Origin of the sequence: Aureimonas ureilytica, assembly GCF_001475935.1 — a bacterium.
In the GTDB taxonomy this organism is placed as follows: Bacteria; Pseudomonadota; Alphaproteobacteria; order Rhizobiales; family Rhizobiaceae; genus Aureimonas; species Aureimonas ureilytica_A.
Window position 1 is genome coordinate 1 of record NZ_LDQA01000038.1, and the last position, 57,671, is coordinate 57,671.

General features: G+C 66.9%; 50 protein-coding genes. 29 read left to right on the forward strand and 21 right to left on the reverse strand.

From position 1 onward, the window contains the following. From NS365_RS15325 to phnN, 11 genes are all read left to right on the forward strand, one after another. On the forward strand, positions 1-747 hold a 747-nt coding region (locus NS365_RS15325), incomplete at its 5' end, for a carbon-phosphorus lyase complex subunit PhnI (protein WP_058601172.1). After that, positions 744-1,619, forward strand: coding sequence for an alpha-D-ribose 1-methylphosphonate 5-phosphate C-P-lyase PhnJ (locus tag NS365_RS15330; protein WP_058601173.1), 876 nt, complete (start codon positions 744-746; stop codon positions 1,617-1,619). The genes NS365_RS15325 and NS365_RS15330, both read left to right, overlap by 4 nt. Beyond that, the gene (gene phnK, locus NS365_RS15335; RefSeq protein WP_058601174.1) at positions 1,616-2,395 is read left to right on the forward strand and encodes a phosphonate C-P lyase system protein PhnK; all 780 of its coding nucleotides are present in this window, start codon (positions 1,616-1,618) and stop codon (positions 2,393-2,395) included. Before NS365_RS15330 ends, phnK begins: the two co-directional genes overlap by 4 nt. A gap of 2 nt (positions 2,396-2,397) precedes the next feature. Beyond that, positions 2,398-3,135 (forward strand): phosphonate C-P lyase system protein PhnL, encoded by a 738-nt coding sequence (gene phnL, locus NS365_RS15340; RefSeq protein ID WP_058601175.1) that lies wholly within the window; start codon positions 2,398-2,400, stop codon positions 3,133-3,135. Continuing rightward, positions 3,135-3,764: a DapH/DapD/GlmU-related protein gene (locus NS365_RS15345; protein WP_058601176.1), complete on the forward strand. Its 630-nt coding sequence runs from the start codon at positions 3,135-3,137 to the stop codon at positions 3,762-3,764. The genes phnL and NS365_RS15345 overlap by 1 nt, the downstream gene beginning before the upstream one ends. 67 nt (positions 3,765-3,831) lie before the next feature. After that, positions 3,832-4,680: a phosphonate ABC transporter ATP-binding protein gene (gene phnC / locus NS365_RS15350; protein WP_244498459.1), complete on the forward strand. Its 849-nt coding sequence runs from the start codon at positions 3,832-3,834 to the stop codon at positions 4,678-4,680. A 27-nt stretch (positions 4,681-4,707) separates the two neighbouring features. Next, a complete protein-coding gene (phnD, locus tag NS365_RS15355; protein WP_058601177.1) occupies positions 4,708-5,700 on the forward strand; it encodes a phosphonate ABC transporter substrate-binding protein in 993 nt (330 codons plus the stop codon). A 69-nt stretch (positions 5,701-5,769) separates the two neighbouring features. Next, positions 5,770-6,582, forward strand: a complete 813-nt coding sequence (gene phnE, locus NS365_RS15360) for a phosphonate ABC transporter, permease protein PhnE (RefSeq protein ID WP_193753457.1) — start codon at positions 5,770-5,772, stop codon at positions 6,580-6,582. Further along, positions 6,582-7,256: a DUF1045 domain-containing protein gene (locus NS365_RS15365; RefSeq protein WP_058601178.1), complete on the forward strand. Its 675-nt coding sequence runs from the start codon at positions 6,582-6,584 to the stop codon at positions 7,254-7,256. The genes phnE and NS365_RS15365 overlap by 1 nt, the downstream gene beginning before the upstream one ends. An 11-nt stretch (positions 7,257-7,267) precedes the next feature. Continuing rightward, positions 7,268-8,413, forward strand: a complete 1,146-nt coding sequence (locus tag NS365_RS15370) for an alpha-D-ribose 1-methylphosphonate 5-triphosphate diphosphatase (protein WP_244498460.1) — start codon at positions 7,268-7,270, stop codon at positions 8,411-8,413. Continuing rightward, the gene (gene phnN / locus NS365_RS15375) at positions 8,403-9,020 is read left to right on the forward strand and encodes a phosphonate metabolism protein/1,5-bisphosphokinase (PRPP-forming) PhnN (protein WP_058601180.1); all 618 of its coding nucleotides are present in this window, start codon (positions 8,403-8,405) and stop codon (positions 9,018-9,020) included. The genes NS365_RS15370 and phnN overlap by 11 nt, the downstream gene beginning before the upstream one ends. 94 nt (positions 9,021-9,114) lie before the next feature. On the opposite strand, the gene NS365_RS15380 is transcribed toward phnN, so the two are convergent. Further along, a complete protein-coding gene (locus NS365_RS15380) occupies positions 9,115-9,780 on the reverse strand; it encodes a GntR family transcriptional regulator (protein ID WP_058601254.1) in 666 nt (221 codons plus the stop codon). Between the two features lie 344 nt (positions 9,781-10,124). On the opposite strand from NS365_RS15380, the gene NS365_RS15385 reads away from it, so the two are divergent. The 9 genes from NS365_RS15385 to NS365_RS15425 all read left to right on the forward strand — a co-directional run bounded on the left by NS365_RS15385 (position 10,125) and on the right by NS365_RS15425 (position 25,206). Next, positions 10,125-11,393 (forward strand): NRAMP family divalent metal transporter, encoded by a 1,269-nt coding sequence (locus tag NS365_RS15385; RefSeq protein ID WP_244498461.1) that lies wholly within the window; start codon positions 10,125-10,127, stop codon positions 11,391-11,393. A 19-nt stretch (positions 11,394-11,412) separates the two neighbouring features. Further along, entirely contained in the window at positions 11,413-12,183 is a 771-nt protein-coding gene (locus NS365_RS15390; RefSeq protein WP_058601182.1) for a LamB/YcsF family protein, read from the forward strand. Next, a complete protein-coding gene (locus NS365_RS15395) occupies positions 12,180-12,980 on the forward strand; it encodes a putative hydro-lyase (protein WP_058601183.1) in 801 nt (266 codons plus the stop codon). Before NS365_RS15390 ends, NS365_RS15395 begins: the two co-directional genes overlap by 4 nt. Before the next feature lie 9 nt (positions 12,981-12,989). Beyond that, a complete protein-coding gene (locus tag NS365_RS15400; RefSeq protein ID WP_058601184.1) occupies positions 12,990-14,606 on the forward strand; it encodes a carboxyltransferase domain-containing protein in 1,617 nt (538 codons plus the stop codon). Further along, positions 14,603-16,336: an acetyl/propionyl/methylcrotonyl-CoA carboxylase subunit alpha gene (locus tag NS365_RS15405; RefSeq protein ID WP_058601185.1), complete on the forward strand. Its 1,734-nt coding sequence runs from the start codon at positions 14,603-14,605 to the stop codon at positions 16,334-16,336. Before NS365_RS15400 ends, NS365_RS15405 begins: the two co-directional genes overlap by 4 nt. A 215-nt stretch (positions 16,337-16,551) precedes the next feature. Further along, positions 16,552-18,675 carry a putative bifunctional diguanylate cyclase/phosphodiesterase gene (locus tag NS365_RS15410; protein ID WP_058601186.1) on the forward strand — a complete coding sequence of 708 codons (2,124 nt, stop codon included), beginning with the start codon at positions 16,552-16,554 and terminating at the stop codon, positions 18,673-18,675. 210 nt (positions 18,676-18,885) lie between these two features. Further along, on the forward strand, positions 18,886-22,899 hold the full coding sequence (locus NS365_RS15415; RefSeq protein ID WP_058601187.1) for a Pls/PosA family non-ribosomal peptide synthetase: 4,014 nt from the start codon (positions 18,886-18,888) through the stop codon (positions 22,897-22,899). 167 nt (positions 22,900-23,066) lie between these two features. Then, on the forward strand, positions 23,067-23,573 hold the full coding sequence (locus tag NS365_RS15420; protein WP_153003805.1) for a MarR family winged helix-turn-helix transcriptional regulator: 507 nt from the start codon (positions 23,067-23,069) through the stop codon (positions 23,571-23,573). Between the two features lie 520 nt (positions 23,574-24,093). After that, positions 24,094-25,206 (forward strand): helix-turn-helix transcriptional regulator, encoded by a 1,113-nt coding sequence (locus NS365_RS15425; RefSeq protein ID WP_058601189.1) that lies wholly within the window; start codon positions 24,094-24,096, stop codon positions 25,204-25,206. A gap of 157 nt (positions 25,207-25,363) precedes the next feature. On the opposite strand, the gene NS365_RS15430 is transcribed toward NS365_RS15425, so the two are convergent. The 4 genes from NS365_RS15430 to hutH all read right to left on the reverse strand — a co-directional run bounded on the left by NS365_RS15430 (position 25,364) and on the right by hutH (position 31,119). After that, positions 25,364-27,046 (reverse strand): putative bifunctional diguanylate cyclase/phosphodiesterase, encoded by a 1,683-nt coding sequence (locus NS365_RS15430; RefSeq protein ID WP_058601190.1) that lies wholly within the window; start codon positions 27,044-27,046, stop codon positions 25,364-25,366. Between the two features lie 178 nt (positions 27,047-27,224). After that, on the reverse strand, positions 27,225-28,283 hold the full coding sequence (gene speB, locus NS365_RS15435) for an agmatinase (RefSeq protein ID WP_058601191.1): 1,059 nt from the start codon (positions 28,281-28,283) through the stop codon (positions 27,225-27,227). Beyond that, positions 28,280-29,482 (reverse strand): aminotransferase, encoded by a 1,203-nt coding sequence (locus NS365_RS15440; RefSeq protein ID WP_058601192.1) that lies wholly within the window; start codon positions 29,480-29,482, stop codon positions 28,280-28,282. The genes speB and NS365_RS15440 overlap by 4 nt, the downstream gene beginning before the upstream one ends. Before the next feature lie 104 nt (positions 29,483-29,586). After that, a complete protein-coding gene (hutH, locus tag NS365_RS15445) occupies positions 29,587-31,119 on the reverse strand; it encodes a histidine ammonia-lyase (protein WP_058601193.1) in 1,533 nt (510 codons plus the stop codon). Between the two features lie 433 nt (positions 31,120-31,552). Here hutH and NS365_RS15450 point away from each other — a divergent pair, with 433 nt between their 5' ends. The 5 genes from NS365_RS15450 to hutC are packed head-to-tail and all read left to right on the forward strand — an operon-like array spanning position 31,553 to position 35,295. Further along, complete coding sequence (locus NS365_RS15450; RefSeq protein WP_058601194.1) at positions 31,553-32,383, forward strand: transporter substrate-binding domain-containing protein; 831 nt, start codon at positions 31,553-31,555, stop codon at positions 32,381-32,383. Positions 32,384-32,443: 60 nt separating this feature from the next. Further along, a complete protein-coding gene (locus NS365_RS15455; RefSeq protein WP_058601195.1) occupies positions 32,444-33,085 on the forward strand; it encodes an amino acid ABC transporter permease in 642 nt (213 codons plus the stop codon). Then, positions 33,082-33,744, forward strand: coding sequence for an amino acid ABC transporter permease (locus tag NS365_RS15460; protein ID WP_058601196.1), 663 nt, complete (start codon positions 33,082-33,084; stop codon positions 33,742-33,744). Before NS365_RS15455 ends, NS365_RS15460 begins: the two co-directional genes overlap by 4 nt. Next, positions 33,741-34,547 (forward strand): amino acid ABC transporter ATP-binding protein, encoded by an 807-nt coding sequence (locus tag NS365_RS15465; RefSeq protein WP_058601197.1) that lies wholly within the window; start codon positions 33,741-33,743, stop codon positions 34,545-34,547. Before NS365_RS15460 ends, NS365_RS15465 begins: the two co-directional genes overlap by 4 nt. A 10-nt stretch (positions 34,548-34,557) precedes the next feature. Beyond that, positions 34,558-35,295, forward strand: a complete 738-nt coding sequence (hutC, locus tag NS365_RS15470) for a histidine utilization repressor (protein WP_244498462.1) — start codon at positions 34,558-34,560, stop codon at positions 35,293-35,295. Positions 35,296-35,299: 4 nt separating this feature from the next. Here the strand turns inward: hutC and NS365_RS15475 are convergent, their stop codons facing one another. From NS365_RS15475 to NS365_RS15490, 4 genes are read right to left on the reverse strand one after another with little or no spacing between them, the layout of a single operon-like run. Next, complete coding sequence (locus NS365_RS15475; RefSeq protein WP_058601199.1) at positions 35,300-36,709, reverse strand: FAD-binding oxidoreductase; 1,410 nt, start codon at positions 36,707-36,709, stop codon at positions 35,300-35,302. Beyond that, complete coding sequence (locus NS365_RS15480) at positions 36,706-37,818, reverse strand: aminotransferase class I/II-fold pyridoxal phosphate-dependent enzyme (protein WP_058601200.1); 1,113 nt, start codon at positions 37,816-37,818, stop codon at positions 36,706-36,708. The genes NS365_RS15475 and NS365_RS15480 overlap by 4 nt, the downstream gene beginning before the upstream one ends. Before the next feature lie 39 nt (positions 37,819-37,857). After that, positions 37,858-38,958 carry a 2Fe-2S iron-sulfur cluster-binding protein gene (locus tag NS365_RS15485; RefSeq protein WP_058601201.1) on the reverse strand — a complete coding sequence of 367 codons (1,101 nt, stop codon included), beginning with the start codon at positions 38,956-38,958 and terminating at the stop codon, positions 37,858-37,860. Continuing rightward, positions 38,955-40,007 (reverse strand): aromatic ring-hydroxylating dioxygenase subunit alpha, encoded by a 1,053-nt coding sequence (locus tag NS365_RS15490; RefSeq protein ID WP_058601202.1) that lies wholly within the window; start codon positions 40,005-40,007, stop codon positions 38,955-38,957. Before NS365_RS15490 ends, NS365_RS15485 begins: the two co-directional genes overlap by 4 nt. Before the next feature lie 128 nt (positions 40,008-40,135). Between NS365_RS15490 and NS365_RS15495 the strand changes: the two genes are divergently transcribed. Further along, on the forward strand, positions 40,136-41,062 hold the full coding sequence (locus NS365_RS15495) for a LysR family transcriptional regulator (RefSeq protein ID WP_058601203.1): 927 nt from the start codon (positions 40,136-40,138) through the stop codon (positions 41,060-41,062). Positions 41,063-41,080: 18 nt separating this feature from the next. Here NS365_RS15495 and purU read toward each other — a convergent pair whose 3' ends face one another. The 3 genes from purU to uppP all read right to left on the reverse strand — a co-directional run bounded on the left by purU (position 41,081) and on the right by uppP (position 44,485). Continuing rightward, positions 41,081-41,965, reverse strand: a complete 885-nt coding sequence (gene purU, locus NS365_RS15500) for a formyltetrahydrofolate deformylase (protein WP_058601204.1) — start codon at positions 41,963-41,965, stop codon at positions 41,081-41,083. Positions 41,966-42,017: 52 nt separating this feature from the next. Beyond that, complete coding sequence (locus NS365_RS15505) at positions 42,018-43,421, reverse strand: L-serine ammonia-lyase (protein ID WP_058601205.1); 1,404 nt, start codon at positions 43,419-43,421, stop codon at positions 42,018-42,020. Positions 43,422-43,609: 188 nt separating this feature from the next. Then, complete coding sequence (gene uppP / locus NS365_RS15510) at positions 43,610-44,485, reverse strand: undecaprenyl-diphosphatase UppP (RefSeq protein WP_058601206.1); 876 nt, start codon at positions 44,483-44,485, stop codon at positions 43,610-43,612. A 259-nt stretch (positions 44,486-44,744) separates the two neighbouring features. Between uppP and NS365_RS15515 the strand changes: the two genes are divergently transcribed. Further along, positions 44,745-45,458, forward strand: a complete 714-nt coding sequence (locus NS365_RS15515; protein ID WP_058601207.1) for a MipA/OmpV family protein — start codon at positions 44,745-44,747, stop codon at positions 45,456-45,458. 197 nt (positions 45,459-45,655) lie between these two features. Here the strand turns inward: NS365_RS15515 and NS365_RS15520 are convergent, their stop codons facing one another. Genes NS365_RS15520 through NS365_RS15555 form a run of 8 tightly spaced genes read right to left on the reverse strand, consistent with a single transcriptional unit; the run spans position 45,656 to position 53,241 of the window. Then, on the reverse strand, positions 45,656-47,038 hold the full coding sequence (locus tag NS365_RS15520; RefSeq protein WP_058601208.1) for a sigma-54-dependent transcriptional regulator: 1,383 nt from the start codon (positions 47,036-47,038) through the stop codon (positions 45,656-45,658). After that, positions 47,035-48,876: a sensor histidine kinase gene (locus tag NS365_RS15525; protein ID WP_058601209.1), complete on the reverse strand. Its 1,842-nt coding sequence runs from the start codon at positions 48,874-48,876 to the stop codon at positions 47,035-47,037. The genes NS365_RS15520 and NS365_RS15525 overlap by 4 nt, the downstream gene beginning before the upstream one ends. Next, the gene (locus tag NS365_RS15530; protein WP_058601210.1) at positions 48,873-49,277 is read right to left on the reverse strand and encodes an EamA family transporter; all 405 of its coding nucleotides are present in this window, start codon (positions 49,275-49,277) and stop codon (positions 48,873-48,875) included. The genes NS365_RS15525 and NS365_RS15530 overlap by 4 nt, the downstream gene beginning before the upstream one ends. Then, entirely contained in the window at positions 49,274-50,410 is a 1,137-nt protein-coding gene (locus NS365_RS15535; RefSeq protein ID WP_058601211.1) for a GNAT family N-acetyltransferase, read from the reverse strand. Before NS365_RS15535 ends, NS365_RS15530 begins: the two co-directional genes overlap by 4 nt. After that, on the reverse strand, positions 50,407-51,270 hold the full coding sequence (locus NS365_RS15540) for an alpha/beta hydrolase (RefSeq protein ID WP_082684635.1): 864 nt from the start codon (positions 51,268-51,270) through the stop codon (positions 50,407-50,409). Before NS365_RS15540 ends, NS365_RS15535 begins: the two co-directional genes overlap by 4 nt. Further along, positions 51,267-51,635, reverse strand: a complete 369-nt coding sequence (locus NS365_RS15545) for an EamA family transporter (RefSeq protein ID WP_058601212.1) — start codon at positions 51,633-51,635, stop codon at positions 51,267-51,269. Before NS365_RS15545 ends, NS365_RS15540 begins: the two co-directional genes overlap by 4 nt. Further along, positions 51,632-52,567, reverse strand: coding sequence for an arginase (locus tag NS365_RS15550; RefSeq protein ID WP_206612136.1), 936 nt, complete (start codon positions 52,565-52,567; stop codon positions 51,632-51,634). Before NS365_RS15550 ends, NS365_RS15545 begins: the two co-directional genes overlap by 4 nt. Continuing rightward, positions 52,567-53,241, reverse strand: a complete 675-nt coding sequence (locus tag NS365_RS15555) for an MtnX-like HAD-IB family phosphatase (protein WP_058601213.1) — start codon at positions 53,239-53,241, stop codon at positions 52,567-52,569. The genes NS365_RS15550 and NS365_RS15555 overlap by 1 nt, the downstream gene beginning before the upstream one ends. A 424-nt stretch (positions 53,242-53,665) precedes the next feature. On the opposite strand from NS365_RS15555, the gene NS365_RS15560 reads away from it, so the two are divergent. Beyond that, on the forward strand, positions 53,666-55,003 hold the full coding sequence (locus NS365_RS15560; RefSeq protein WP_058601214.1) for an aspartate aminotransferase family protein: 1,338 nt from the start codon (positions 53,666-53,668) through the stop codon (positions 55,001-55,003). 100 nt (positions 55,004-55,103) lie between these two features. On the opposite strand, the gene NS365_RS15565 is transcribed toward NS365_RS15560, so the two are convergent. Continuing rightward, the gene (locus tag NS365_RS15565) at positions 55,104-55,709 is read right to left on the reverse strand and encodes a hypothetical protein (protein ID WP_058601215.1); all 606 of its coding nucleotides are present in this window, start codon (positions 55,707-55,709) and stop codon (positions 55,104-55,106) included. 449 nt (positions 55,710-56,158) lie between these two features. Here NS365_RS15565 and NS365_RS15570 point away from each other — a divergent pair, with 449 nt between their 5' ends. Next, positions 56,159-57,592: an MFS transporter gene (locus tag NS365_RS15570; protein WP_058601216.1), complete on the forward strand. Its 1,434-nt coding sequence runs from the start codon at positions 56,159-56,161 to the stop codon at positions 57,590-57,592. Positions 57,593-57,671 lie beyond the last annotated feature (79 nt).

The window sequence follows — 57,671 nt, forward strand, 5'->3', positions numbered from 1 at the left end:
CTCGACCCCGCCATGGCGGGCGACGAGCCGGTGGCCGAGCCCGAGCGCCGAGCGGCCGAGCCGGACCAGCCCGCGCCGCGCGTCACCGACATTCTCGGCCATGAAGGGCTGATCGAGCCCGACGGCGTCGAGCCCCCGGAGGGCTGGGCCGAGCCCGGCGACATCACGCGCGATCCGCTCGACTTTCCGGCCGGGCGCGATCTCCGGCTTCAGGCACTGGCGCGCGGCGACGAGGGTTTTCTTCTGGCGCTCGGCTATTCCACGCAGCGCGGCTATGGACGAACGCACCCGTTCGTCGGCGAAATCCGCATCGGCCTTGTGGAGATCGAGGTGGAGCTTCCCGAACTCGGCTTTCCGATCACGATCGGCCGGGCGCGCGTCACCGAATGCCAGATGGTCGCGCAGTTTTGCGCGCCCGAAGGCGAGGACGCGCGCTTCACGCGCGGCTATGGGCTGGTCTTCGGCCAGAGCGAGCGCAAGGCCATGGCGATGAGCCTCGTGGACCGGGCGCTGCGGGCGGACGAGTTCGGCGAGGAGCGCCGCGCCCCGGCGCAGGACGAGGAATTCGTCCTCGCCCATTGCGACAATGTCGCCTCCACCGGCTTCGTGGAACATCTGAAACTGCCCCATTACGTCGATTTCCAGGCCGAGCTGCACCTGCTCCGCCAGCTGAACGCGGAGCGCGCCGGCGACGCCGAGACGAGCGATGGCGAGAGCACGACCCCGCGCGCGGAGGCCGCCGAATGACCCTCACCCTTCCCGCCATCAATTTCGCCTATCTCGACGAGGCGACGAAGCGGATGATCCGCCGCGCCATTCTCAAGGGCATCGCGATCCCCGGCTATCAGGTGCCCTTCGCCAGCCGCGAAATGCCCATGCCCTATGGCTGGGGCACGGGCGGCGTGCAGGTGACGGCCGCGATCATCGGGCCGGACGACGTGTTGAAGGTGATCGACCAGGGCGCCGACGACACGACCAATGCCGTCTCGATCCGTGCCTTCTTCGAGAGCGTCGCCAAGGTCGCGACGACGACGCGGACGCACGAGGCGACGATCATCCAGACGCGCCACCGCGTTCCCGAAGCGCCGCTGACGGCGGGGCAGGTGCTCGTCTATCAGGTGCCGATCCCCGAGCCCCTGCGCTTTCTGGAGCCGCGCGAGAGCGAGACGCGCACCCTCCACGCGCTGGAGGAATACGGGCTCATGCATGTGAAGCTCTACGAGGATATCGCGCGCCACGGGCATATCGCGACGACCTATGCCTATCCGGTCAAGGTCGAGGGGCGCTATGTCATGGACCCGTCGCCGATCCCGAAATTCGACAATCCGAAGATGCACCGCTCGCCGGCGCTCCAGCTCTTCGGCGCGGGCCGCGAAAAGCGCATCTACGCGCTGCCGCCCTACACGGATGTGCGAAGCCTCGATTTCGAGGATCATCCCTTCGCCATCCAGCGCTTCGAGACCTGCTGCGCGCTTTGCGCGGCGACGGGGGTCTATCTCGACGAGGTCGTGACCGACGACCGGGGCGGGCGCATGTTCGTCTGCTCCGACACCGACCATTGCGAAACGCGCCGCGCGGAGGGCCATGCCGGCCCGCTTCTGGGAAAGGCCCTGTCATGAGCGCGCAGACGCCGCTTCTCACCGTGCGCGATCTCGCCAAGCATTATGGCGGGCGGATCGGCTGTACCGATATTTCGCTCGACCTCTGGCCGGGCGAGGTTCTGGCCATCGTCGGCGAATCCGGCTCGGGCAAGACGACGCTTCTGTCCTGCCTTTCGGCCCGGCTGGAGCCGAGCGCCGGCAGCGTGCGCTACCACATGCGCGATGGCGAGATGCGCAATCTCGCCACCCTCACCGAGGCCGAGCGCCGGCTTCTGATGCGCACCGACTGGGGCTTCGTCCACCAGAACCCGGCCGATGGCTTGCGGATGCGGGTTTCGGCCGGAGCCAATGTCGGCGAGCGCCTGATGGCCGTTGGGCAGCGCCATTACGGACGGCTGCGCGAGGCGGCGGGCGACTGGCTCGCCCGCGTCGAGATCGACGCCGCGCGCATCGACGACCGGCCGAGCGAATTTTCGGGCGGCATGCGCCAGCGGCTCCAGATCGCCCGGAACCTCGTCACCCATCCCCGTCTCGTCTTCATGGACGAGCCGACCGGGGGCTTGGATGTCTCCGTGCAGGCGCGCGTTCTCGATCTCCTGCGCGCGCTGGTGTCCGATCTCGGTCTGTCGGTGATCATCGTGACTCACGATCTCGCCGTCGCTCGCCTCCTGTCCCAGCGCATCATCGTCATGAAAGCCGGGCGCATCGTGGAGGAGGGACTGACGGACCGCGTGCTGGACGACCCGCACCACCCCTATACCCAGCTTCTCGTCGCCTCGATCCCGGAGTCCTGACGATGACCTTTCCATCCCTCAACCCCGACCACCAGCCGCTTCTCGTGGCGGACGGCGTCGCCAAGTCCTTCACCATGCATCTGCGCGGCTCGATCCGCCTGCCCGTGGTGGAGAATGTCGCGTTCGCGCTGCATCCGGGCGAATGCGTCGTGCTCGGCGGCCCCTCCGGCGTCGGCAAGTCGTCCATCCTGCGCATGGTCTATGGCAATTACGCGCTGGATCGCGGCTCCATCCGGGTGCGCGACCCGCAGGACGGCGCGATGCACGATCTCGGCGCGGGCGATCCAAGGTTGGTTCTGGGCCTTCGCGAGCGCGCCATCGCCTATGTCAGCCAGTTCCTGCGGGCCGTGCCCCGCGCTTCGGCGCTGGATGTCGTGGCCGAACCGCTGCGCCGGCGGGGCGTGGCGCGAGAGGAAGCGCAGGAGCGCGCCAGCGCCATGCTGCGCCGCCTGAACCTCTCGCACGACATGTTCGACCTGCCGCCCGCGACCTTTTCGGGCGGCGAGAAGCAGCGCGTGAACATCGCACGCGGCTTCCTGACGGATCATCCGATCCTGCTTCTCGACGAGCCGACCGCCTCGCTCGACGCCGCCAACCGTGATGTCGTGGTCGGCATGATCCGCGAGAAGCTGGACGCCGGCACCGCCATTCTCGGCATTTTCCACGACGAGCCGGTGCGCGCGGCGGTCGCCACCCGCATTCTCGACATTTCCAGCTTCTCGGCCCGGAAGGCTGCCTGATGACCAAGCTCAACGAGCATGTGCCGCTGATCCACCCGACGGCCGAAGTTTCAGACACGGTCTTCGGCCGCTTCACCGAGGTCGAGGCGCGTTCCTATGTCGCCGAAAGCGAACTCGGCGATTATTCCTACGTCATGCAGGATTGCCGCATCTGGCGCGCCCGGATCGGCAAGTTCGCCAATATCGCCGCTGCCGTGCGCATCAACGCCACGAACCACCCAGTGGAGCGCGCGACGCTCCATCACTTCACCTATCGCGCCGGAGACTATTTCGAGGGCGCGGGCGACGAGGCCGAGTTCTTCGAGGCCCGCCGCGCCAGGGAGGTGACGATCGGCCACGACACCTGGATCGGGCACGGCGTCACGATCCTGCCGGGCATCACGATCGGCAATGGCGCGGTGGTCGGCTCGGGCGCGGTGGTGACGCGCAACGTCGATCCCTACTCGATCGTCGGGGGGGTCCCGGCCCGGCTGATCCGCGAGCGCTTCAGCGCCGCTACGGGTAAACGCATGGACGCGCTCGCCTGGTGGGACTGGTCGCACGACAAGCTCTTCGAGGCGCTTGCCGACTTCCGCCGGCTCGGCGCGGAGGCGTTTCTGGACGCCTACGAGATTGTCACCAAACCTTAACCCTGATGTCACCGACAGCCCAAACGGGCGTGACATGCTCCGCCGAAACGAGATGAGGGACGACGCCATGACCGCGATCCGCGTCACTCGACTGTCCAAGCGATTCTGGAACACGCAGGCGCTGAGCGATGTCAGCTTCACCGTCGAAGCCGGCGAGATGGTGGCGCTGATCGGCGCTTCGGGCTCAGGCAAGTCGACGCTGATCCGCCACATCGCCGGGTTGGAGACCGGCGAAGGCGAAGGGAGCGGCATCAGCCTCTTCGGCACACCCGTCCAGGCCGGCGGGCGGATGCTGAAGGGCGCGAAATCCGTGCGCGGCGACGTGTCGGTGATCTTCCAGCAATTCAATCTGGTGCATCGCCTGAGCGTTCTCACCAATGTCCTGATCGGCGCGCTCGGCCGCATCCCGCGCTGGCGCGGCACGCTCGGCCTGTTCGGCGCGCGGGAAAAGGCCAAGGCGCGCGAAGCCCTGGAGCGGGTCGGCATCGGCCATGCCGGGGCCCAGCGCGCCTCGACGCTATCCGGCGGCCAGCAGCAGCGCGCCGCCATCGCGCGCACGCTGGTGCAGGGCGCGCGCATCCTGATCGCGGACGAGCCCATCGCCTCGCTCGACCCCGCCTCGGCCAAACGGGTGATGGACGTGCTCGCCTCGATCAACCGGGACGACAAGATCACGGTTCTCGTGTCGCTGCATCAGGTCGATTACGCCCGGCGCTATTTCCCGCGCACGATCGCCATGCGGGACGGGCGCATCGTCTATGACGGGCCGTCATCAGCGCTGACCAACGAGTTCCTGTCCGAGCTCTACGGCTCGGCCTCGGAAGAACTGCTCCTGCCGGACGCCCCGGCGGCAGCGCCCCCGCGCCGGCCGGAGCCGGTGCGCCATCCCTCGCTCGGAGCCCTCGAGGCCGTCTGAGTTTTTCTGACACCATCGGAGACTGCCATGAACGCAATCCTCAAGGGTCTGGCGGGGCTTCTGCTCGCCTCCGCTTTCGCCGGTTCGGCTCTCGCCGAGACCGTCAATTTCGGCATCATTTCCACGGAATCGCAGCAGAACCTGCGGCCCAAATGGGAGCCGTTCCTCGCCGACATGGCGAAGGAAACCGGGCTCGACATCAAGCCCTTCTTCGCCTCCGACTATGCCGGCGTCATCGAGGGTATGCGCTTCGGCAAGGTGCAGCTCGCCTGGTATGGCAACAAGGCCGCCATGGAGGCCGTGGACCGCGCCAATGGCGAAATCTTCGCCCAGACCGTCCATGCCAACGGCACGCCGGGCTATTGGTCGGTGATCCTCGCGCCGGCCTCGTCCAAGCTGAATTCGCTGGACGACCTCCTCAAATGCGACAAGTCGCTGAACTTCGGCCTGGGCGATCCGAACTCGACCTCGGGCTATCTCGTGCCGATGACCTTCATCTTCTCGGCGCGGGGCATCGACCCCAAGGCCTGTTTCAAGAATGTCACCAACGCCAATCATGAAACCAACGCGATGGGCGTCGCCAACGGCCAGTTGGACGCGGCCGCCAACAACACGGAAAACCTGGAGCTTCTGGAGAAGAACCAGCCTGCCGCCTATGGCAAGGTCAAGGTCATCTGGAAGTCGCCGCTGATCCCGTCCGATCCGCTGGTCTGGGCGAAGGATCTGGCCCCAGAAGCCAAGGACAAGCTGCGCACCTTCATCCTGGACTACGGCACCGATCGCTCCAAGGGCGACAAGGCTCATGAACTCGCGGTTCTGAACGAGCTGCAATGGACCACCTTCCGACCGTCCAACGACGATCAGCTCCTCCCGATCCGCATCATGGAAATGACGAAGTCGATCGCGCAGGCCAAGGGCGACGCCAAGCTGTCGGACGCCGAGAAGGCCGAGAAGATCAAGCCGCTGGAAGAGAAGAAGGCCGCTTACGAGGCCGCGTTCGCCAAGCTTCCGCAGGGCTGATCCATTCCTCGCGCGCCGGGGCGACGTCTCGCCCCGGTGCCTTCCCGTCCTGACAGGTGACGAGACCCCATGACCCAAGTGAACACGATCTCCGAGACCGGCACAGCGACGAGGGCGCAGGGCGCGCGCGGCTCCTTTGGCTCGCTCGCCACGCTGGTGCTGATCGCGGGCGCGCTCGCCTGGAGCTGGGTCCCGGCCGATATGGGCCGCTGGACCTATCTCTTCACCGATGCCGGCAACATGGCCGAATATGGCAGCGCCTTTCTGCATCCCGATTTTTCGGAATGGCAGCTTTATCTCTCCGAAATGATCGTGACCGTGCAGATCGCGATCTGGGGCACGTTTCTGGCCGTTCTCCTGTCGGTGCCCTTCGGCATCCTCTCGGCCGAGAACATGGCCCCCGCCTGGGTCTATCATCCCGCACGCCGCCTGATGGACCTCTTCCGCGCCATTCACGAGGTCGTCTTCGCCGTGCTCTTCGTCGTCGCGGTCGGCCTTGGGCCCTTCGCGGGCGTCATGGCGCTTTTCATTCACACGACCGGCATTCTCGCCAAGCTGTTTTCCGAGGCCGTCGAGGCGATCGACCCGCGCCCGGTGGAGGCGATCCGCACCACCGGGGCCTCGCGGTTGCAACAGGTGATCTATGGCGTGATCCCGCAGGTCCTGCCGCTCTGGATTTCCTTCTCGCTCTATCGGCTGGAGTCCAATGTGCGCTCGGCGACCGTCCTCGGCGTGATCGGGGCGGGCGGCATCGGACAGGTCCTGTTCGAGTCGATCCGGGGCTTCTACTATCCGCAGGCCTCAGCCATGCTGGTCATCATCGTTCTGACGGTGAGTCTCATGGACCTCCTGTCCCAGTTCCTGCGAAAGCGCGTCATCTGATGAGAGCCGCGATCTACTTCACCCCGCCCGCCGACGCGCCCCTCACGCGCCTCGCCGCCGACTGGCTGGGACGGGATGCCTTCGACGGCGCGGCCGCCCGCCCCCTCGACGCCGAGCGCGCGGCGATCGTTGCGGAGCCCGCGCGCTACGGCTTTCACGCCACGATGAAGGCGCCCTTCCGCCTCGCCGACGACGCGACCCTGCCGACGCTGGACGAGGCCTTGGCGAGTTTTTGCGCGGCCCATTCCGCGCCCGCGATCGCGCGCCTCGCTTTGCGGCGCATCGCCCATTTCTTCGCGCTGGTGCCGGACGAAACGGAGCCGGCGCTGGATAAGCTGGCCGGCGAGTGCGTGCGCGGTTTCGAGCGCTTCCGCGCGCCGCTGTCCACCCGCGAATGGGAGCGCCGACGGCCCGAGACGCTCACCACGCGCCAGCGCCGGCATCTGGGAGACTGGGGCTATCCCCATGTGTTCGAGGATTTCCGCTTTCACATGACGCTGACCGGGCGCGTGCCGGACGAGGCGGCAGCGCCCATCGAAGCCACGCTCGCCCGACATTTCGAGTCGGTTCTCGGCCAGCCTCTGCCGGTCGATGGGCTGGCCCTTTTCGTCGAGCCCGAGCCCGGCGGCCCCTTCGTCGTCCATTCCCGCCATCCCTTGCGAAGCCAGCCATGAACGCCCACGCCATGACCACTCAAACCGAACAGGTCTTCACCAACGCCCTCATCGTCCTGCCGGACGAGGTGGTGGAGGGCAGCCTCCTCGTGCGCGAGGGGCGCATCGCCGATATCTCCGCCGGGAAAGTTCGCGGCGGCGTGGACTGCGAGGGCGACCATCTTCTGCCCGGCCTCGTGGAGCTTCACACCGACAATCTCGAAGGCCATTACCTGCCGCGCCCCAAGGTGCGCTGGAACATCCATGCCGCGCTTCAGGCGCATGACGCCGAGGTCGCGGCCTCGGGCATCACCACGGTTTTCGACGCCTTGCGCGTCGGGATGGACGAGGACGCCCAGCTCGGCGGGGCCGACATGCAGCTCATGGCCGATGCGATCGGCGCGGCGAGCGAGCGAGACGACCTGCGCGCCGAGCATTTCCTGCATCTGCGCTGCGAGGTCTCGGCGGAGGACGTGCTCCCCTCGTTCGAGCGGCTCGGCTCGCATCCTCTGGTGCGCCTCGCCTCGCTCATGGACCATGCGCCCGGCCAGCGGCAATTCGTCGATCTCGAAACCTACCGCATCTATTATCAAGGCAAGACGGGCATGTCGGACCCGGTGTTCGAAGCCTTCTGCGCCCGGCGGATCAAGGATTCACAGACCTATTCCGAGCGTCATCGCCGCGCCATCGCCGAGACCTGCCATAAGGCGGGCATCGCCATCGCCTCGCATGACGACGCGACGGCGGCGCATGTGGAGGAAAGCCGCGCGCTCGGCGTCGCGCTCGCCGAATTCCCGACCACGTTGGAAGCCGCGCGCCTGTCGCATGAAAGCGGTCTGGCGGTCTTGATGGGCGCACCCAATGTCGTGCGAGGTGGCTCGCATTCGGGCAATATCTCGGCGGCCGCGCTGGTGGAGCGGGGCCTACTCGACGTTCTCTCCTCCGACTACGTGCCCTTCAGCCTGGTTCAGGCCGTCTTCGTTCTGGCCGAGACGATCGGCCTTTGCGCGGCGGTGCGCATGGTCTCGGCGAACCCCGCCCGCGTCGCCGGCTTTGCCGATCGCGGCGCACTCCTGACGGGCCTTCGCGCCGATCTGGTGCGCGTCCACGCGCCGGAGGGCAAGGTCGCGACGCCGGTCGTGCGCGGGGTCTGGCGCGGGGGCCGTCGTGTCGCCTGATCGCGCACCCCACTCCGCCGGCATCCTGCTCGCCGTTGTCGGCCCGAGCGGGGCCGGCAAGGACACGTTGATCCGTCTGGCGCTGGAGCGGCTGGAGGACGAGCCGCGCCTGTCGCTCGCGCGCCGCGTCATCACCCGCGCCTGCGACGGCGGCTCGGAACTGCATGATACGCTGGACGAGGGCACCTTCGCCCAAGCCGAAGCGGACGGCCATTTCTGCCTGACATGGCGCGCGCATGGCCTGGCCTATGGCCTGCCGCGCTCCGTCGCGGACGAGGTGTCGAACGGGGCGCTCGTGATCGCAAATCTCTCGCGCCGCTCGCTGGAGGCGGCGGCGGACCGCTTCCCCCGGCTGGCGGTGGTGGAGATCACCGCGCCGCGCGAGGTGCTCGTGGCGCGGATCGCCGCGCGCGGGCGCGAAACGCGCGAGGAGATCGAAGCACGCATCGCCCGCTCCGTTCCTGTGGAAGCCGGCGAGGGCGTCTGGCGCTTCGTGCGCATCGACAATTCCGGCCCGGCCGAGAAGGGGGCGAGCCAGCTCGAAACCCATATTCGCTCACTGATCGGTGAATTGGCGGAACGGTCCGACACGCTCCAGCGCGTTTGACCTGAGCAACCACCGAGGCCAGGATATACGACGGTTTCCGGCCGCGATGCCGAGGCTGAACGCCACCGACAGCCAACGCGCTCTTGCGCCGGTCTCAGCCGCCCGGCGTCACGCGCGCCAAGGCGGCGAGGATCGTGCGTTCGGACTGGGCGAGATAGCGCTCCATCGCCTCGCTCGCCTCGCTCATGCGCCCGGCCTCCACATCGGCCAGAATGGCGGCGTTCATCTCGATATAGGGCGCGTGAAGAAGCTCGGGGTCGCGCAGCTGGCCAAAGCACAGGCGCAGCTCGGCGGCGACCTGCGCGTAGAAACCCGACAGTCGTTGGCTGTCGGCAAGATCCACGACGGCGGCGTGAAAGCGCATATTGGCGCTGCCGACCCCTTGCCAATCCTTCTCGGCGCAACAGGCGCGCGCCTCCGCCACCGCCGCGCGCATGCGCGCCACCGCCGGATGGCCGGGATAGGCACCGGCCAACGCACGGCCTTCCAGCATCCGGCGCGCCCGGTAGATGTCGAGGATCGAAGCGGCCGAGGGCACCGACACGAAGACGCCGCGATGAGGCTCGTGCCGCAGAAGCCCGTCCTTGGTGAGAAGGCGGAAGACCTCGCGCAGCGTGTTGCGCGAGACGTCGAAGCTCGCCGCTAGCGCAGTCTCGGACAAGCGCTCGCCCGGCTTCAACTCGCCCGCGATGATGCGGTCGCGCAAGCCTTCTGCGACCCGCGCGATCAGCGAGGTCGTGTTGCTCGCAACGGCGCTCAACGCGGCAGGCCGCGCCTGCGGGTCCAAAAGGCGTTCCTGATCTCGCGCGTCGGCATCGCCGTTCCTTCGCCCTGCCTCTCCCATCGTCGGCGGACCATCCGCCAAGCAAGGGCCGACATCAAGCCCACCGCCGGAGCGGCCAAGCGGATGGATCGCGAAATGCACAGGAGAGGGGCACGAGCCCGATCAATCATCGAGCGCGATGCTCAACAGCTGCACAGATTGCAGCACAGGATTGCAAAAATCGTTGAACAATCTTGACGTCATCGTTCTGCTAAACGACAGTTCTCCCCAATTCCGCCTCAATCACACGGCGCGGGCCGCTGTCACGGGAGCCAAGACGCATGAATCCAGTCCCTTCGCCTCGACCCGACGTGCCGCCCGCCTCATCGACCTTCGGGCGCGGCAACGAGTCCAAGCGCTTCGCGCTGATCTCGGCGGTGTTCCTGATGGCGACGGCCGCCAGCGGTCCCGGCTTCATCACTCAGACGGCGACCTTCACCCAGACCATGGGCGCGGCCTTCGCCTTCGGCATCCTGGCCTCGGTGATCATCGACTACATCGTCCAGATCAACATCTGGCGGATCGTCGCCGCCACGCGGATGCGCGCCTCCGACATCGCCAACGCGGCGATCCCGGGCTCGGGCTATCTTCTGGCCTTCCTCGTCATCCTCGGCGGCCTGTTCTTCAACATCGCCAATGTCGCGGGCGCGGGTCTCGGCCTCAACGCACTGGTGGGCCTCGATCCGAAGATCGGCGGCGCGCTGTCGGCGCTGCTCGCCATCGGCATCTTCCTGAACAAGCGGGCCGGCGGCGTGATGGACCGCACGATGATCGCGCTCGGCGTCATCAAGATCGCGCTGATCCTCTTCGTCGCCTATTCCGCCAGCCCGCCGGTGGGCGAGGCGCTGCGCCAAACCGTCTGGCCCGATGTGATCGACTTCCCGACCATCACCACGATCGTCGGCGGCACGGTCGGCGGCTATCTCACCTATGCCGGCGCGCACCGCCTGCTCGACAAGGGGCTGGTCGGCAAGGAAAACATCCCCTCCGTCACCAAGGCCGCGCTGAACGGCATCACGGTGACGGGGATCATGCGCTTCATCCTGTTCCTCGGCATTCTCGGCGTCGTGTCCTCGGGCGTCACGCTCGACCTGTCGGGCCGCACCGCCAACCCCGCCGCCCAGGCCTTCGGCCACGCGGTCGGCGAATTCGGCTTCCGCGTCTTCGGCCTGATCTTCTGGGCCGCCGGCATGAGCTCGATCATCGGCGCGGCCTATACGTCGATTTCCTTCATGACCGCCTTCAAGCCGGGCATGAGCGACCGCGCGCGCTCCTGGGCCACGGTCGTCTTCATCTCCGTGTCGCTCACCGTGTTCCTCGCCATCGGCACGACGCCCGCCGCCCTCCTCGTCTTCGTCGGCGGCTTCAACGGACTTGTCCTGCCCATCGGTTTGACCATCATCCTCTACGCCGCCTGGGCACGGCGCGATCTGATGGGCGATTACCGTCATCCTGTCTGGCTCTTCGGTCTCGGCGTCGCCACGGCCGCACTGACCTGGTGGATGGGCTATCGCTCCATCGGCCCGATCTTCGCCTTCCTCAGCCGCTGATCCGCAAAAGGAGTCCTCCATGTCCGCCATCGACCTCAACAGCGATCTCGGCGAGGGCTACGGAGCCTGGGCCATGGGCGACGATGCCGCCATGCTCTCCATCGTCTCCAGCGCCAACATCGCCTGCGGCTTCCACGCGGGCGACCCGGCGGGCTTGCTGCGCAGTTTGCGCGAGGCGGCGGCGCGAGGCGTCTCGGTCGGCGCTCACGTCTCCTATCCCGATCGCGTCGGCTTCGGCCGGCGCGACATGGACGTGGCCCATGACGAGTTGGTGGCCGATGTCGTCTACCAGATCGGCGCGCTTCAGGGTCTCGCCCGCGCGGCGGGCACGAGCGTCACCTACGTCAAGCCGCATGGCGCGCTCTACAATCGCATCGCGGGCGACGCCCGGCAGGGCCGCGCGGTGATCGAGGGCATCCAGCTGGCCGACCCGTCGCTGGTGCTGATGGGCCTTGCCGGCGCGCCAATCCTGGCGCAGGCCGAAGCGGCCGGGCTCGCCACCGTCGCCGAAGCCTTTGCCGACCGCGCCTATACGCCGGAAGGCACGCTCGTGTCGCGGCGTGAGACTGGCGCGGTGATCCACGACCCCGCACTTGTCGCGTCCCGCATGGTGCAACTGGCGAGAGACGGCACGCTCACCGCCATCGACGGCTCCACGATCCGCCTGGAAGCGCGCTCGATCTGCGTTCACGGCGACAGCCCCGGCGCGGTGGCCATCGCGCGCGCGGTGCGCGAGGCCTTCGAGCGGGAGGGCATCACTATTAAGAGCTTCACGGATCACGCGGCATGAGCGCGCTCGCCACCGCAGCCCAGATCGACAGCGCGCGGGACGCCCGTCTTCGCTACCGCGCCGGCCATGTCGCGCCGACGGCGGGCGTCGCGCCCGGCCTGACGCAGGCCAACATGATCGTGCTGCCGCGCGACTGGGCCTTCGACTTCCTGCTCTATGCCCAGCGCAATCCGAAAGCCTGCCCGGTGCTGGATGTGACGGATGCCGGGTCCGTTTCGACGGTGCTGGCACCGGGTGCGGACCTGCGCACCGACCTGCCGCTCTATCGCATCTGGCGCGACGGCCAGCTGGCCGAGGAGGTGTCCGATGCCAGCGCCGCCTGGGCCGAGCATTCCGATCTCGTCGCCTTTCTGATCGGCTGTTCCTTCACCTTCGAGACGCCGCTGCTCAAAGCCGGGATTGAGGTCAGGCACATCACCGATGGCACCAATGTGCCGATGTATCTGACCGACCAGCCCTGCCGTCCGGCCGGGCGGCTCAGGGGCCATCTCGTCGTCTCCATGCGCCCGATCGCGCCCGAGCGCGTGGCCGATGCCGCGATGATCTCGGGGCGTTTTCCGGCCGTGCACGGCTCGCCCGTCCATATCGGCGCGCCCGAGCGGCTTGGCATCCGCGACCTCGCCAAGCCCGATTTCGGCGATGCCGTGCGCATCGAGCCCGGCGAAGTGCCGGTCTTCTGGGCCTGCGGCGTGACCCCGCAGGCGGCCGTCATGGCGTCCGGCGTGCCCTTCGCCATCACCCATTCGCCGGGGCACATGTTCGTGACCGACATTCCCGACGCCGCCTATCACGTCTGAGGTTCCGCCATGCGTATCCTGCCGGTCAGTCTGCGGACCCTTCTGGTCGAACTCGCGGACTTGAACGAAACGCTCGCCCTCTTCGCCTCGCTCCAGGCCGAGCCTGTCGCGGGCGTGGAGGAGGTCATTCCCGCCGCGCGCACGCTGATGATCCGCTTCGAGCGGGATCTCATCTCCGCCGAGAGGCTGGCCGCTCATCTGGCCGAGCGCGACCTGTCCCGCCCGCCGGAGCGACAGGGCGCGCTGGTCGAAGTGCCGACGCTGTATGACGGCGAGGATCTGGAAGAGGTCGCGCGCCTCACCGGCCTCGACGTCGAAGAGGTGATCCAGCGCCACGCGGCGTCCGAGTTCACCGTCGCCTTTTCCGGCTTCGCGCCGGGCTTCGGCTATCTCGTGGGCGGCGACCCCGCGCTGCACGTGCCGCGCCGGCAGAGCCCGCGCACGCGCATTCCGGCGGGCTCGGTGGCGCTGGCCGGCGCCTTCAGCGGCGTCTATCCGCAGACGAGCCCCGGCGGCTGGCAGCTGATCGGCACGACGCCGGTGCCCATGTGGGACATCCAGCGCACGCCGCCCGCTTTCTTCCAGCCGGGAGACCGCGTACGCTTCGTGCCGATCGACGCCACTGAAGCCGCGCGCCTGAAGGGCGACATCGAAGCGCGGGCCACGCGGGCCCCGGAGCCCGACACCGCGCCCGGCGGGCTTCTCGTTCAGGCCGCGCCCATGCCAGCCTTGTTTCAGGATCGCGGACGTTTCGGCGAAACGGGGCAGGGCGTCTCGGCGTCGGGTGCGCTGGATGCAGGCGCCATGCGCTTGGCCAACCGGCTTGTCGGCAATCGAAGCGACGCGCCGGTTCTCGAGATCACCGGCGGCGGCTTTCGGGTGGAAGCGCGCGAGGCAGCCGTGGTCGCGCTTGCCGGCGCGCCCGCGCCCTTGACGCTCACCGACGCATCCGGCCGTTCGCTCGCAGCAGAGACCGGGCAGGCGCTCGCGCTGGAGCCGGGCGACCACCTCACCCTCGGCGCACCCCGGCAGGGGATGCGGATCTATCTCGCGCTGCGCGGCGGCTTCGCGGTCGAGCCCGTGCTCGGCAGCGCCAGCACGGACACGCTCGCCCATGTCGGCCCGCCCGCTGTCACGACGGGCCATGTCCTGCGCGCCGATCCGGCCGCAGGTGCCATCATCGGCGCGGTGCAGCCCGCCGAGGAACTGCCCTTCCGCTGCCCCGCGCCCGGCGAGATCGTGACGCTCGACGTCGTGATGGGGCCGCGCACGAATTGGTTTACCGACGAGGCGATCCGCCTGTTCGAAACGCAGGTCTATGAGGTGACGCCCCAGTCGAGCCGCGTCGGCATCCGGCTGGAAGGGGCCGAGCCTCTCGCCAAGCGCGATCAGGCCGAACTGCCGAGCGAGGGTACGGCGACGGGGGCGATCCAGGTGCCCCATAGCGGCCAGCCGGTGCTGTTCCTTGCCGACCATCCGCTCACCGGCGGCTATCCGGTGATCGCGACCATCGCCGAATATCATCTCGATCTCGCGGGCCAGATTCCGATCCGCGCCCGCATCCGTTTCCGTCCGATCCGCCCCTTTGCCGAGATCGCGCCCTCCGATCGACAGGACACACCATGAAGAAAGTCCTCATCGCCAATCGCGGCGAAATCGCCCTTCGCATCGTGCGCGCCTGCCGCGACGCGGGGCTCGGCTCCGTCGCCGTCTATGCCGACACCGATGCCGACGCGCCTTTCGTGCGCGCGGCCGACGAGGCCTATGCGCTGTCGGGCGACAAGCCGTCCGACACCTATCTCGACGGGGCCAAGCTGGTTTCGATCGCCCTTCAGGCCGGGGCCGACGCCGTGCATCCGGGCTATGGCTTCCTGTCCGAACGGGCCGATTTCGCCCGCGCGGTGATCGAGGCCGGCCTGATCTGGATCGGGCCGGACCCGGAGGTCATCGAGGCGCTGGGCGACAAGGTCGAGGCGCGGCGCATCGCGGCCGAAGTCGGTGCGCCTCTGGTCGCGGGCAGCGACGGGCCGGTCGGCTCGGCCGAGGAGGTCGTCGCCTTCGCGCGCGAGCACGGTCTGCCCATCGCCATCAAGGCCGCCTTCGGCGGCGGCGGGCGCGGGCTGAAGGTCGCCTGGGTCCTGGAGGAGGTCTCCGAACTCTATCATTCGGCCGTGCGCGAGGCGATCAGCGCCTTCGGCCGAGGCGAGTGCTATGTCGAGCGCTTCATCGACCGGCCGCGCCATGTCGAGGCGCAGGTTCTGGCCGATCGGCACGGCCATGTCGCCGTGCTGGGCACGCGCGACTGCTCGCTCCAGCGTCGCAACCAGAAGCTGGTCGAGGAAGCGCCCGCGCCCTTCCTGACCGACGAACAGCGCGCGCGCATCCACGAGGCGGCGCGCGCCATCTGCGCCCATGCCGGCTATACGGGCGCGGGCACGGTGGAATTCTTGCTCGGGCGTGACGGGATCATCTCCTTTCTGGAGGTCAACACGCGGCTTCAGGTCGAGCATCCCGTGACCGAGGAAACCACCGGCATCGATCTCGTGCGCGAGCAGTTTCGCATCGCGGACGGCCTGCCGCTCTCCTTCTCCGAAGTGCCCGCTCCGCGCGGCCATTCGATCGAGTTCCGCATCAATGCCGAAGACCCGGCCAAGGGCTTCCTGCCGACGCCCGGCGAGGTCACGCGTTTCGACCCGCCGTCTGGGCCCGGCATCCGGCTGGACAGCGGCGTCGTTTCGGGTTCCCGCGTTCATCCCGCCTTCGATTCCATGCTGGCGAAGCTGATCGTGACGGGCGCGACGCGCGAGGAGGCGCTGGCCCGCGCCCGCCGCGCCCTTTCGGAATTTCAAATCGAAGGCGTTTCCACCGTTCTGCCCTTCCACCGCGCGGCTCTGGACGCGCCGGACTTCACTGCCGAGAACGGGTTCAACGTCCACACGCGCTGGATCGAGACCGATTTTGCCGAAACCCTTGCCGCGCAGACTCGGCCAGAGCCGCTGGCGGGCGAGGCCATGCTACGCCTCTTCGTGGAGATCGACGGCAAGCGCGTGTCGCTGGGCCTGCCGGCAAGCTTCGCGAGAGGGCTCGGCGGCCTGTCCGCGCCAGCGGGCACGAGCGGGGCAGCCGCCCCCATCAGCGATCGGAACGGCGTGACCGCGCCGGTCGCCGGCACGCTGCAAGCCTGGCGCTACGCCGATGGCGACGCGGTGGAGGCGGGCGCGCTGCTCGTGTCCATGGAGGCGATGAAGATGGAAACCGCCGTTCATGCCCCGACCTCCGGCCGCCTGCGCATCCTGGCGCAGGCGGGCTATCAGGACGCCGGTGCTTTGATCGCCCGCATCGAAACCACACTTTGAAGGCGTGCGCGCGGGCTCGTTTTCAGCACCAGCCTCGCGCGAAACTCGCTCTTGTTGTATTCGCGCGCGGATTTTGCGGAAAAGATTAGGGCTTAGGTCAGGCTCACGAATTAGATCACGTCAACGGGAGGTTCGTTCGGTCCATCGGAAAAAGTCGGCGGCGCAAGCCAAAGGCAGGGTTCGGTCACCGAGTTCATGACCACAAGGACGGATCGGTGACCTACGAAACCTTCGACGCCTCGGCCGGCACGGCGAATCTGTGGTCCATCGCGGACGCGTCGGTCGAGATCGCCGTGAGGGATGGCGATCCGTTCGGATGGAGAAGTCGCTGGTCGGTCTCCTGCGAGTTGGCGCGCCTCGTCGGCCTGCGTCCGGGCGCCGCGCGGTCGCGCCATGCCTTCCGCATTCTCCGGCATGTCCATCCCGACGATCTCTGGGAGAACTTGGCCAAGGTCCACGCCGCGCTGCGCGATACAGCACCGAGCAGCCTCGCCGATCTACGCTTCCGGCTGTCTACGCTGATGGATGGCGAGCGCTGGTACCGCTTTGTCGGGACGATCCTGCGCGACGCTTCCGGGGCTTTGGTTCGCGTTTCGGGCTCGCTCAGCGAAGCCGGTCAGGACGGCTACGACCAGCCCCAGGCGCGCGGTCAAAGCGCGCTCCAAGCGGAATGGCTCCGCGTCAACGCCCAGCATGAGGCGGGTGGGGAGCGCTTCCGGCAGATCGCCATGAACTCCATCGATGGAATCTGCTGCACCGACGCGAACGGCATCGTCACCTTCTGGAATGCGGCCTGCGAGCGGCTTCACGGCCTATCCAGCGAGGAGATGATCGGCTGCCATATCGACCGAGTGAACGTACCGGAGGCGCAGTTCGGCGACGCGTTCGAGGCGGCGGCCTTATCGAAGCTCAATACGAGCTTCGAGTTCGAGGTTCTGGCGGCCGGCAACCAGCGTGCTTCCGTGGAATTGACCTGCTGCACCTGGCTGGAAAACGGTGAGCGCTGCTTCGGGTACATCGTCCGCGATACGAGGGAACGCAAGGCACGCGAGCGTTTCGTGGCAGAGCTCGCCAGCCGCGATCCGCTGACCAGCCTGACCAATCGCGCCGCTTTGACCGACCATATCGAGCGCTTGCGCGAAAGCGGACGGCCCTTTGCCGTTCTCATGATCGACCTCGACGGGTTCAAGGACGTCAACGACACGCTCGGCCACGAGAATGGCGACGAGGTTCTGAAGGTCGTGGCGCTTCGAATGCTCGGCTGCATCAAACCGGGCGACATCGTGGCGCGTTTCGGCGGCGACGAGTTCACCATCGTCCTCGGCGGCGAGGATGCGTCCGCGCGCTGCCCCCTCGTGGCGCAGGAGGTGATCACGACCCTTTCCCAGCCGGTTTGGGTCGGGGATGAAATGGCGTTTCTAGGCGCCAGCATCGGCATGGCGCGCGCGCCCGAGCATGGCCGAACCCCATCGGCGCTCCTGTCCTCGGCCGACACGGCGCTTTACGTCGCCAAGGGTCAGGGGCGTGGGCGTGCCGTCTGGTTTGCTCCCGTGATGCGTCGCAAGGCCATGAAGCTCAACGCCTCCCGCCGGCAAATCCGCGACGCGATCGAGTGGAAGGAATTCGAACTCTTCTACCAGCCGCAATACGCGCTGACCGATCTCTCGCTGACGGGCGCCGAAGCCCTGCTGCGCTGGCGTCACCCGGTGGAAGGCATCCTGACGCCGGATCGGTTCTTGTCGGTTCTGGAAGGAAACCCGCTCGCCATCGAGGTGGGAGACTGGATCGTCGAGGAAGCCTGCCGTCAGGCAGCGATCTGGCGGCGCATACAGCCGAGCTTCCGTATGGGCGTCAACCTCTTCACCGCGCAGCTTCAGGACCCTGCGCTCGGCGCCAAGGTCGAAGCAGCTTTGGCGCAGCAGGGGCTCGGCGGCGATGCCCTCGAGCTCGAAATCCCCGAAACGGTTCAGCTCAGCGCCGACGCGAGGCTGAAATCCATGCTGGGTCGGCTGATGAAAAACGGCGTCGGCATCGCCTTCGACGATTACGGCACAGGCTATGCCTCCTTCTCCAGCCTGCGCGATTTCCCACTCACGCGGCTGAAGATCGACCGAAGCTTCGTTCAGGGCATGGACACGTCCGAACTCGACAAGGCCGTGGTGGAATCGATCCTGCTCCTGGGCCGACGGCTCGGCGTGGACGTGATCGCGGAAGGCATCGAGACGGAAGCGCATCAAACGGCGCTCCGCGCACAAGGGTGCCTCGAAGGGCAGGGCTATCTCTTCGGCCGCCCGATCTCGGCGACGTCCTTCTCCCAGACCTATTTCGCATCGATCTGACGGCTGGCGCTTCGACATAGAAACGGCGCGCTCCCTAAACGCGCCCATCGCCAGCCGATGAGCGCTGGATCACGATCCCGTGTTGGGTTCTTAGCCATCGCCGGAAGTCTGCCCGTCATGCTTCCGCCGTCTTCATCTCTCGCTACGGCGTCTATATGCAGTCCTCGCGGCAGTGCGCCCGCAGCGGGTGGAACGGGATAAGACAGATCGATGCTGATCGAGCATGACGATGCGCCAAACGGGATCGAAGCCAGGATTTTCGCTCCCATCGCGCCGACGCCGCCCATGCGGGACGGTGAGCCCTATGCGCGCGACGAGATGCTGCACGAGATGTTCGAGGCGAGCGCGCTGGCCCATCCCGGCCGCTGCGCCCTCCGGCTTCTGGTGGAGGACCCGGACACCCATCGCCGGGTTTCGCTGAGCTATAGCGAGCTTCGCGACCGCGCGATCCGCTTCGCGCACCATCTGCGCGCCATGGGCGTGAAGCGCGGAGACCGCGTTGTCATCTGCCTGCCGCGCGGTCTCGACCAGTATATGGCGATTCTGGGCACGCTATGGGCCGGGGCCTGCTACGTGCCGGTGGACTGGACCTATCCGCAGGACCGCATCGACTTCATCGCCGACGACAGCCGCGCGGTTCTGATCGTTACGGGCGAAGAGCGCGCGGGCGACATGATCCGCCCGACGCTCAGCGTCGACCAGCAGCTCGGCGAACTCGCCGCCGAGCCCGCCGGGCCGATGGACCGCGCCGAAACCGACGCGCAGCCGGACGATCTTGCCTATATCATCTACACATCCGGCACGACCGGGCGTCCCAAGGGCGTCATGATCAGCCACGCCAATGCCTGTCACCTCGTGCGCTCGGAAAGCGCGATCCTGGCGCTCTCCGAGGAAGACCGCGTGTTCGGCGGATTCAGCCTCGCCTTCGACATGTCGGTCGAGACGATGTGGAGCGCCTTCTTCGCCGGGGCCGCACTTTACGTGGCCGACGAGCTTCTCGCCAAGGCCGGGCCCGACATGGCCAACGCGATCGAGCGCGAGGCGATCACCGTCTGGCATGTCGTGCCCTCGCTTCTGACGCTGGTCGAAAACGCGCTGCCGGCGCTGCGCATCGTCAATCTCGGCGGCGAGGCCTGCCCGCCCGATCTCGTCACGCGCTGGGCGCGGCCGGGCCTGCGCCTGCTCAACACCTACGGCCCGACCGAAACCACCGTCACCGCGACCTGGACCGAGGTCCAGCCGGGCCGCAAGGTCACGATCGGCCGCCCGCTGCCCGGCTATTCCGCCTGGATCGTGGACGAAACGCTGCATCCCGTCGCGGCCGGCGCCGAGGGCGAACTGGTGATCGGCGGGCCGGGCGTCGGCGCGGGCTACGTCAACCGGCCCGATCTCACGGCCGAGAAATTCGTCCTCACCCCGTTCGACACGCCGAGCGGCGAGCCGACCAAGGTTTATCGCTCGGGCGATCTGGTGCGGCTGGACGCAGCCGGCGACATCGAATTCATCGGGCGCATCGACACGCAGGTGAAGATCCGGGGCTTCCGCGTCGAACTCGGCGAGATCGAAGCCGTGATCGCCGAGGACCCCAGCGTCGCGCAGGCCGTGGTGCATCTCTTCAAGGACGATGACGGCGCGGAGTTCCTTGCCGCCTTCGCCGTGGCGCGCACCGGGGCCAGCATCGACCTCAACGCCGCGCGCGCCCGCGTTCGCGATCGTCTGCCCAATTATATGCGGCCCGCCGCCTACCAGCTGCTCGACGCGCTGCCAACGCTGCCCGCCTCCGGCAAGGTCGACCGCAAGGCGCTGGTGCGCCCGATCGCGGCGCCCGCTGAAGACCATGAGATCACGCCGCCCGAAACGGAGATGGAGCACGAACTCCATGCCGTCTGGAGCGCCGTTCTGAACCCGCAGAAAGTCTCCGTTACCGACGATTTCTTCGAGGATCTGGGCGGCCATTCGCTGAAAGCCGCTCGCCTCGTTTCGGCGATCCGCAAGGTGCCGGGTCTGGCCGGCATCTCGATCCAGGATCTCTACGCCGCTCCGACCATTCGCGCGCTGGCCAAGCGCCTGGAGGTGATGGGGCGCGGCAGCGCCCGCGCCGAGGAGCCGTTCCATCCTGTGGACAAGGCGCGGCGTCGGCGCTGCGCCGTGATCCAGACCTTCGCGCTCATCCCGATCTATGCGATCGCCGGTCTGCAATGGTTCTTCCCCTATCTGGCCTATGTCCAGCTGGCCGGCGACTTCGACCGGGTGCCGGCGCTGATCCTCAGCGGCCTCAGCTTCATTCTGATTCCGCCGCTCGCCCTGCTTCTCTCGATCGTCGTCAAATGGGTGGTGATCGGTCGCTACAAGTCCGGCGATTATCCGCTCTGGGGCAGCTATTATCTGCGCTGGTGGTTCGTGCGGCGCTTTTCGGACGCGATGGCGACGCCCTATCTCTCGGGCACGCCGATCATTCGCGCCTATTATCGTCTCTTGGGTGCCAAGATCGGACGGCACACCTTTATCGGGCGCGCCAATCTCGACGCGGCCGATCTGATCGAAATCGGCGAGGGCGCGATCGTCAGCGACTATGCGCTACTCGCCACGAGTTCGGTGGAGCGCGGTCTCCTGCGCCTCGGCGCGGTGCGCATCGGGCGCGAGGCTTTCGTCGGCTCCATGGCCGTGATCGGGCGCGGCAGTTCGGTCGGTGATCGCGCCGCGCTGGAAGACCTGTCCGCTATTCCCGCCGGCGTCGCCATTCCATCGGGCGAATGCTGGAGCGGCTCGCCTGCCGAGCGTCAGGGCAGCTACGAGCCCGCTCCCCATCCGGCCATCACGCCGCGGCGCCGGTTCCTCAGCTATGCCGGGCTGACGCTGGCCGCCCTCATCCTGCCGATCGCGGCGCTCCTGCCGATCGCGCCGGGTCTTATCCTGCTGATCGAACTCGACTGGCACACGGAAGGCTATTCCTACCTTCTTCTATCGCCTTTCCTGGCGCTCACCTACGTTATCCTGATGTGTACGCTGACGGTCGCCGCCAAGCGTCTGATCCTGCCCAAGGTCGTGCCGGGCAGTCACAGCATCCATGGCTGGTTCTATCTGCGCTTCTGGTTCGTCCAGCAGATCAACGATCTGGCGCTTCAGCTTCTCCACCCGATCTATGCCACGCTCTATGTCGCGCCCTGGTATCGGGCGCTGGGCGTGAAGGTCGGGCGGCGCGCCGAGATTTCGACCGCCTCGGCCATCGTTCCCGATCTCGTGGAGATCGGTCCCGAAAGCTTCATCGCCGATGCCGTGCTCTTCGGCGCGGCGCGCATCGAGCCCGGCCGTATCCGGCTGGCGCGCACCCGCATCGGTCATAGGAGCTTCATCGGCAATTCGGCCCTTCTGCCGACCGGCGCGCAGATCGGCGACGGCGTTCTGATCGGCGTTCTGTCCAAGCCCCCGGCGGACGGCAGCGCGGAGAAGCCGAACGGCACGTGGTTCGGCTCGCCTTCGATCAACCTGCCGAACCGCCAGACCGTGGCTCTGTTCGATGAAGGCGCGCGCTTCAAGCCGGGCGCTCGCCTCGTCGCGACGCGCCTCGCCATCGAGGCGGTGCGGGTCACGCTCTCGCTGACGCTGTTCCTCGGCTTCTTCAGCGTGCTTCTGTCGGTCATCGGCGATCTCGACGATCTCGACAATGGCGCGCTCTGGATCGCGCTGAGCTTCCCCTTCCTCTATATCGGCTTCGTGCTCGCCTGCGGCTTTTCGGTGGTGGCGCTGAAATGGCTGGTGGTCGGGCGTTACAAGCCGACCACGCGTCCGCTCTGGAGCCCCTTCGTCTGGCGCACCGAACTCGTGACGGCGACCTACGAGAACCTCGCCGTGCCCAACCTTCTGGAGCCGCTGCGCGGAACCCCATGGCTGCCCGCCTATCTCCGGCTGCTCGGCTGCCGCATCGGGCGACGCTGCTACATGGACACGACCGATATCACCGAGCACGATCTCGTGGAGATCGGCGACGATGTGGCCCTGAACGATTTCGCCGGCCTCCAGACGCATCTTTTCGAGGATCGCGTCATGAAGGTCAGCGGCGTCAAAGTCGGCCATCGCGCCACGATCGGCTCCTACGCGATCGTTCTCTACGACGCCGAAATCGGCGAGGACGCGCAGCTCGGCGATCTCTCGGTGGTCATGAAGGGCGAGACGCTGCCGACCGGCACGTCATGGGAGGGTTCTCCGGCGCGGCTCGCCAGGTAACGCTTCGAACGCGCGAAAACCGGGCAGGCAGGTGATGGCCGGCCTGCCCGGATGTCACGACCCATTTTTCCCACGCGGAAAAAATGTTTGTGTCCGACAGTCTGGCTACTCCATAAGACCCAACATGCCGGACCATTGCGACGGCCGAATCGCCCAGAGGTCATTTCGTGTCCGAAACGCCATCCACCGTCGATTTGATGTTTCTCCTGATCGACACAGCCCGCCACTTTCGGCAGGTTTCGGAACGCGCCCTCGAATCCAACCATTTGGGGCTGACGCCAGGCGCGCTGCGCACGCTGGGATATGTCATGCGCTACCCCGACTCTCGCCAGGCCGTTCTGGCCGACCGCATGGATATCGAGCCCATGACCCTGTCGAGCTATCTCGACCGGCTCGAGAAATGCGGCGTGGTGGAGCGCCTCGAAGACCCGAGCGATCGGCGCGCCAAACGGGTCAAGCCGACGGACAAGGCGGTTGAAGTCGTCATGGAACTCGACCCCACGCTCGACACAATCTACCAAAGCATCACGCGAGGCATCGCGAAAAGCGAAATGGACGCGCTGGCAGCGGGGCTGCGCAAGATGCGGGCCAATGTCGCGACGGACGCGAGCATCACCGCCCCCTTCACGCTCCTGCCCATCCCTTCAGCCGACGCGGCCTCGAACGAGGCCTGAACCGGCTTGGGACGATAGCGCGCCTCGGCTTTCGGACGCCGCCTCGCTCGGTCGTCGGCCCTGCCGTGGACGGCGATCGAGCGGAAAGCGCCGGCGTCTCGGTCGCTCCGGTCACGCCGCCTGATGTCTTTGCGATACCTCCCCTCGCAAGGGCAAGACCAGACATGCCACGCCCGGTCGAAGTTGGATGAGGCCGCGTGTCCTCATCCCCATCGGCTTTCGATCGAAATGGGCTCCGCCATGCCAGCATTGATTGGTTTACGCTGCAGGCATCACGCATTCGTGACAGCAACGACAGGCAGGGGTGCAGAACCATCCGCAGATGCTCTCGCCTGGATCTACAACAAGCCAAAAAAATCATCCTCTCGACTTGTGGACATGATGAATATCGTCCTCGAGGACTTTGTCCCCCAAAAGACTTTCGCTTCACGCCCATATCCTCTTGCCCTTGCTTGCCCCTTCTATTGAATAGGTGGTTCGCCAAAACCACTTGGCGTCAGCCAAGCGGGGGGCAAGCGGCGTGGATGCGGACGACACGGATCTGATCGAGATCATCTACACGGCCGGCCTCGTACCCGAACTCTGGCCCAAGGTCATCGAGAAGCTCGCCCAGAGGGTGGGGGCGCACGGCGGCTCGCTCTTCTCGCTGTCGGAAGGCCAACTTGCCTGGGAGGCGCCCGCTTCGACGCGGCCGATCATGGAGGCCTATGTCGAAGGCGGGTGGGACCGCAACAATCCCAGGCTCGAAGGCTTGTTGAACGCCAAGCCGCTGGGTTTCATGCGAGATCAGGACGTGATCGTGGGCAACTACGACGAATTGCCGATCGTCCGCGATTTTCTGCGCCCTCATAATATCTACGGCACGGCCGCGACGGTCATTCCGGGCGTGCGCGGCGAGATCGCCGTCCTCTCAGTCGATCGTGGGCGTGAGCCCGGTCCCTATACGTCGGTCGAGATCGAAAGGCTGGACGGTTTTCGCCCGCATCTGGCGCGCGCGATCGCACTCACCAGCCGGATGCGGATGCGCGAAGCCACGACGGCAGCGGCGGCGCTCCAGATGGTGGGGGTTCCCGCCGCCGTGGTGCGCCGGCAGCACGGGGTCGTCGCCACCAATGCCTTGTTCGATGCTCTCGTCGGGCCGGTCTTTCTGGCCACCGGCCACGGCCATCTCGCCTTGAGCGATCGGGCAGCCGACGCGCTGCTTCAACAGACGCTTCGCCGCCAGGAGCGGATGAACCCCACCGTGCGCTCCATTCCCGTCACCGGGCAGGAGGGCGCGATCGGCGTCCTTCATGTTATCCCCGCGTGCCGGCAGGCGCTGGATATCCTGGGGCCGGATGCAAACCTTCTCGTCTTCGCACAGCCGCACGAAGGCGCCCCGGTGAATCCCGACTGGCTGCGCTGGCTCTACGACCTGTCGCCGACCGAAGCGCTCGTCGCCGCACATCTCACGGCCGGACTGACGCTGGAAGAAATCGCGCAGCAGCGCAACACATCGCGGGACACGATCCGCACGCAGTTGAAGGCCATCCTGCGCAAGACGGGCTTCAGCCGGCAGACCGATCTGGTCCGATCCCTGGGTGGCTTGAACACCCTGTCGCCGCAGCTTCTGAAGCCGGGCGGCGCAAGCTAGAGCGGTTTCGACGAAAGCCGGATGGCGTTCGCGCCGGGACATTGCGATCAACGAGGGCTCGGAGCAGGGCCGACAAACCGATGTCCGATGGACGTGGTCTTGAAGTTTTTGGTCCGGTTCGGCGCGCGGCCCGCGTTCAGGCCATGCCAGAGCCCTATCAGGCCGATTGTTGATGGTCCGCCCGCGCGCGGCGCCAGTAGGCGTCGGGCTGGGGGCGGCCCAGAAGGAACCCCTGCACATGCCGGCATCCATGCTGGCGTAGAACCGCAAGTTCCTCTGACGTTTCGACCCCTTCGGCAGTCGCCGTCAAACCATAACCCTCGCACAAGGACAGGACGGATCGGATCACGGCAGCGGACGCGCTCGTCTCATTGACGCCGCTGACGAAGCTGCGGTCGATCTTGATGCGGGTGAGGGGCAGTTCCTTGACCATTCGCAGCGAGGAAAACCCGGTTCCGAAATCATCCAGCGCAATGCCGACGCCCAACCCGCGCAGCGAACCCAGAATGTCGCCAGCGAGGTCGGGGTCGGACAGGACGGCGGTTTCGGTCACTTCCAGTTCCAGCCGATGCGGTGCGAGGCGAGAGGCTTCCAAGGCCGACAACACCACGTCGACGAAGCTGCGATCGCGCAGCTGCGTGGTTGAGACGTTGACGGAAACGGTCAGATCGTCCGGCCACAGCGCCGCGTCATGGCAGGCGCGCCGCAGAACCCAGGCACCAAGTTCGGGCATCAGCCCCAGCGTCTCGGCCAACGGCACGAACTCGGCGGGGGATATGTATTTGCCGGTCTGATCCTTCCAGCGCAACAAGGCCTCGTAGCCGACGGTTGCCAAGCTGTCGGCCTCGACCACCGGCTGGTAGTAGAGTTCGAAGTCGAACAGCGCCATGGCCTGGCGCAGCTTGAGTTCCATGACGCCGCGCGACAGCGCTTGCGCGTTCATGCTTTCATCGTAGATTTCGAAGCGACCGCGGCCGTTTTCCTTGGCGCGGTAGAGCGCGAGATCGGCATTGCGCAGAAGCGTATGCGCCTCGCATCCATGGCTCGGCGCATGGGCGACCCCGACGCTCGCGCCCACCACGACGACTGCGTTGCGCACCGCGATCGGCTCCGACAGACTATGGACGATGCGCTCGGCAAGACGCGCCGTGTCTTCGGATCGGGGCATGTCGAGCTGAAGAACCGCGAATTCGTCCCCGCCCAAGCGCGCCACAAGGCTTCCGGGAGACACCACGGCCCGAAGGCGGGCGGCCACGATCCTCAGGACATCGTCGCCGACTGCATGGCCAAAGGAATCGTTGACCGGCTTGAAGCGATCGAGATCGACATAATGGACCGCCAAACGACCGCCATAGATCAACTGGGCGGTCTCGGCGTCGAGCTGGTCCAGGAAATAGGTGCGGTTGGAGAGGCCGGTCAGGGCATCGTGGCCGGCCTGATAGGCCAGCGAATGGGCGACTTCGCGCTGGGCCGAGATGTCGCAGGTGACTTTGGTGAAACCGATATGGTCGCCCGCTTCGTCGCGCATCGCATCGATCACGACATGGGCCCAGAACTGCGAGCCGTCCTTACGGACCCGCCATCCCTCTTCACTGAAGCGCCCGCGCTCAAGGGCATGTTTCAGATTGAGTTGGGGGATCAAACGCTCCCGCTCGCTTTCGAGGTAGAACACCTCGAAATTCTGCCCGAGGATCTCCTGCGCCTCGTAGCCTTTGGCGATCTGTGCGCCCGGGCTCCAGTTCAGAACAATTCCGTTCACGTCCAGCATACAGATGGCATAGCCGGTGACCGCTTCGACCATGAGCCGATAGATACGATCTGTCAGAGCGCCGTGGGCCACGTGAAATTCTCCAGTCCGGCCCTCAGGTTGACGCTCAGTGGTGACGATTTAATTGACGATTCGTCTCACGTTGGCAGGAGATTTTCAGCACCTATAGACGTTGCTCGCGCGCAACGGTCAAAGACAGGAGGTCGCGGCGAGCCCCATCGGCGACCTCCGATCCGAGCCGGTCGATGCGCTATCGATCCCGCGCGCCGGCAAGGCTCGGCGCAAAGGGCAGAAGGCTCAGGATTTCGAACAGCATCTGCGCACCCGCCTGTGCGGTGTTGGTGGTCGCGTCATATTGCGGAGCGACCTCCACGACATCTCCGCCGACGAGATCGACGCCCTTCAGGCCGCGCAGCAACGCCTGCGCCTCCCGCGTCGAAAGGCCGCCGATCTCCGGCGTGCCGGTTCCCGGCGCGAAAGCGGGGTCGAGACTGTCGATATCGAAGGAGAGATAGGTCGGCCCATCGCCCACCACGGCGAGCGCCCGCTCGATCACGGCGGCAAGGCCCATTTCCTGCACTTCCTCGGCATGGATCACGGTCATGCCCGAGGCCGTGGAGAACTCCCAGAGATAGTCCGACGAGCCGCGAATGCCGATCTGGATCGTGCGACGGGGATCGAGCACCCCTTCCAGAACCGCGTGGCGGAACGGCCCACCATGGTGGAAGCGGCATTGGTCGAACGGCCCGGATGTGTCGCAATGGGCATCGATATGGATCATGCCGACGGGACGTTCGCGCCCGACCGAGCGCAGAATCGGCAGGGAGATCGAATGGTCGCCGCCGACGCTGAGCGGGATCACGCCGGCGGCGACGACGGTGCGGATCGTGGCCTCGATGTCCTCATGCGACAGGTCGAGATGAAAGCGGCTACGGAAGGGCACGTCGCCGCAATCGGCCACCCGCATTTCGCGCCCCGGCATAGTCCGCAGAACATGATTGTAAGGGCCGACGCGCTCGATGGCGCGCAGCGCGCGCGGGCCGAAACGGCTGCCGTTGCGATTGGTGACCCCGAGATCCATGGGCACGCCGATCAGCGCGATATCGAGATCGGAGAGATCGGGCGCGGTCCAGTCGACCGCGCGATAAGGCGCGTCGAGAAGCGTCGGCAACCCGGCATAGGGCGCGACGCGCGTGCCCTTGGCGTCGAAAAGGCGCGAGGCGACCTCGGCGAAATGCGGGTCGTAGATGCGGGTTTCGTTCTCGCCCGAAAAGCGTGCGCGCAGCGCCTCCAAGTTCTCGTCGCTCATGCGGCTACCTCATTCCTCGAAAACAACGTGTCGGACAGAGCCAGCCGGTCCGCGAAGCGCTCGAGCCTCGCGATATCGACATTGGCGAAGGCGACGCGCAGGAAGCGCTCTTGCCCCGGCCCGAAGAAGGAGCCGGGCAAAACGAGAAGCCCCAGCCGCGCGGCGAGCGCCTTGGCGACCTCCACGTCCGACCGGTTGGGGAACGGGTGCTCGATGAAAGAAAAATAGGCTCCGATCTGGCGGATCGGCCAGTCCGGCCGCTGCGCCATGGCCCGGCGGAACGCCTCGGCCTTCTCCTGAACCGCGCGTGTCTTCTCGGCGCGCCAATCGGCGGTCTCGGCCATGGCGGGCGCCAGCGCCACCTGCGCCGGGCGCGGCGCACAGATCTGCATACAGTCGAGGATCGTCTCGGCGGCCGAAAGAAGCGCGGGACCAGCCGTCATCGCGCCGAGGCGATAGCCCGGAATGGCGAAGGATTTGGAAAAGGAGTAGAGGCCGATCAGATGTTCGCGCCAATCCGGCTCGGCAAACAGCGCATGGGGCGCGGTTCCACCCACGAAGTCGCGATAGGTCTCGTCCAGAATGAGATAGAGCCCGCGCCGGCGGCAAAGGTCCAAGAAGGCGGCAATCGTCTCCGGCGGGTAGATCGCGCCGGTCGGATTGTTGGGCGAGACGAGAACGATCGCCCGCGTCGTGGCATCGATCCGCGCTTCGGCGGCTTCCACATCCGGCACGAAGCCGTTTTCGGCTTGCGTTTCCAACGCGCGGGGCTCGATGCCCAGAAGCTCCAGCGTCATCTGATGGTTGAAGTACCAGGGCACGGGCAGAAGCACCGAATCACCCGGTTTCGCCACCGCCATGACCGCAACGAAAAAGGCCTGGTTGCAGCCGGCCGTGATCGCCACGTCGCCCGGCTCGATCGGCGCGCGGTAGAAACGCGAGCAGTCCTGCGCATAGGCCGTGCGCAGCGCGTCGTCTCCCAAAATCGGCCCATAGCGCGCGGCTGCGGCGTCCGCGCCCTCCTGCGCCAGCCGGCGCGACAGGGCGTCCGGCGGCGGATCGCCCGGCACGGCCTGGCTGAGATCGACGATGGGGCCACGACTCCCTTCATAGGCGGCGAGCCAGCCCTTCGCGACGGGGATGGGCGGCGGCAGAACCGCGCGGACCAGAGGATTGGGCTGAGGCAGAGGCGCTTTCATGCGCTTCGTCTTCCATGCGAGGCCCGGCGGAATCGGGCAAGGACGCGCCTATCCTGTCGGGAGCCGAGGCCGGGATCAAGCGCCGGCCTCGCCCTTATCTGACGTCAGCCGAGCGCGGGAAGCGCGATGGCGGAGGCCGCTTCGGCCACCTGACCGCTGCGCACCATGTCGATCGCCGCTTCCAGATCGGGATGGAAATGGCGGTCGTCCGTCAGAGTCGGCACGCGGGCGCGAACCAGCGCGCGAACCGCTTCCAGAGGCTGGCTGGAGGCGAGCGCGGGGCCGAGATCGCAACCCTGCGCGGCGGCCAGAAGCTCGATCCCGATCACGCCATAGGCATTCTCGACCATGGCGAGAAGGCGGCGCGCGCCATGGGCGGCCATGGACACGTGGTCTTCCTGATTGGCCGAGGTCGGAATGGAATCGACGCTCGCCGGCATGGCGCGCTGCTTGTTTTCCGAGACCAGCGCGGCGGCCGTGACCTGCGGGATCATGAAACCGGAATTGAGGCCCGGGCGGGGGGTCAGGAAGGCGGGCAGGCCCGACAGCGCGGGGTCCACCAGCATGGCGATGCGCCGTTCGGAGATGGAGCCGATCTCGCACACGGCCATGGCGATCATGTCGGCGGCGAAGGCAACCGGCTCGGCGTGAAAATTGCCGCCCGACAGCGCTTCGTCCGTATCGGCGAAGATCAGCGGATTGTCGGAGACGCCGTTCGCCTCGTCTTCGAGGGTTGCGGCGGCTTGACGCAGAATATCGAGCGCCGCGCCCATGACCTGCGGCTGGCAGCGCAGGCAATAGGGGTCCTGCACGCGGGGATCGTCCACCCGGTGCGAGTCGCGGATCGCCGAGCCCGCCATCAGCGCGCGCAGCGCCGCTGCCGCCTCGATCTGCCCGCGATGGCGGCGCAGCGCGTGAATGCGCGGGTCGAAGGGCGTGTCCGAACCACGCGCAGCGTCCGTCGACAACGCGCCGGTCACGAGCGCGGAATGAAACAGGCGTTCGGCCTCGAACAATCCGGCCAGCGCGTTGGCCGTAGAAAACTGCGTGCCGTTGAGAAGGGCCAAGCCTTCCTTGGCCGACAGCTCGATCGGCGCCAGGCCCGCCTGCTCCAGCGCGGTGAGGGCAGGCAGGCGCGCGCCGTTCACAAAGAACTCGCCGACGCCGATCATCGCCGCCGTCATGTGCGACAGCGGAGCGAGATCGCCGGACGCGCCGACCGAGCCCTGGCAGGGCACGACCGGAACGAGACCCCGAGCGAGAAGCGCTTCGAGAAGCGCGATCGTCGTACGCGCCACGCCCGACGCGCCCTGGCCGAGGCTCGCGAGCTTCAACGCCATCATAAGGCGGCAGACGGAGACCGGCATGGGCTCGCCGACGCCCGCCGCGTGGCTGAGCACGATATTGCGCTGGAGGGTCGCCAGATCCTCGCCGTCGATGCGAACGCTCGCCAGCTTTCCAAAGCCCGTGTTGATCCCATAGACCGGCTCGCCGCGCGCCAGAATGCGCGACACCGCAGCCGCCGAGGCGTCCACCGCAGGCAGGCAGGCGGGGTCCAGCTCCGGCACGGCGCCGCGATAGATCGCGCGCCAGTCGTTGAGGGTTACGCTGCCAGGGGTCAGGCGAATCGGGGTCATGAGCCTCTCCAGACGGGGCGAGATGATGCGGAAAGCATGAAGCCTGCGAGCGATCGGGGGCGGCAAGCCCGGCCCGCCGAGCCCCGTGCTTGGGCCAATACGCGAAACGCTATCCTATCAAAATCAACATGTATAGACATATTCATCAGGCTGGACAGGCGAGCGGAATTCGCGGCAAAACTTCGACGACCTCCTTCGCAGCCGCCCAAACGGGCAGGCCGGCTCGAGCGGGCGAAACCGATCGCAGAGCGGGCGCGCAAACCAGATGCGCGGACATCGCCCATCGCGATGGCGCGTTACGGCCTAACTTTTGGGCAATTTCGCAGCTGCACAGAGATTGACACGCCGCGCATGAGTCGGTGTTATGTCTAGGCTTATTCGGGAAGGCGCCGACGGCCCGTCCTGCCCTCTATCTCCACCGCAGGAGACCGGCATGAAAAAACGCATGTTTCTGAAAACGGCGCTCGGCCTCGCCATGGCGCTGTCGATGCCTCTCATGGCCCATGCCGAGGATGCGCTGGCGCGCGTCAAGGCGGCGGGCGTTCTGAAGGTCGGCACCGAAACCGCCTTCGCGCCCTTCGACTTCATCGACGAGGCGGGCGAGCATACGGGCCTCAACGTCGATGCCTTCAACGAGATCGGCAAGGAACTCGGCGTCAAGGTCCAGTGGGTCGAGCTGCCCTGGGACGGCGTGCTGCCCGGCCTCGAAGCCGGCCAGTTCGACGTGGTGGCGGGCCCCGCCACGATCACCAAGGCCCGCACGGAGCGCTACCGCTTCCTGTCGCCGGTCGCCGAGGCGACCGTCGCTTTCCTGAAGGCCAAGGGCGACGACAGCATCCAGAAGCCCGAGGATGTGGCCGGCAAGCTCGTCGGCGCGGGCAAGGCCACCTCGCAGCTGGCGCAGGCCATCGCCTATGGCAAGACGCTGCCCAAGCCGATTGAGACGCGCGAATATGTGGGCTTCAACGAAGCCTATGCCGATCTTGCCGCCGGACGCATCGCGGCGGTCGCCAATTCCTTCCCCAACATCGCCTATGTCGCGGAAAAGCAGCCCGACATCTTCGCCGTCGTGAACCCGCCCTTCGGCCAGAAGAGCTATTTCGGCTTCATCGGCACCAAGAAGGCCGACGATCAGCCCCTGCTCGACGCCATGCAGGCCGCCATCGTCAAGATGAAGAAGGACGGCCGCCTCGGCGAACTCCAGAAGAAGTGGTTCGGTGTCACCTTCGAGACGCCCGACGTCGCGCCCGAACCCGCCTTCTGATCGAAACTCGGGCCGAGCTGATCCCTCGCTCGGCCCGCCTTCCCTTCGAGGACGTCCCTTATGTCGATGCGGCTTTTCGAGCTGATGCTCTGGGCGGCGGGCAATACGCTGCTTCTCAGCGCCGTCTCGATCGTGATCGGGCTCGCTCTCGGCCTCGTGATCTGCGCCGGCCGCCTGTCGCCGAGCGCGCTTCTGCGCTGGCCGGCGGTCGCCTTCATCTCCTTTTTCCGGGGCGTTCCGCTGCTGGTGCAGCTCCTCCTGATCTATAATCTCCTGCCCGTGCTGGGCGTCATGGTGCCAAGCACCGTCGCGGCCCTGATCGGCCTGTCGCTCTGCACCGCCGCCTATCAGGCGGAAAACCTTCGTGGCGGCTTCGCCTCCGTTCCCAAGGGGCTGCTGGAAGCGGCCGACATGGTGGGCCTCAACGCTTGGCAGCAGTTCCGGCGCATCCGCGCGCCGATCGCACTGCGCCTCACCATCCCCGCTCTCGTCAACGAAGCGATCCTGATCCTGAAAGCGTCCTCCCTGATTTCCGTCGTCGGCGTCATCGAGCTGACGCGCATGGCGCAGAATCTGGCGGCCAGCACCTACAAGCCGCTCATGTTCTATGCGGTCGCGGGCGGGCTCTATCTCGTGATGAACTGGAGTTTGGCCGGCGCGGGCTCGCTCGCCGAACGCCTCGTGAAGACAGGCCGGGCATGAATTTCGACGTCGATCTCATTCTCAGCCAGCTTCCGGCCATTCTCTCGGGTTTGCGCGTCACGGTGGCGATCTGGATCGCATCCACGCTCGGCGGCCTGATCCTCGGGTTTCTGGTCGCGACGCTTCGCCAGTTCGGCCCGCTCTGGCTCGGCTTGATCCTGCGTTTCTTCGTGGAGATCCTGCGCGGCACGCCGTTTCTGGTGCAGATCTTCCTTCTCTATTTCGGCGGCCCGGCCATTGGCCTGCGTCTCGACCCGATCCCCGCCGGGCTGATCGGCCTCACCATCTACGGCGCGGCCTATTTCTCCGAAATCTTCCGCGCCGGCTTCCGCGCCATTCCGCCTGGACATGTGGAAGCTGCCGAATGCGTCGGCCTCACGCGTGCGCAGATCATCCGGCGCATTCTCCTGCCCGAGATGACCATGCTGGTCCTGCCGCAATGCGTGAACATGACCATTCTCCTCGTCAAGGAGACGGCGGTTCTCTCGATCATCACCGTGCCTGAAATGACCATGGTGATCGGGGCTATCGGCTCGCAGCAATATGCCTTTGTCGAAGCGATGTTCCTTCTCGCCCTTTTCTATTGGCTTCTGGTCGAGGTCTGCGGGTGGCTCGGCCGCTTCAGCGAACGTCGGCTTTCCAAGTTCAGGTTCTCATGAGCACGAGCATCCCCGCTATCGCCGTCCGCAACCTCACCAAGCGCTTCGGCGAAACCGAGGTGCTGAAGGGCATCGACCTCGAAGTGCCGCGCGGCGGCACGACCTGCCTCATCGGCCCCTCGGGCTCGGGCAAATCGACGCTCCTGCGCTGCATGGCCTTTCTGGAAGAGGCCACCAGCGGCACGATCCATATCAACGGCGCGCCGCTCGGCTTCACCGAGGATGCGAGCGGCCGGCGCACGCGCCTGCCGGCCACCAGCATTCGCGAGGTGCGCGGCCATATCGGCATGGTCTTCCAGCAGTTCAATCTCTGGCCGCACATGACCGCGCTCGGCAATGTCTGCGAGGCGCTCCTGCGCGTGCGCGGTCTGAAGCGGGACGAGGCCGAAGCGCGCGGCATGGAGCAGCTGCGCCATGTGGGCCTTGCCGAGCGCGCCGGGCATTATCCCTCGCAGCTTTCGGGCGGGCAGCAGCAGCGCGTCGCCATCGCCCGCGCGCTGGCGCTCCAGCCGGCCATCATGCTGTTCGACGAGCCGACCTCCTCGCTCGACCCGGAACTGACGGGCGAGGTGCTGAACGTCATGCGCGCGCTGGCCGCCGAAGGCATGACCATGGTGGTCGTCACGCACGAGATCGGCTTTGCCGCGACGGTCGGGCAGAAGATCGCCTTTCTGGACGGCGGCAAGCTTCAGCTCGTCGGCCCGCCGGCGGAAGTCTTCGCCCATCCCCGCCATCCGCGTCTGACGCAGTTCCTGGAAACCTATCTCGACCGCGGCGCGGCCATGCTGCTCCAGGCCCCTTGAGATACGCGCCTTGGCGTCTGTGATAGTCGCCCCCCGCCCTTCGCTGCATCAGACGATCCTGGCCGAGCTGCGCGGGCGCATCCTGTCGGGCGAATGGCCGCCCGGCACGCAGCTGCCCTTCGAACAGGCGCTTGCCGCGCAGTTCGGCTGCTCGCGCATGACCGTCAACAAGGTGATGGGCGAACTCGTCTCGGCCGGGCTGATCGAGCGGCGGCGCAAGGCCGGCAGTTTCGTGCGCCGCCCGCAATCCTATTCGGCCGTGATGGAGATCGCCGATATCCGCCGCGAGGTGGAGGGACTGGGCCTCGCCTACGGGTTCGAGATGATGCGTCTCGAGCAACGCGAGGCGGACGTGCAGGACGCCAAGCGCCTCGGCCTCGGCGAGCCACGTCCTGTCCTGTCGATCCTCTGCCGGCACTTCGCCGCGCGCCAGCCCTTCTGCCTCGAAAACCGGCTGATCGACCTGACCGTCGTGCCGGACGCGGCCGAGACGGCGTTTTCCGCCGCCGAGCCGCCGGGCGCCTGGCTGATGGCGCGCGTGCCCTGGACCAGCGCCGAGCACACGATCCGAGCAGCGGGGGCCGACGCGCTCACATCGGCTGCGCTTCTGATCCCGCCCGGTACGCCCTGTCTCGTCATCGACCGGCGCACCTGGAACTCGGATGCGAGCGTCACCGCCGTCGAGATCACCTATCCCGGCGAGGCGCACGAACTCGTCGCGCGCTTCACGCCCTCGCCGGGCGCATGATCATCTACCGCCGCACGATCACGCCCGGATTCATCAGCCCCTCCGGGTCGAGGCTCGCCTTGATATGGCGGATCAGGGCGAGCTTGCCGGAGTCGCTCGTCGCCTCCATCGGCGAGATGCGCTTGGTGCCGACACCGTGCTCGGCCGAGAACGAGCCGCCGCGCCGCTTCACGTCGCGATAGAGAACGTCTTCCACCGCTGCCATGCGCGCGGGCTCCAGCGGGCCGGAGCAGTTGAGGATGACATGGAGATTGCCGTCGGCGAGATGCCCGAAGATCAGCGGCTCGAAGGCCCCATCCAGCGCCTTCAACTCCGTCTCCACCCGCTCGACATAGTCGGAAATCTCGGACTGCGGCAGCGACACGTCGAAGGAGGGCGCGCCGGGATAGGCGTGATAAACCAAGTCGGTGTCCTCGCGCAGCCGCCAGAGTTCGCGCTCCTGCCGGCTCGACTGGGCGATCAGACCGCTCGCGTCGGGGAAGCGTTCCACCACCGTCTCGAACAGGGTCTCGAAGGCGGCGGGCAAGCTGCCGTCTTCCGCACCACCGATCGACAGGAGAAGATAGATCGGGGCCGAGCGGTCGATGGCGGCGTCGCGCCAGCCGAGCGCTTCGGCCGTCAGATCCAGAAACGGCTTCCACATGGCTTCCGCGCCGCGCAGATCGACGCCGGGCATCCGAAGCGCCAGCTGGATCACCTCCAGAACGGCCTCGACCGACGGCAGGCCGAACAGCGCCGTGGCGCTCGCCTGCGGCAGCGTGTCGAGCTTCAGGACGGCGCGGGTGACGATGCCGAGCGTGCCTTCCGCGCCGATCAGGAGATGTTTCAGATCATAGCCGGCGGCGGTCTTCACGACGCGGGTGAGATCGCTCATGACCGTACCATCGGGCAGCACGGCTTCGAGGCCGAGAATGCGATGACGCATGACGCCGTTGCGGAAGGCCATGATGCCCCCGGCATTGGTCGAAATCATGCCGCCGATCGTCGCCGTGCCGCGCGAGGGCAGGTCGATGCCGGGCTCCAGCCCATGGCGCGCCGCCGCCTCCTGCACCGATTGCAGCGTCGCGCCGGCCCCGACTGTGACGGTGCGCTCGATCGGGTTGAGCCGTTCGACCGCGTTCAGGCGTTGGGTGGAGAGAATCAGCTGACCCGGCCGCGACACCGAGCCGCCGACGAGACCCGTACGCCCGCCCTGCGGCACGACCGAAACTCCCGCCTCGCGGCATAGACAGACGAGCGCGGCGATTTCATCCGTTGTGCCGGGCAGGGCCAGGATGCCGCCCTTCAGATTGTCGGCGTTCCAGCCGGGATCGACCGCCGCCAGCGCGTCGTCGGTCTTCGCGTTGGACGAGCCCAGAAGCGCGCGGAGCTGGTCTTCGAAACCGGCGGGGAGGGGCAGGGCGGTGTCGCTCATTGCGCGTCCCTCCAGCGGATCAGGGCGGCCAGGAAGCGCTCGCTGTCGGACGCGGTGCCGATCGTCACGCGCAGGAAGCGCTCGAAGCCCGCCTCGCGCCAAGGCTTGATGATGATGCCCTCCGATAGAAGCGCGGCCGCCGCCTCGGCGCTGTCGCCCCCCGTGTCCACGAACAGGAAATTCGTGCGCGAGGGCGCGACACGGAAACCAGCCTTCTTTAAGCCTTGAGCGAGCGCCCCGCGCCTCACTTCCAGCTTTGCGACGGAGGCGCGCATCCAGTCCTGATCGGCCAGCGCCGCGAGGGCTGCGATCTGCGCCGCGCCGTTGACGTTGAACGGCGTTTTCGCCGCTGCAATCGTGCGCGCGAGGGCGGCGTCGGAGGCCAGCGCATAGCCGACGCGCAGGCCCGCCAGCCCATAGGCTTTCGAGAAGGTGCGCAGGATCACGAAGGGCAGGCCGGCTTCACCGAGGATGCGCTGTGCATCGGGCAGCGCGTCGCCGCCATATTCGAAATAGGCCTCGTCCAGGACGAAGAGCGTGCCGAGCCCCTTTGCAGCCTCGGCCAATCGGCGGAGGCCGGCTTCATTCAGCGCCGGGCCGACCGGGTTCCAGGGCGAGGAGAGAAAGAACAGCGCCGGGCCGTTTCGTAGCGCCTCTTCCAGCGCGGCGAGATCGAAGCCGAAATCCTCGCGCATCGCGATCTTGCGCACCCGCGCGCCGGCCGCCAGTGGCTCGATCTCGTGCAGGCCGAAGCTCGGGGCGACGGTCAGGACGTCCCGGCCGGGCTCCAGCGCGGCGCGCGAGATGGCGGCGATCAGCTCTTCCGAGCCATTGCCGCAGACGATGCGATCGGGCTCGGCCCCAAGAAACGCGCCGATCGCCTCGCGCAGCGCCGTGCAGGCGGGGTCGGCATAGCGCGAGGGGTCGAAGCCTCGAAGCGCTTCCAGGACACGCGGCGAGCAGCCGTCCGGGTTCTCGTTGCTGGCAAGACGCGCGATATCGTCACGCCCGCTGGCGCGGCGCGCGACGTCGAGGCTGAGGCCGGCATTGTAGGGCGGCAAGGCCGCGACATGCGGATTGAGGCGAAGACGGGCATGTGCGTCGCTCAAGGGTGCGGACTTTCAAGGAAGGAGAAGCGGCGGGCGCCGTCAGATGTCGAGCGTGACGCTGCCGCGCGGCCGCGTACAGCACAAGAGCACTTCGCCGGGCGGGGGTTCGTCCAGAGGGTCTTCGAAATACTCGACCTCGCCGGACAGAATCCTAGTGCTGCAACTCATGCAGACGCCCGCGCGGCAACTGAAGGGCGGGGAAAGGCCCGCGCCTTCGGCAAGGTCCAGAAGCGAACCGGAGCTCTCGCTCCACGCCGCAGACGTGCCTGAGACCGCAAAGGACACGAGCGGGCCTTCGCCCGATGGGGCAGGGGCCGGCTCGGGAACGGTAGCGGGGGCCACGACGACCTCCGGCGCGCCAAGAAGCGACGCCGGACCGAAGAACTCGTAGGCGATGCGCTCGGGGCGAAGCCCAAGGCTCGTCAGCGCGTCATATTGCGCGCGCATGAAGCCGGGCGGGCCGCAGAGATAGGCGTCGTAATCATCGAGCGGCAGGAGCGATTGCAGGACCTCCCGCGTCACCAGCCCCGAGGCGACATGCCGGGCTTGGCTCGTGTCAGTCTCATCCGGTGTGCGGTAGATGAAGGCCGTGCGAATGCCAGGGCGGCGCGCCGCCAGCGCTTCGACCTCATCGGTCAGCGCGTGGTGGCGACCATTCTCGGCGGCGTGGATGAAGAAGACGGGCCGCTCCGATGTCTCGGCCAGGCGATGCAGCATGGCGACCAGCGGGGTCAGGCCGACGCCGCCCGACAGGAGCAGCACGGCGCGTAGGCTCGCCTCGTCCAGCACGAACTCGCCGCGCGGCGCACTGGCCAACACCTCGTCGCCCGGCTGAAGGCGATGGTGGAAATGGCCTGAGCCGAGCCCCGCGCCATGCTCGCCGCCCGCATAGGGCTCGCGCTTGACGGACACGCGATAGGTCCGCCCGTCCGAGGGGCCGGAGATCGAGTAGTTGCGTAGGGCCCAGCCGCCCGGCGCGCTCGCGTCGGGCACCCGGAAGACGAGGAACTGGCCGGGGCGGTAGGGCGCCCAGTCGCCCGGATCGACCGGCTCGAACCGGAAGGAGGCGATGGCCTCGCTTTCCGGCCTGATGTCGATGAGGCGAAGGCGCCGGAAGCCCGAAGGCGCGGCCTCGCTCATTCGGCCGCGACCGGCGTTGCGGGCGCAAGGGCCGCGCGCTCGGCCTCGATCATCTGTTGGAGGCGGCGGCGGAAGCGCAGTGGGCCGACGTCGATCTTGAGATCGAGATTGGGCGTCTGCTTGTTGGCCATGCCCTGATGCACGGCTTCCAGCACCAGTTTATCCTCCTCGAAGGCCCCGCGCACGGACTTGGCGAAGCGCGCCGAGACCTCGGCATCATCAGGCGCGAAATTGCGCATCTGGAACCAGTAATATTTGGTGTGGTTCTCATCCACCGGCGTCATGAAATTGTAGCTGTCCATGAGGAACACGTCCTCATGCAGAGGCTCGCCCTCACGATAGCTGTTGGCCGGCACAAAGATGGCCTTGATGATCGCGTTCGAGGGATAGCGCACCTCGTAATGCTGCTTGCGATCGCAATTGCCGGAGAATTTCAGGAAGGGCGCGTAGAAAGGCGCGGGCTCGGAATCGATCATCCAGCGCCAGACCGTCACGCCATTGGGGGCGACCGTGGTTTCCAGTGGCGTTTCCTCGCAGGCGGAACTCGCGAACGAGCTCTGGTGCACCCAGGCGACATGCGAGGGGTCGAGCAGATTGTCGGTCATGTAGAGATAGTTGCAGTCCAGAACCATGGACTCGCCACGATTGATGCCCCAGGCGGGATCGCCCCAATGCTCGACCTGGAAAATCTCGGCCGGATCGGCCTTCTCGGCCTCGCCCATCCAGATCCAGAGAAGCCCATAGCGCTCGTGGATCGGATAGGAGCGCACGCGCGCCACATGCGGAATGCGCTCGGCGCCGGGAACGCGGGTGCAGGTGCCCGTGCCGTCGAAGGTCAGGCCATGGTAGCCGCACTCGACATCGTCGCCCTTGACCCGGCCCATGGAGAGCGGAAGCTTGCGATGCGGGCAGGCATCCTCCAGCGCGGCGACCGCGCCGTCGCGGCGGCGATAGAGGACGATGTTCTCGCCGAGGAGGCGAACCGGCAGGAGCCCGTCCCTCACTTCATGATCCCAGGCGGCGACATACCAGGCGTTTTTCAGAAACATCGATCCCATCCTCGACCTGCCGTGTGCGGCCATTGTCGAAACTTTCGGCAGGATGGGCAACGGGCTGAAAACTGTGCTATGTTTTAGTTATTCTAAATCCAATCTGAGCCCGGCTGTCCAGATCCGACATGGCGCCCATTCCCCATCTGAAAGCGCTCCAAGCCTTCGCCGCCTTCGGCACGTATGGCAGCGTCAGCGAGGCGGCGCGCGAGCTCGGCGTGTCGCCCGGCGCGGTGACGCAGCAATTGCAGAAGCTGGAGGAGCATCTGGGCCTCGCGCTGATCGACCGGCATGGGCGGCGCATGGAGCTGACGCGCTGGGGCAAGCTCTATCATGCCGAGATCCAGGCGGGCTTTTCCCAGCTCTCCGGCGCGGCCGAGATCGTGCGCCGCGCCCATGCCGACACGGCGCTGAGCCTGAGTGCTCTCACCTCGGTTCTCGGCAAGTGGATCGGGCGCGAAATCTTCGACTGGCGGGCGCTCTGTCCGGGCGCGGCGGTGCAACTCGTCGGCACCGAGCAGGAGCCCGACTTTGAGCGGGACGGGATCGACTTTCGCATCTTCTACGGGCCGCAGCCGCGCTACCACCATGCGATCGAACTCTTCACCGACTGGGCCGTGCCCGCCTGCGCGCCCCGACTGATAGAGGGGCAGGATCTGGCCACCGGCGAAGACATTCTGCGCTTTCCGCTGCTTCACATCGTCTGGTCGGGCGCGGCCTCGCGCGCGCCGAGCTGGGAGGATTGGGCGGCCAGCATCGGCGCGCCGGCCAGCGCCTTCCCGCGCGATCTCTCCTATATGCTGTCCTCCAGCGCCATTGACGCGGCCGTCGCGGGTCGAGGCTTCGTGCTGGCGCAGATGTCGATGATAGCGGACGAGCTAGAAACGGGCCGGCTTGTCATTCCCTTTGACCACCGCCTGCGTCTCGCCGCGCCCTACTATCTCGGCTGGCACCCGGCCTCGCTGGAGAAGCCTTTCGCGCGGGATTTCCATCGCTGGCTCGTCGCCAAGGGGCGGCGACAGGCGATGCTATCCGCGCCCGGTAGTGCAGGCTGACAAGAGGCCGGCTGACTCTCAGCCCATCCGCTCCGAGGCGTGATCGCCGGGCGAGGCCGGGAAGACCACCGTGCGGTCGCCATTGGGGAAGACGCGGTGGTGGATATGGGCGTGGATCGCGCGGGCGAGAACCTGCGCCTCGATATCCCGCCCGATCGTCACGTAATCGGAGGCCGACTGCGCGTGCGTGACGCGCGCCACGTCCTGCTCGATGATCGGACCTTCGTCTAGATCGGCCGTCACATAATGGGCCGTCGCGCCGATCAGTTTCACGCCCCGCTCATAGGCCTGTTTGTAGGGATTGGCACCCTTGAAGCTCGGCAGGAACGAGTGGTGGATGTTGATGATGCGGCCCGACATGCGCTGGCACATCGCGTCCGACAACACCTGCATGTAGCGCGCGAGCACGATCAGTTCGGTGCCGGCTTCCTCCGCGATTTGGAGAATGCGCGCCTCGGCCTCGGGTTTGTTGGCCTTGGTCACTGGCACGTGGTGAAACGGAATGTCGTGGTTCACCACGAGCTTCTGATAGTCGAGATGGTTGGAGATGACGCCGACAATGTCGATCGGCAGCGCGCCGATGCGCCAGCGATAAAGAATATCGTTGAGGCAATGGCCGAAGCGCGAGACCATGAGCAGCACCTTCATGCGCCGCGTTCTGTCATGAAAGGCGTAGCGCATGTCGAAGCGATCAGCGAGATCGCTGAAACCGTCCTCGATCGCCTCCAACCCCGCCCCGTCCTCGGAATCGAACCCGACGCGCATGAAGAAGCGTCCGGCCTCGCGATCCACGAATTGCGCGGAGTCCAGAATATTGCAGCCGCGCCCTGCCAGATGCGCCGAGACGGAGGCGACGATGCCGCGCGTCGAGGGGCAGGAGGCGGTCAGAACATACTGGCTCATGGCGACGCTCGATTCTGAATACACTGGAGGAAGAGGCCGGCAGGGCCAGCTCTCAACATTCGGGCAGGTTGACCGCGAGGCCGCCGAGGCTCGTTTCCTTATAGCGATGGTCCATATCCAGCCCGGTCTGGCGCATGGTCTCGATACAGGCGTCGAGCGGCACGAAGTGCAGCCCTTCGCCCTTCATCGCGAGCGAGGCGGCCGTCACCGCCTTCACCGCGCCAAAGGCGTTGCGCTCGATACAGGGCACCTGCACCAGCCCGCGCACGGGATCGCAGGTCATGCCGAGATGATGCTCCAGCGCGATCTCGGCGGCGTTTTCGACCTGGAGCGGATTGGCACCCATCAGCGCCGCAAGGCCCGCCGCCGCCATGGCCGAGGCCGAGCCGACCTCGCCCTGGCAGCCGACCTCCGCGCCCGAGATCGAGGCGTTGCGCTTGATGATGCCGCCGATCGCCGCCGAGGTGAGAAGGAAGGTCCGCAGATCGGCCTTGGTCGCATCCGTGTGGAAATGCCGGACATACTGCAGAACCGCCGGCACGACGCCCGCCGCGCCATTGGTCGGCGCGGTGACCACGCGCCCGCCGCAGGCATTTTCCTCGTTGACGGCCATGGCGTAGACCGAGAGCCAGTCATTGGCGAGAAGCGGCTGGAAGACGTTGCGCGCGGCGTCCGCTTGGAGCTTGTCGTGGATCGCCTTGGCGCGGCGGCGGATCTTCAGCCCGCCGGGCATGATGCCCTCCTGCCGGATGCCGCGCCGGATGCAGTCGGCCATGGTTTCGGCGATGGCGTCGAGCCTTGCGTCGAGATCCTGCGCGCTCGTCAGCGTCAGCTCGTTCTCGCGCTGCATCTCGGCGATCGACAGGCCGGAGCGCGCGGCCATGGCCAGCATCTCGCTGGCGGAGGTGAAGGGATAGGGCACGCCTGGGGCCGCCTCGCCGGCTGGCGGGACCGTATCCTTGCGGCTCAACTCGTCCTCGTCCACCACGAAGCCGCCGCCGATCGAATAATAGACGCGGCGCAGCAGCATCGCGCCGTTGCGATCCAGCGCCTCGAAGGCGAGCCCGTTAGCATGGCCCGGCAGCGCCCGCGCGCGATCGAAGACGAGATCGCGCGCGGGGTCGAAAGCGTAAGCCGGGTGGCCGCCCGGCTGCACCTCGCCCTTCGCCGTGACGCTCGAAACGATCCCTTCGACATCGTCCGGGTCGATCGTGGCGGGCGTGTAGCCGGCGAGCCCCAGCACCACGGCGCGGTCGGTCGCGTGGCCGACGCCGGTAAAGGCAAGCGAGCCGTGCAGGATGGCGCGCAGGCGGTGGACGATCGCCCCTTGCGGGCGCGGCCATTGGCCCGTCTTGAGTTCAGCAAGGAAGCGCGCGGCCGCCGTCATCGGTCCCATCGTGTGGGAGCTGGAGGGGCCAATGCCGATCTTGTAGAGATCGAAAACACTCAAGAACATGTCGGTTCACCCGTGCCAGATGGCGCGGCCCATCAAGGCCGCCGCATCGTGAAGGACATCGGGGGGAGGCGGAAATCGGGCATGGCGCTCTCCAAACACATGGGAGAAGCCTAGCCGCGTCGCCATCCGGCAGACAGGATATTCACGTCATGCGAGGCCGAGGATTGCGCCATCGCAAGCGCTCGGCATCATCCCTGAAAGACGCCCGTCCAGACGCCGGCGAGCAGGATGAGGCCCATGGCCAAGCGGTAATAGACGAAGGGCCAGGCCGAGAAGCGCTCCATGATGCGCATCAGGCTCCAGATCGCCACGAAGGCCGACAGCGATGCCGTGACCAAGCCGACGCCCAGAACCGCCCATCCCTGCGCGTCGAGCCCGGCATGGTGCAGCTCGACGAGTTCCTTCAGGCCCGCGCCCAGAATGGCCGGCAGGCCGAGCAGAAAGGAAAAGCGCGCCGCATCGTCCCGCTTCAGGCCGAGAAACAGCGCCATGGTGAGGGTCGAGCCCGAGCGGGACACGCCGGGGATGAGCGCGCCGGCCTGCGCGATGCCGACGAGAAGCGCATCCTTGAAGCCGATCGTCTCGAAGCTGCGCCGATGGCGGCTCGTCCATTCCGTCAGCGCCAGAAGCAGCGCCATGACGATAGAGGCAAGGCCGATCACCCAGAGTTCGCGCAGCGGCGAGCCGCAGGCGTTCAGAACGTTCTTGAGAAGAAGGCCGCCGACCACGATGGGCAGCGTGCCGCTCACGATGCCGAAGCCGAGTTTCAGTTCCGGCGCGTCGAAGCGGCGCGCGCCGAGCGCCTTCACCGAACCGCCGACAAGACCGGTGATGTCACGCCAGAAATAGCTGACCACGGCAAAGAGCGCGGCCATCTGCATGGCGGCGGAAAAGGCCGAGCCGGGGTCGGGCCAGCCGAGAACGGCGGGCACGATCCGCATATGCGCCGTGGAGGAGATCGGCAGAAGCTCGGTGATGCCCTGAAACACGCCGAGAATGGCGACCTTTCCCATGCCGAGGGCGGTGAAGCCCGTGTCCACGCCATTGGTGCAAACCGCCGCCATCATGCTCTCCGTGGAAATGGATCGGGCTCGACCAAGCGGGGCCGCGCCCTTGGACGAGAGCCCCCCGATCACACCGCTGTGAAGGGCATGTCCCCCAAAGCCGGCTCTTTTGCAATGCAGCACGAGCGGATGAATCCTTACAGTTTCGTAGGATTCGGATGCGCCGGCGAAAAGCGCCCGCTCATTCAACACAATGAAAGGGCAGAGCTTCACCATTGCGCCGCCGTCTCTTACGATAAGAGACGCGAAAGGAAGTCTGATGCGTCGAATCGGATCGACAGTTCTGGTATCGGCCGCGCTTCTGGTGACGGCACCCGCCTTCGCGGGCCAAGGCGACGATGCGCCGCGCGAGGCGATGGTCGCGCCTGGCTGGATCGCGACGCTCGGCTTCAGCGCGGAGGTGGCGACGGGCGGAGCGAAGTCGCTGCTCCCCACGACCTTCGACCTGCGCCGCGCGGACGAACCGGACAATTTCAGCACGCCCGACGACGCGATGGGTTTCGCGCTGATCGACCGGGACGGATTTTCCGCCGGTCCGGCCATCGACCTGCGCCTGGCCTCCCATAGCGTGGCCGTGGACGCCGGGGCTTTTGCCGAGTGGTGGCCGGATGAGCGCCTGCGCGTTCGCGCCGAGGCGCTGGACAATGTGGGAGCCGGCGAAGGCGCGCATGTCACGCTCGGCAGCGATCTCGTGGTGGCCGGCCCGGCCGCCTCGACCTTCTCGGCCGGACCGCGCCTGACGCTCGGGGACGGAGACTATTTCCGCACGGCAGCCGACGAAGGGCACGGCGTCCATGCCACGACGCGCTTCTACGCGGGCGCGACCACGGCCTTGAAAGTGCCTGTGTCGCCAAGTGTTTCGACCACGATCTACGACGAGTTCCTGACGCCGCTCGCCGGCAATGGCCGGCGCGACGGTCAAGCCGAGAACACGGTCGGCCTCGAACTGGATTTCTCGTTCAAGGTGCCCTGAGGCGTCTTAGAGCTGGAGACGAAACCTCCGGGCGGAGGATGGTCGAGAGATTTTCGCCCGTGGGGCGGGAGCGAAGCGCAGTCGATGCTAGGTCAGCATCGGCGAGCATTCGCGACGGTCCGAAGGACGGGCGAGACACGTGGCTCGCCCTGGATGGCGAAAAGATCCGACCAGCCGACCCCGCGAGGTTTCGGCTATTATGCCATCACGGCTTTCGTCACCGTGATGCCGTGCTTCTTGATGCGATGCCAGAGGCTGCGCTCGTTGATGCCGAGAAGGCGCGCCGCTTCCACCTGAACGCCGCCGGTTTCCTTGAGCGCGGCCAGGATGCGGCCTTTTTCGAACGTGTCCAGCGCCTCGTCCAGATCGATCGGGAAGGCGGGCGCGGCGTCGCTAGGGATGGCGGGGCGCTGCGCGACATAGGGCGGCAGATCGGCCGCGCCGATCACCGGCCCGCGCGAGGACAGAAGCGAGCGTTCCACGCAGTTCTGGAGTTCGCGGATATTGCCGGGCCAGTCGTAGCGCATCAGCAGCGCCTCCGCCTCCGGGCTGAAAGCAACGGCGCGGCGGCCGACCTGCGGCCCGATCTCCTCGGCGAAGCGGCGCAGGAGAAGGGGAACGTCCTCGCGCCGCTCGCGCAGGGGGGGCAGGGCGATCGGGAAGACGGCGAGCCGGTAGAACAGGTCCTCGCGGAAATGGCCTTCCGCCACCATGCGCTTGAGGTCCCGATTGGTGGCGGCGACGATGCGCACGTCCACCTGCCGCGTCTGATGGCTGCCGAGCGGCTCGAACTGGCGCTCCTGAAGCACGCGCAGGATCTTGGCCTGAAGGGCGAGCGGCATGTCGCCGATCTCGTCCAGAAACAGCGTGCCGCCATCGGCCTGCGCGAAACGGCCGATCCGGTTGGCGGTGGCCCCCGTGAAAGCCCCTTTCACGTGGCCGAAGAACTCGCTTTCCAGAAGCTGCTCGGGGATCGCCGCCGCATTGACGGCGACAAAGGGTTTCGCCCGGCGCGGCCCGTTGAAATGGATGGCGCGTGCCACGACCTCCTTGCCCGTGCCGCTTTCACCCGTCACGAGAACGGTGGTGCGCGAGGGCGCGACCTCGGTGATCTCCTTCATCACCTCCTGCATCCGGGGCGAGGTGCCGACGAGCCCTTCGATCCGGTAGCGCCCTTCCAGCTCCTGGCGCAGCCGGTCATTGTCGCGCAGCGCGTCGTGGAGGCGCAGGGCGTTGGCGACGGTGGCCTCCAGTTCCTCGAACTCGATCGGCTTGCCGATATAGTCGAAGGCCCCGTCCTTGATGAGTTGCACGGCGTCGCGCAGCGTCGCGAAGGCGGTCATCACGACGACCGGCAGGATCGGATGGGTACGCCGGATTTCGGCCAGAAGCTCGCGGCCCGACAGGCCGGGCATCCTGAGATCGGTGAGCACGAGATCGACGCTTTCGCGCGACAATTGCGCCAATGCGTCCACCGCGCCGCCCGCCTGAAGCACGGTATAGCCGAACCCTTCCAGCATCCCGCTCAGCACATCCAGGAGGCGCTCCTCGTCATCGACGATCAGGATCGTGTGCGTCACGGCGCGGGCTCCTGGCTTGCAGGTGTTGCAACGGGCAGCGTCAGTTCGAACAAGGCTCCGCCTCCCTCCAGGTTTCGCGCCTCGATCCAGCCGCCGTGACCTTCCACGATCGCAAACACCGTCGCAAGGCCGAGCCCGGTGCCATGGGCCTTGGTGGTCATGAACGGGTCGAAGATCCGCTCCAGAAGCGCTGGCGGAATGCCGGGGCCGGTGTCGCGAAACAGGAAGGACAGGTTGCCGGCCTTGGGCGGCGCGATCTCGATGAAGAGCGACCCGCCGCCTTCGCCCATCGCATCCAGCGCGTTGAGCACGAGGTTGAGAAAGGCCTGCGCCATCTGGTCGAGATCGACGGTCAGAAGCGCTCCGCCCGATGCATCCTTCACGTCCAGCGCGACGCCGCGCCGGGCGATCTCGTCGCCGCACAGGCCCAGCACGCGCTCCAGAAGGCTGGCCGCCGTGACGGTGCTCGTGCGCTGGGCGGGGCGGGCGAAGACGAGGAAGTCGCGGATCAACTGGTCGATGCGCCGAACCTCGTCCGCGACATAGCCGAGGCGCCGGCGGTCGGCCTCGGTGAGGTCGGGCTTGCGCCCGACAAGCTCGGCCGTGGTCTTGATGATGCCCAAGGGATTGCGCACTTCATGCGCGAAGCCGGCCGCGACCTCGCCGAGCGTCGCGAAGCGCTCCTTGCGGCGCAGGCGCGCCTGTAGCTGGCGATAGTCCTGCAACTGCGCCGACATGGCGTTGAAGGCGATCATCAGCCGGTCCAGCTCGTCATGGCCCTCGACGGGCATTTCCTGCGTGAAGTCGCCGGCCGCGACCGCCGAAACGCCCTTGGCGAGCCGTTCCACCCGCCGCGTCACGAGGCTGGACAGGGCGATGCCGGCAACGACGGCCAGCCCCATGCCCGTGACGAAGATGATCCAGAGCAGGCGGTTCGACCCGGCGATCGGCGCGCCGTCGAGATCGACGTCCAGCGCGCAGGCGACGACGCCGACGAGCTTGGCACCGTTGCGCACGGGCAGGAGGATGCCGATCGACGCGCCCTGATCGATCCCGTCCTGTTCGAGATAGGAGCCGCGCGGCAAGTCGGCGAGTTCGGCCAGCACCTCAGCGCTCGGCGCCGCGCCGACCGTCTTGGATGAGGACGAATAGACCTGGCGATACGTGCCGCCGATCGGGTAATAGAGGGTCATGTCGAGCGAGCCGATCGTCTCGATGTCCTGAATGAAGGACGCATCGAGAAAGGCTCCGGCGAAGACATGCACCGGGCCGGTGGAGGTCTCCACCGTCCGCTCGTGGCCGGTCATCATCAGGACCTTGCCGCCGCCGCGATAGAGATAGACCTCCGTGCCCTGCTCGAAGGGCAGGCGTTCCAGCCGGTCCACCGGCAGGTTGGAATAGATCAGCCGCCCGTCCGGCTCGCGCAGCGTCAGGAGGTCGAAGCCGAGTGCGCCCATGAAGGCGGCCTGTTTGGGGCCGGGGGGCGGAAGCTGCTCGCCCGAGCGAACCTTGGCGGCGATACGATCGACCCGGTGCAGCATCTCCGGCGCACCCATGGCGAGCCCGATTTCCTCGCCGCCGCGCTTCACGCTCGCCAGAAAGAAGCGTCCGATCTGGAAGAGCCAGGATTGCACATTGTCGGTGTAGGTGGCCGACACCACGGAGGCGGCGATCTGCGAGGTGATCAGCATCGGCACGACGCTGACCGCGACCAGCGCGGCCACGATCTTCCAGCGAATGGAATTGCGCCAGACGCGTCGCAGACGATCGAGGAGCGGCTCCCGCCGGCCCACCGCCTGATCGCTGTCCCGTTTCGCTTCCCCCTCGCTCTCGCTCACCCCTCGTCGTTCCGCATCAGCGCCAGGCCGGAGAGAATGAGCGTGAGGCCGACGATCCGCCAGGTATCCAAGACCTCGCCGAACAGGAACACCGAGGCGGCGACCACCGCGACGGCGACGAGCGAGCTCATCGGAAAGCCGCGCGACAGGGGCATCCGGTCGAGGATCACCATCCAAGCAACGAACGAGCCGATATAGCCGAGCGCGCCGACCCAGACCCAGGGCTCCACCAAGGCCGCCGCCACGAAAGCCCGGCCGAGCGGCAGGCCCGCCAAAGCCTCGCCGCCCGCCTTCAGCGCCGCCTGCGCGGCGGTTTCGAACAGGATCAGCGCGACCCAGGCGAGAACGCGGGGGATGCGCGACGGCGCACGCCCGACAAGGATGGCACCGTTCGCGCTCACGCCGGTTCGCCCGCGAAATCGGCAATCGCCGGGTCGAACCGGTCGAGCCTGACGACGCGCGCCACCTGCAACAGGACTTTATTCACCAGCGCGTTGCGGTGGCGGAAATATTGCCCGTTGGGCGACAGGCGGCAGCCGAGCCGAAGCTTCGGGCCATAGAAGGCCTGCCCGCTCTGATAGACGGGAACTCCGTTCTCGATGCACCAGGCGACGTTGACCATCCAGCTGTTGAAGTAGAAATTGAAATCCCGCGACACGGCGTAGTCCATGCCGATATACTTGTCGATCAGGCGCTCGGGGGTTTCGATGACGAAATTGAAGCCGAACAGCCGCTCTCCATGGAAATAGAGAATGATCGCGGCCCCCTCGCCGAGATGGCGCAGCATGGAGGGGAAATAGTCGCGCGGCAGATGCTCGAACTGCAACTCGCTGTTTTCGACCGTCTGGCAGTAGAGCGCGTAGACCTCGTCGGCGACGTCGTCGATATTGCGCCGCCGCTCGACGCGCACGTCCGCGAAGGCCTTGGCCTTGCGGCGCAGGTCCTTGCGCATGTTGCGCCCCAGCGTGGCGAGATAGGCGTCGACGCTTGCGTAGGGCAGGTCGAGGCTGGCGGTCGGCAGGCCGGGCAGGAGCGCGAAGCCCGAGCTTTCGGCAATCGGCTCCCAGAGACCCCGATCCTTTTCCGCCGCGTCCTTGACGGCGAAGAGCCCGTATCCACGCTGGGCGGCTTCGGCGCGGGTCAGCGTCACAAGCTCCTGCAGAAGCGCGGGACGTCGGCCTGCGGGCACCGAGGGCGCGAAGCCGACATGGCAGATTTCCGCGACGGGTGAGCCGAGCGCGAAAAGATTGAGTTCCATCAGAAACGGAACGATCCGGTGAAGCCGGTCGCTGATCTTGCGCAGCGGGCCTTGCAAGGTCGTATCCAGCCGGTATCGCGTGCCGAAGGCCGGCACGATGGCGAGCGGCCCGGAAGCGTCGGAGAGGACGGCATAGAACCACGTGAAGCCCGGCGGACCGGCGGCCTCGCAGGCGCGGTAGAAGTCGAAATTCTCCGGCTCGCCGGCAAAGCAAAGCTCCCAAGCCTCGCGCCCGATCGCGTCGACGCTCGGATGGAGGGTCAGGCGCGCGCTCATGCCGACAGGCTCTCCATGACGCGGGACACTTCGGTCGGCGCGCCGAGCCGGCGCATGAAATCGACCGAGACATCGGCCACGCGGTCGCGCTCCCGATCCACCGTGATCATGTGATAGCTGTCGTGCAGGAATTCGACCTCGGTCGGCCCGGCGAGATGACGGCAGAGATAGCCGGCATTGCGCGGGCTGCTCACATCGTCTTCGCTGGCCTGAAGGATCAGAGCCGGCACCGCGATTTCGGGCAGTCGCGCCTTCACGAAGCGGATCAGCTTCAGAAGCTCGTGCAAGCTCTGGCCCGGCGTGTCGAGAAGGCCGGCCTCGTCGCTCTGGCCCTTGGTCATGGCCGCGACGATCTTCTCGCGCAGCCGCTCGTCCTTCAGCCCGTAAGGATAGCTTTCGCGAAAGCGATAGAAGCGCCCGAGACCGAGCGCCAGAAAGGGCGAAAGAAGAACGTTGGTCTTCGGGATGCTCCAGCCGTCGTAGAACAGCGTCGGCGAGTAGAGCAGCGTTCCGGCGATGCGGCTCCCGAGTTCGTGCGCAACCGCGAGCGACAGAACCGCACCCATGGACAGGCCGCCCACGAACACGCGTTCGTGTCGCAGCGCCAGCCGCTCGGCCGCCTCGCGCGCGGCGCGCGCCCAGTCGGTCCAGCGCGTGGCGATCAGGTCCGCTTCCGTCCCGCAATGGCCGGGCAGTTGCAGGCCGCAGACGGTGAAGCCCGCGCGGTGGATGCGGCGTGCCACGAGCTTCATCTCGGCCGGGGTGCCGCCCAGACCATGGATCAGGAGCACGGCCGTGTCGCCGCCGGGCAGCAGAAAGCCTTCGCCGGGGAGGAGGGGTTCGTGAAGGGAAGCGTTCATGCGCTCATTCCAATGCAGGCCGCGCCGGCGGCGATCAGGAGAGTGGCGATCCAGCGACGCGGCGAGACCGCCTCGCGCAGAAACAGACGGCTGGCCAGAACCACGCCGACATAGGAGAGGGTCGCGATGGGGAAGGCGAGCGACAGGTCGAGACGCGACAGGACGAAGAGCCAGCAGCCGAACTCCACGGCATAGAGCGCGACGCCCCCCGCGATCGTGGGCGAGCCGAGAACACGGCGAATGAGGCCGCGCTCGGGCTGCGCTTGGCTCTCGTCGCCGTCCAAGCCAAGCTTGAAGAGAAGTTGGCCGCCGACATCCAGCAGGATGGTGAGGCCCAGCGCGACGGGCGCGGCGAGACCGCTCATGCGAAGGCCTCCAGCGCATCCAGAAGAACGGCATTGGTGCGCGCGTTGCGGCGACGAGCGCCCTCCGCGCCGCCGGAAGGCTCCTTGCGCGGCTGGTCCATCCAGGCCTCGGCGAGCTTCATCGGATGGCGATGGTTCGCTGGCGCATAGTCGCCGCAGAGATCGGCGCCGACGATCTCGCAGCGCTCGCCCAGAAGCCGGATCGCTTCCACCACACGCCCGAGCGGCATTTCGCCCTGGTCCCAGTTGGTGGCGGCCTCGTCCGCCGCGAGCACGTCCTTGTCCACCGTGATCCAGATCTGACGGGTCGGCAGCGTCTCGATTAGCCGCGCCATGAAGGCGCGGAAGTTTTCTTCCGCCAGATTGCGCCAGAGAATGAGGCCGTTGCGGCAATGATGGCCCTCCCCATCCGCCACCTCGCGGCGCGTCAGCGTCGGCGGGCGGTTCCAGGCGAAGACCTGAAGCCGCGCGTTCGACAGGGCGGTGAGATTGGCGCCCTTGCGGTCGGGCCGATTGAGATCGTCCGCGCAGGGTCCGAGCGTCACGACGCGGCGCACATGATCCTGCGCCAGCGCCATATTCACCCACCCGCCGCAATGGCGCGCGGGGAAACAGCGACACCAGTCCGGGTGATTGTCGAAATGGATCACCGTCAGCGGCCCCGGCGCGCGCGCGATGAGGGCAGCCGAAACATGATGATAGTCGCCCGAGCCGATCATGGTCAGGAACGGCGCGCCGCTCGCCGCCTCATCCTCGGCCAGCGCCCTCTCCAGCCGCTGCCAGTCGCGCCCCGACGACCACAGGCGCAGCGCGGGTCCTAGGCCGGACAGGTCGAGACGCCGCGCCCGCCCGTCGGCCAAGCGCTCGCGCACCGGCTCCTGATCGGGCAGGCTGGCGTCGAGGTCGAGAATGCGCAGGCGCTGGCGGGACATCAGGCGGCCACCGTGCGCCGGGGTGCCTCGGCGGCGAGAAGCGCCACGATGGCGGGAAGCTCGGCGGTGAGTTCGCAGAACTCGCCGAACGCGACATGCCGGCGGCCGATCTCGGCGCAATGCGCGGCCAGCGCGCCCTTGGCAAGAACGAGATCGACCGCGCCGCTGCCGCAGAAATCCGAACGCCCGTCGCCGATCAGAAGGCTGGGCGCGGCGGGCAGGGCGCCCGCGACCGCGCATTTGCAGGTTCCGGCGGGGCAGCCCGAGGCCGCGTGCGGATGCTCCAGCCGGTAGGAGCGCGCGCCGGTTACCACGAGCCGGTTGGCGCGCAGCGCCAGCCCGCGCACGCCATGGCGCGCCAGAACCCGGCGAATGGCATAGTCGATCCCGTCGCTGACCACCGTCACCCGCGCGCCCAGCCCCTGCGCGGCATGGAGAAAGGCGGGAAAGCCGGGATCGATCTCGACCTGATCGAGCGCGGCGTCCAGTTCGGCAGGCGAAGCGTCGATGAACTCGACCTGGCGTGCCATGCACTCGGCCGAGCCGATCTCGCCGCGCGTCCAGGCATCCTCCAGCGCCTCCCAGCCCGGCCGAGCCAGCGTTTCCAGAAGATGATCGGTCACGTCGGAGCGCGAGATCGTCCCGTCGAAGTCGCAGAGAATGTCGAAGGCCATGGCCTGATCCTTGAGGCTCGGGCCAAAGGCCCCGTACAGCCTCCTGTGCAAGCCTCATGCCAGACGCGCGCCCGCCGCTTTGCCCGAGCGCGCCGCGCGCGGCAGGATATGAAGCCAGCAGCCTCCCTCCAAATTTTGGAGCCACCAACGGTCACCCCGGTTCGGCTTACGATCTCCTGAAGCTTAACGCCCTGTTATCCCTCTTCTTTTCCGATCTCCTCCAAAAGTTGGAGCTTCCTCCCGGCTTTGGTGCCGGTTCGTGGCAGTTGCGGCCTAAGTGCATCGCGCCAGCGCGGCGGCACCGGGATTTCCGTCACTTGGCACGGCAGTTGCGTGAGGGGCCGCGACGAGGCTGGCCGCCCAACGGAAGAGTTGCGGCGAGCCAGCCGGGCCACCCGTGCCCGATCGCATCTGGAGAACCGCCTTGAACATCGCATCCTCCGCCCCGCGCACGACGCTCGAAAGCGCCCAACTCTTCGCCAGCGCGCGGGAGGTCATTCCCGGCGGCGTCAATTCCACGGCGCGGGCAACCTGGTCGGGCTGGGAGCCCTACCCGCTTTTCGTCCAGAGCGGGCAGGGCTCGCGCGTCACCGACGCCGACGGCCACACCTATATTGATTATCTCCTCGGCCTAGGCCCCATGATCCTCGGCCATCGCCCCAAGCGCGTGACGCAGGCCGTGGTGGATCAGATCCAGAATGTCGGCACAGTCTTCGCCCTTCCGGCGGCGGCGGAAGCCGATCTGGCGCGCAAGATCATCGCGGCGGTGCCAAGCATCGACATGGTGCGCCTGTCCAACACGGGCACGGAAGGCGTCCTCTACGCCACGCGTCTCGCCCGCGCGTTCACGGGCCGGCGCAAGATCATCCGCTTCGAGGGCATGTATCACGGGTTTTCGGACGGCGTGTACTGGAGCAAGCATCCCAAGATCGAAACGGCGGGCTCCGACACGCGCCCCGTTCCGGTGCCGCAGGGTCCGGGCCTGCCCAAGGGGGTGGAAGAGAATCTCGTCATCCTGCCCTGGAACGACATCGAGGTGCTGCGTCAGGTCATCACTGAGCACGGCCATGAGATCGCGGCGGTTCTGACCGAGCCGATGATGTGCAACACGGGCTGCATCCTGCCGCTGCCGGGCTATCTGGAAGCCATGCGCGAGCTGACGGAGAAGGCCGGCATTCTTCTGATCTTCGACGAGGTCATCACGGGCTTTCGCCTCGGCCTCGGCGGCGCGCAGCAGGTCTTCGGCATCACGCCCGACCTTTCCATCTTCGCCAAGGGTCTGGGCGGCGGCTTCCCCGTCGCGGCGGTCGGCGGACGGCGCGCCGTCATGGAACTGGTCTCGGACGGCACGGTCTCGCTCGCCGGCACCTACACCGCCAACGGCATCGCGGTCGCCGCCGCCAATGCCACGCTGGACGAACTGGCCGCGCCCGGCGCCTATGAGGCTCTCTACGCCGTGTCCGACCGCCTGCGCTTTGGCCTGGAGGACATCTTCGCCAAGAGCGGTCTTGCCGCCCATGTGGTCGGCCTCGGGCCGGTGCTTCAGGTCTGGTTCTCAGACCGCCCGATCCACAATTACCGCGACGCGGAGCGCCATGCCGATCAGGACCTGTTCCGCCGCTGGTGGCTCGGCATGATCGAGCGCGGCATCCTGTTCCACCCCGGCGCCTACGAAAACCTCTTCGTCTCCATGGCGCATACGGACACGGATATCGACCTCACCCTCGCCGCCGCGCGCGAGGTCGTGGCGACGCTGGCCTGATCGCAAACCGGCGGCGTCTCAGGCGCCGCCGGCCTCTCGTGGCGCTTCACGACGCACATGGACCGTCTGCCTTGGCGCCTGATACCGAGCGGCTGAATCTTCAGTCGATGAGGTTCCACTTCCAGCGATCTTCCAGATTGAGGCCCTTCATCCGCGCGCGGCGCTCCGCAACGCGGGAAAGGCCCTTCGAACTGCGAGCGCGCGGAGCCGGCTTGTCCGCGGGAGCGGGCACACTGGCGACCCCGGCAGGATTCGCAATCGGCGGCACCCGCTCGGCCACTGGCTCCGGCTCTGCCTGCGCCGGTTTGGCGAAAGGCTCGGTGCGGCTTTCCGGACGTTTCGCGCGCAGGCGCGGCGCTGGGGCCCGCTCGCGCTCCCAGTCGTCTTCGACAGGTTCGCCCGCCTCCAAAGCGTCTGGCTCGGGTTGGGTGGAACGCTCTGCCTCGGGCGCCGCGCGCGATTCCAGAATGCGGCCTTCCGGCTTATGTCCGGACCGCACCGATTTCGGCTTGGAAAACAGAGCCTTTGCGGCTGACTTGTTTCCGTCGGCAGGCGGCGGAGATGTCGGCTCGGCCTCCTCGTTCACCCGCATGAGAGACTTGATTTCGTCGCCGAGCGAACCCGACCAGATGGACGTTTCAGCCGTCTTTCCCCGCTTCGGGCGGCGTTTGTATTCGACGGCGAACGGCTCGATGACACGCTTCATGATGACTGTATCAATTCTCCGATGAACGCACGGGGCATTGTTCTGGATCAGCGGCCGCGCAAGCCGCACTATTACATCGCGGGTAAGGAGGCGCAATTCATCGTCAACTTCCAGGGTCGTATCGCGACTTGGGCCACGCGGGATTCCACAAGCTTCTCGTCAGTTTCGCGCCGCGCCGACCGCTTGCCATGAGGCGTGCGGGCATCGGAGGCTCTCGTTGAGGTTTCGCCACCGCTTATTGAGACATGGGGCTAGATGATTCGCTTGTCTTCAAGAATGGCGACAAAAGAACTCATCTTCTCAAGGACATAATCAGTAAGGCCGCCTCTGTTTTATTTTCTGGGATCCAGGAAGGATCGTGCGCAACCAGCTTGCGCCATGCGCATTTAGCCGGCGGTCAATAGCCATCAAGTTTTCGTCAGACCGCCGCCGCGCAGGAGAGAATCCCCATGAGCACCGTGACCGCAACAGCGCCCGCCCAGGCGGCGGAGCCACCTTCTCGGTCACTGAAAGCCTTGGGCGCGGTCAACTTCTTTCTGGCCGATGTGCGTGACGGCCTCGGCCCTTTCCTCGGCATTTTTCTCGTGGGGCAGGGCTGGAGTACGGCCACGATCGGCCTCGTCATGACCATCGGCGGCATCGCCGGAATGCTGGCGACGACACCGCTCGGCGCGCTGGCCGACGCGTCCAAGGCCAAACGCTTCATGGTCGGCTTCTGCGCGGCGCTTGTGATCGTCGCCTCGCTCGCGATCCTGTTTCTGCCGAACTTTGCCTTCGTCACCGCGTCGCAGATCGCGACGGGCATTGCCGGCGCGGCGATCGGGCCGGCCATCGCGGGCCTGACCCTCGGCCTCGTCGGGCAGGATGGGCTGGCCCATCAGTTGGGCCGCAACGAAGCCTGGAACCATGGCGGCAATGTCTTCGCCGCTGCCGGCGCTGGCTTCTTCGGTTATGAGTTCGGCCTGCCCGCCGTCTTCATCCTGATGACCGTCATGGCCGCAGGCTCCATCGCCGCCATCCTGATGATCAACCCGAAGGACGTCGACCATGATGTCGCGCGCGGTCTGGAGCACAAGACCGGCGGTGATCGTGAAGCCCCATCGGGCTTCAGCGTTCTCTGGAAGTCGACCCCGCTTCTGATCCTGGCGGCGACGCTCATGCTCTTCCATTTTGGCAATGGCGCAATGCTGCCGCTTCTCGGCCAGCAGGTCGCGACGCGCGCCGAAAGCGGCACGACGAGCAATGGCGGAACGACGACGGCCTCGCCCGGCGCGTCCGGCCAAGCCACCATCCCCTCGCAACAGGCCGGCTCGGACACGAATGGGTCGACGGCCATCGCGCCCGGTCAGTCCACGGCAGGCCGTCCGGCCGCCGAGCCGGTGCGCCAGCACTCGACCCTCGATCGCCTCCTGACCGATCCCGTCTCCTACACCGCGGCCACCGTCATCATCGCGCAGCTCACCATGATCCCCATTGCGCTTCTGGCGGCGGGTTTCGCGCGGCGGCGCGGCTATTTTCTGCTTCTCGTCCTGGCGCTCGTCGCACTGCCCGTGCGCGGGTTGATCGCCGGTCTCTGGCCGAGCCACTTCGCGCTGATCCCGGTGCAGATGCTGGACGGCGTCGGCGCGGGGCTTCTGGGTGTCGCTGTGCCGGGTCTCGTCGCGCGGATGCTGCGCGGCACGGGCCACGTGAATGCGGGCCTCGGCGCGGTGATGACGGTGCAGGGCGTCGGTGCCTCGCTGAGCCCGGCCATCGCGGGCGTCATCGTCTCCCGCTACGGCTTCTCGGTCGCCTATCTGGTGTTGGCCGGCTTTGCGATCTGCGGGCTCGTGCTCTGGATCGTGTCGTCGCCCAAGGTCGCCAAGGCCTGTCGCGGCGAGTGACCGCAAATTAGGAGCGGTCGCGGGCGTCATGATGGCGCCCGCGAACCGTTCAGCCAACAAACAGGTCCACGCCCGTTCC

What these genes read in the sequence shown, in the direction of transcription:
- NS365_RS15440 (WP_058601192.1), bottom strand. Translation starts at nt 29,482, where the DNA reads ATGAAAGCGCCTCTGCCTCAGCCCAATCCTCTGGTCCGCGCGGTTCTG.
- NS365_RS15395 (WP_058601183.1), top strand. Translation starts at nt 12,180, where the DNA reads ATGAGCGCGCTCGCCACCGCAGCCCAGATCGACAGCGCGCGGGACGCC.
- NS365_RS15490 (WP_058601202.1), bottom strand. Translation starts at nt 40,007, where the DNA reads ATGTTTCTGAAAAACGCCTGGTATGTCGCCGCCTGGGATCATGAAGTG.
- NS365_RS15370 (WP_244498460.1), top strand. Translation starts at nt 7,268, where the DNA reads ATGACCACTCAAACCGAACAGGTCTTCACCAACGCCCTCATCGTCCTG.
- NS365_RS15405 (WP_058601185.1), top strand. Translation starts at nt 14,603, where the DNA reads ATGAAGAAAGTCCTCATCGCCAATCGCGGCGAAATCGCCCTTCGCATC.
- NS365_RS15475 (WP_058601199.1), bottom strand. Translation starts at nt 36,709, where the DNA reads ATGAGCGACACCGCCCTGCCCCTCCCCGCCGGTTTCGAAGACCAGCTC.
- purU (WP_058601204.1), bottom strand. Translation starts at nt 41,965, where the DNA reads ATGAGCCAGTATGTTCTGACCGCCTCCTGCCCCTCGACGCGCGGCATC.
- speB (WP_058601191.1), bottom strand. Translation starts at nt 28,283, where the DNA reads ATGAGCGACGAGAACTTGGAGGCGCTGCGCGCACGCTTTTCGGGCGAG.
- NS365_RS15545 (WP_058601212.1), bottom strand. Translation starts at nt 51,635, where the DNA reads ATGAGCGGTCTCGCCGCGCCCGTCGCGCTGGGCCTCACCATCCTGCTG.
- NS365_RS15550 (WP_206612136.1), bottom strand. Translation starts at nt 52,567, where the DNA reads ATGTCCCGCCAGCGCCTGCGCATTCTCGACCTCGACGCCAGCCTGCCC.
- NS365_RS15505 (WP_058601205.1), bottom strand. Translation starts at nt 43,421, where the DNA reads ATGTTCTTGAGTGTTTTCGATCTCTACAAGATCGGCATTGGCCCCTCC.
- NS365_RS15415 (WP_058601187.1), top strand. Translation starts at nt 18,886, where the DNA reads ATGCTGATCGAGCATGACGATGCGCCAAACGGGATCGAAGCCAGGATT.
- phnK (WP_058601174.1), top strand. Translation starts at nt 1,616, where the DNA reads ATGAGCGCGCAGACGCCGCTTCTCACCGTGCGCGATCTCGCCAAGCAT.
- NS365_RS15345 (WP_058601176.1), top strand. Translation starts at nt 3,135, where the DNA reads ATGACCAAGCTCAACGAGCATGTGCCGCTGATCCACCCGACGGCCGAA.
- NS365_RS15390 (WP_058601182.1), top strand. Translation starts at nt 11,413, where the DNA reads ATGTCCGCCATCGACCTCAACAGCGATCTCGGCGAGGGCTACGGAGCC.
- NS365_RS15515 (WP_058601207.1), top strand. Translation starts at nt 44,745, where the DNA reads ATGCGTCGAATCGGATCGACAGTTCTGGTATCGGCCGCGCTTCTGGTG.
- NS365_RS15365 (WP_058601178.1), top strand. Translation starts at nt 6,582, where the DNA reads ATGAGAGCCGCGATCTACTTCACCCCGCCCGCCGACGCGCCCCTCACG.
- NS365_RS15465 (WP_058601197.1), top strand. Translation starts at nt 33,741, where the DNA reads ATGAGCACGAGCATCCCCGCTATCGCCGTCCGCAACCTCACCAAGCGC.
- NS365_RS15570 (WP_058601216.1), top strand. Translation starts at nt 56,159, where the DNA reads ATGAGCACCGTGACCGCAACAGCGCCCGCCCAGGCGGCGGAGCCACCT.
- NS365_RS15495 (WP_058601203.1), top strand. Translation starts at nt 40,136, where the DNA reads ATGGCGCCCATTCCCCATCTGAAAGCGCTCCAAGCCTTCGCCGCCTTC.
- phnC (WP_244498459.1), top strand. Translation starts at nt 3,832, where the DNA reads ATGACCGCGATCCGCGTCACTCGACTGTCCAAGCGATTCTGGAACACG.
- phnL (WP_058601175.1), top strand. Translation starts at nt 2,398, where the DNA reads ATGACCTTTCCATCCCTCAACCCCGACCACCAGCCGCTTCTCGTGGCG.
- NS365_RS15385 (WP_244498461.1), top strand. Translation starts at nt 10,125, where the DNA reads ATGAATCCAGTCCCTTCGCCTCGACCCGACGTGCCGCCCGCCTCATCG.
- uppP (WP_058601206.1), bottom strand. Translation starts at nt 44,485, where the DNA reads ATGGCGGCGGTTTGCACCAATGGCGTGGACACGGGCTTCACCGCCCTC.
- NS365_RS15555 (WP_058601213.1), bottom strand. Translation starts at nt 53,241, where the DNA reads ATGGCCTTCGACATTCTCTGCGACTTCGACGGGACGATCTCGCGCTCC.
- NS365_RS15460 (WP_058601196.1), top strand. Translation starts at nt 33,082, where the DNA reads ATGAATTTCGACGTCGATCTCATTCTCAGCCAGCTTCCGGCCATTCTC.
- hutH (WP_058601193.1), bottom strand. Translation starts at nt 31,119, where the DNA reads ATGACCCCGATTCGCCTGACCCCTGGCAGCGTAACCCTCAACGACTGG.
- NS365_RS15565 (WP_058601215.1), bottom strand. Translation starts at nt 55,709, where the DNA reads ATGAAGCGTGTCATCGAGCCGTTCGCCGTCGAATACAAACGCCGCCCG.
- NS365_RS15485 (WP_058601201.1), bottom strand. Translation starts at nt 38,958, where the DNA reads ATGAGCGAGGCCGCGCCTTCGGGCTTCCGGCGCCTTCGCCTCATCGAC.
- NS365_RS15455 (WP_058601195.1), top strand. Translation starts at nt 32,444, where the DNA reads ATGTCGATGCGGCTTTTCGAGCTGATGCTCTGGGCGGCGGGCAATACG.
- NS365_RS15535 (WP_058601211.1), bottom strand. Translation starts at nt 50,410, where the DNA reads ATGAGCGCGCGCCTGACCCTCCATCCGAGCGTCGACGCGATCGGGCGC.
- phnE (WP_193753457.1), top strand. Translation starts at nt 5,770, where the DNA reads ATGACCCAAGTGAACACGATCTCCGAGACCGGCACAGCGACGAGGGCG.
- NS365_RS15450 (WP_058601194.1), top strand. Translation starts at nt 31,553, where the DNA reads ATGAAAAAACGCATGTTTCTGAAAACGGCGCTCGGCCTCGCCATGGCG.
- NS365_RS15330 (WP_058601173.1), top strand. Translation starts at nt 744, where the DNA reads ATGACCCTCACCCTTCCCGCCATCAATTTCGCCTATCTCGACGAGGCG.
- phnD (WP_058601177.1), top strand. Translation starts at nt 4,708, where the DNA reads ATGAACGCAATCCTCAAGGGTCTGGCGGGGCTTCTGCTCGCCTCCGCT.
- NS365_RS15540 (WP_082684635.1), bottom strand. Translation starts at nt 51,270, where the DNA reads ATGAACGCTTCCCTTCACGAACCCCTCCTCCCCGGCGAAGGCTTTCTG.
- NS365_RS15400 (WP_058601184.1), top strand. Translation starts at nt 12,990, where the DNA reads ATGCGTATCCTGCCGGTCAGTCTGCGGACCCTTCTGGTCGAACTCGCG.